Annotated in this window: 47 protein-coding genes (1 of these 47 only partly in view); 15 read left to right on the top strand and 32 right to left on the bottom strand. The window is 50.2% G+C overall.

Annotated elements, in window-relative coordinates; all coding sequences use genetic code 11:
- Nucleotides 1-1309 carry the 5' portion of a formate dehydrogenase H subunit alpha, selenocysteine-containing gene (locus tag CCUR_RS00445; RefSeq protein WP_012802514.1) on the bottom strand. The gene continues 905 nt to the left of window position 1, outside the view, so 1309 of the gene's 2214 nt are visible here — the first part of the coding sequence; it begins with the start codon at nucleotides 1307-1309; the stop codon falls past the left edge of the window.
- A gap of 94 nt (nucleotides 1310-1403) precedes the next feature.
- Nucleotides 1404-1937, bottom strand: coding sequence for a 4Fe-4S dicluster domain-containing protein (locus CCUR_RS00435; RefSeq protein WP_012802513.1), 534 nt, complete (start codon nucleotides 1935-1937; stop codon nucleotides 1404-1406).
- A gap of 493 nt (nucleotides 1938-2430) precedes the next feature.
- Between CCUR_RS00435 and CCUR_RS00430 the strand changes: the two genes are divergently transcribed.
- The 5 genes from CCUR_RS00430 to CCUR_RS00410 all read left to right on the top strand — a co-directional run bounded on the left by CCUR_RS00430 (nucleotide 2431) and on the right by CCUR_RS00410 (nucleotide 5788).
- Complete coding sequence (locus CCUR_RS00430) at nucleotides 2431-2763, top strand: type II toxin-antitoxin system RelB/DinJ family antitoxin (RefSeq protein ID WP_012802512.1); 333 nt, start codon at nucleotides 2431-2433, stop codon at nucleotides 2761-2763.
- A 34-nt stretch (nucleotides 2764-2797) separates the two neighbouring features.
- Nucleotides 2798-3181 (top strand): type II toxin-antitoxin system VapC family toxin, encoded by a 384-nt coding sequence (locus CCUR_RS00425; protein ID WP_012802511.1) that lies wholly within the window; start codon nucleotides 2798-2800, stop codon nucleotides 3179-3181.
- A 355-nt stretch (nucleotides 3182-3536) separates the two neighbouring features.
- The gene (locus CCUR_RS00420; RefSeq protein ID WP_012802510.1) at nucleotides 3537-3983 is read left to right on the top strand and encodes a MarR family winged helix-turn-helix transcriptional regulator; all 447 of its coding nucleotides are present in this window, start codon (nucleotides 3537-3539) and stop codon (nucleotides 3981-3983) included.
- Between the two features lie 336 nt (nucleotides 3984-4319).
- Nucleotides 4320-5066, top strand: coding sequence for a CidA/LrgA family protein (locus CCUR_RS07105; protein ID WP_012802509.1), 747 nt, complete (start codon nucleotides 4320-4322; stop codon nucleotides 5064-5066).
- A gap of 17 nt (nucleotides 5067-5083) precedes the next feature.
- A complete protein-coding gene (locus tag CCUR_RS00410; protein WP_012802508.1) occupies nucleotides 5084-5788 on the top strand; it encodes an LrgB family protein in 705 nt (234 codons plus the stop codon).
- Between the two features lie 17 nt (nucleotides 5789-5805).
- On the opposite strand, the gene CCUR_RS00405 is transcribed toward CCUR_RS00410, so the two are convergent.
- From CCUR_RS00405 to CCUR_RS00385, 5 genes are all read right to left on the bottom strand, one after another.
- The gene (locus tag CCUR_RS00405; RefSeq protein ID WP_012802507.1) at nucleotides 5806-6978 is read right to left on the bottom strand and encodes an iron-containing alcohol dehydrogenase; all 1173 of its coding nucleotides are present in this window, start codon (nucleotides 6976-6978) and stop codon (nucleotides 5806-5808) included.
- A 224-nt stretch (nucleotides 6979-7202) separates the two neighbouring features.
- On the bottom strand, nucleotides 7203-8126 hold the full coding sequence (locus tag CCUR_RS00400) for a class C sortase (protein WP_012802506.1): 924 nt from the start codon (nucleotides 8124-8126) through the stop codon (nucleotides 7203-7205).
- 39 nt (nucleotides 8127-8165) lie between these two features.
- Nucleotides 8166-9614, bottom strand: a complete 1449-nt coding sequence (locus tag CCUR_RS00395) for a SpaH/EbpB family LPXTG-anchored major pilin (RefSeq protein WP_012802505.1) — start codon at nucleotides 9612-9614, stop codon at nucleotides 8166-8168.
- 43 nt (nucleotides 9615-9657) lie between these two features.
- Nucleotides 9658-11952, bottom strand: a complete 2295-nt coding sequence (locus CCUR_RS00390) for a Spy0128 family protein (protein ID WP_012802504.1) — start codon at nucleotides 11950-11952, stop codon at nucleotides 9658-9660.
- A 493-nt stretch (nucleotides 11953-12445) separates the two neighbouring features.
- The gene (locus tag CCUR_RS00385) at nucleotides 12446-13888 is read right to left on the bottom strand and encodes a SpaH/EbpB family LPXTG-anchored major pilin (RefSeq protein ID WP_012802503.1); all 1443 of its coding nucleotides are present in this window, start codon (nucleotides 13886-13888) and stop codon (nucleotides 12446-12448) included.
- A 326-nt stretch (nucleotides 13889-14214) separates the two neighbouring features.
- On the opposite strand from CCUR_RS00385, the gene CCUR_RS00380 reads away from it, so the two are divergent.
- From CCUR_RS00380 to CCUR_RS07100, 3 genes are all read left to right on the top strand, one after another.
- Nucleotides 14215-14874 (top strand): YigZ family protein, encoded by a 660-nt coding sequence (locus CCUR_RS00380; RefSeq protein WP_012802502.1) that lies wholly within the window; start codon nucleotides 14215-14217, stop codon nucleotides 14872-14874.
- A gap of 535 nt (nucleotides 14875-15409) precedes the next feature.
- Nucleotides 15410-18382 carry a PD-(D/E)XK nuclease family protein gene (locus tag CCUR_RS00370; RefSeq protein WP_012802500.1) on the top strand — a complete coding sequence of 991 codons (2973 nt, stop codon included), beginning with the start codon at nucleotides 15410-15412 and terminating at the stop codon, nucleotides 18380-18382.
- Entirely contained in the window at nucleotides 18382-22170 is a 3789-nt protein-coding gene (locus CCUR_RS07100) for a UvrD-helicase domain-containing protein (protein ID WP_012802499.1), read from the top strand. Before CCUR_RS00370 ends, CCUR_RS07100 begins: the two co-directional genes overlap by 1 nt.
- Before the next feature lie 358 nt (nucleotides 22171-22528).
- Here CCUR_RS07100 and CCUR_RS00360 read toward each other — a convergent pair whose 3' ends face one another.
- The 18 genes from CCUR_RS00360 to CCUR_RS00280 all read right to left on the bottom strand — a co-directional run bounded on the left by CCUR_RS00360 (nucleotide 22529) and on the right by CCUR_RS00280 (nucleotide 40996).
- Nucleotides 22529-23086, bottom strand: coding sequence for an NAD(P)H-dependent oxidoreductase (locus tag CCUR_RS00360; RefSeq protein WP_012802498.1), 558 nt, complete (start codon nucleotides 23084-23086; stop codon nucleotides 22529-22531).
- Between the two features lie 39 nt (nucleotides 23087-23125).
- Nucleotides 23126-24028, bottom strand: coding sequence for an amidohydrolase family protein (locus CCUR_RS00355; RefSeq protein ID WP_012802497.1), 903 nt, complete (start codon nucleotides 24026-24028; stop codon nucleotides 23126-23128).
- 160 nt (nucleotides 24029-24188) lie between these two features.
- Complete coding sequence (rsgA, locus tag CCUR_RS00350; RefSeq protein ID WP_012802496.1) at nucleotides 24189-25256, bottom strand: ribosome small subunit-dependent GTPase A; 1068 nt, start codon at nucleotides 25254-25256, stop codon at nucleotides 24189-24191.
- 8 nt (nucleotides 25257-25264) lie between these two features.
- A complete protein-coding gene (locus CCUR_RS00345; protein ID WP_012802495.1) occupies nucleotides 25265-25888 on the bottom strand; it encodes a hypothetical protein in 624 nt (207 codons plus the stop codon).
- A complete protein-coding gene (locus tag CCUR_RS00340; RefSeq protein WP_012802494.1) occupies nucleotides 25885-27417 on the bottom strand; it encodes a TrkH family potassium uptake protein in 1533 nt (510 codons plus the stop codon). Before CCUR_RS00340 ends, CCUR_RS00345 begins: the two co-directional genes overlap by 4 nt.
- Before the next feature lie 9 nt (nucleotides 27418-27426).
- Nucleotides 27427-27564: a hypothetical protein gene (locus CCUR_RS07515; protein WP_012802493.1), complete on the bottom strand. Its 138-nt coding sequence runs from the start codon at nucleotides 27562-27564 to the stop codon at nucleotides 27427-27429.
- A gap of 218 nt (nucleotides 27565-27782) precedes the next feature.
- Nucleotides 27783-28253 carry a deoxycytidylate deaminase gene (locus tag CCUR_RS00335; protein ID WP_012802492.1) on the bottom strand — a complete coding sequence of 157 codons (471 nt, stop codon included), beginning with the start codon at nucleotides 28251-28253 and terminating at the stop codon, nucleotides 27783-27785.
- Between the two features lie 198 nt (nucleotides 28254-28451).
- Nucleotides 28452-31067: an ATP-dependent chaperone ClpB gene (gene clpB / locus CCUR_RS00330; protein WP_012802491.1), complete on the bottom strand. Its 2616-nt coding sequence runs from the start codon at nucleotides 31065-31067 to the stop codon at nucleotides 28452-28454.
- Nucleotides 31068-31307: 240 nt separating this feature from the next.
- Nucleotides 31308-31670 carry a heat shock protein transcriptional repressor HspR gene (locus CCUR_RS00325; RefSeq protein WP_049754310.1) on the bottom strand — a complete coding sequence of 121 codons (363 nt, stop codon included), beginning with the start codon at nucleotides 31668-31670 and terminating at the stop codon, nucleotides 31308-31310.
- Between the two features lie 26 nt (nucleotides 31671-31696).
- On the bottom strand, nucleotides 31697-32662 hold the full coding sequence (locus CCUR_RS00320) for a DnaJ C-terminal domain-containing protein (protein WP_012802489.1): 966 nt from the start codon (nucleotides 32660-32662) through the stop codon (nucleotides 31697-31699).
- A gap of 83 nt (nucleotides 32663-32745) precedes the next feature.
- Nucleotides 32746-33492: a nucleotide exchange factor GrpE gene (locus tag CCUR_RS00315; protein WP_012802488.1), complete on the bottom strand. Its 747-nt coding sequence runs from the start codon at nucleotides 33490-33492 to the stop codon at nucleotides 32746-32748.
- 5 nt (nucleotides 33493-33497) lie between these two features.
- Entirely contained in the window at nucleotides 33498-35426 is a 1929-nt protein-coding gene (gene dnaK, locus CCUR_RS00310) for a molecular chaperone DnaK (protein WP_012802487.1), read from the bottom strand.
- Nucleotides 35427-35797: 371 nt separating this feature from the next.
- On the bottom strand, nucleotides 35798-35986 hold the full coding sequence (locus CCUR_RS00305; protein ID WP_012802486.1) for a 4Fe-4S binding protein: 189 nt from the start codon (nucleotides 35984-35986) through the stop codon (nucleotides 35798-35800).
- 153 nt (nucleotides 35987-36139) lie between these two features.
- Nucleotides 36140-37162, bottom strand: coding sequence for a hydrogenase expression/formation protein HypE (gene hypE, locus CCUR_RS00300; protein ID WP_012802484.1), 1023 nt, complete (start codon nucleotides 37160-37162; stop codon nucleotides 36140-36142).
- Between the two features lie 187 nt (nucleotides 37163-37349).
- Nucleotides 37350-37772 carry a nickel-responsive transcriptional regulator NikR gene (gene nikR, locus CCUR_RS00295; protein WP_012802483.1) on the bottom strand — a complete coding sequence of 141 codons (423 nt, stop codon included), beginning with the start codon at nucleotides 37770-37772 and terminating at the stop codon, nucleotides 37350-37352.
- A gap of 162 nt (nucleotides 37773-37934) precedes the next feature.
- Nucleotides 37935-38339, bottom strand: coding sequence for a hypothetical protein (locus tag CCUR_RS07615; RefSeq protein ID WP_012802482.1), 405 nt, complete (start codon nucleotides 38337-38339; stop codon nucleotides 37935-37937).
- A gap of 26 nt (nucleotides 38340-38365) precedes the next feature.
- Nucleotides 38366-39397 (bottom strand): metallophosphoesterase, encoded by a 1032-nt coding sequence (locus CCUR_RS00285; protein WP_012802481.1) that lies wholly within the window; start codon nucleotides 39395-39397, stop codon nucleotides 38366-38368.
- Between the two features lie 165 nt (nucleotides 39398-39562).
- Nucleotides 39563-40996: a radical SAM protein gene (locus CCUR_RS00280; RefSeq protein ID WP_012802480.1), complete on the bottom strand. Its 1434-nt coding sequence runs from the start codon at nucleotides 40994-40996 to the stop codon at nucleotides 39563-39565.
- A gap of 224 nt (nucleotides 40997-41220) precedes the next feature.
- Here CCUR_RS00280 and CCUR_RS00275 point away from each other — a divergent pair, with 224 nt between their 5' ends.
- From CCUR_RS00275 to CCUR_RS00260, 4 genes are all read left to right on the top strand, one after another.
- The gene (locus CCUR_RS00275) at nucleotides 41221-41877 is read left to right on the top strand and encodes a TetR/AcrR family transcriptional regulator (RefSeq protein ID WP_012802479.1); all 657 of its coding nucleotides are present in this window, start codon (nucleotides 41221-41223) and stop codon (nucleotides 41875-41877) included.
- 404 nt (nucleotides 41878-42281) lie between these two features.
- Complete coding sequence (yedE, locus tag CCUR_RS00270) at nucleotides 42282-43427, top strand: YedE family putative selenium transporter (RefSeq protein ID WP_012802478.1); 1146 nt, start codon at nucleotides 42282-42284, stop codon at nucleotides 43425-43427.
- A gap of 89 nt (nucleotides 43428-43516) precedes the next feature.
- Nucleotides 43517-43723 (top strand): sulfurtransferase TusA family protein, encoded by a 207-nt coding sequence (locus CCUR_RS00265; RefSeq protein ID WP_012802477.1) that lies wholly within the window; start codon nucleotides 43517-43519, stop codon nucleotides 43721-43723.
- 20 nt (nucleotides 43724-43743) lie between these two features.
- Nucleotides 43744-43998: a putative Se/S carrier protein gene (locus CCUR_RS00260; protein ID WP_012802476.1), complete on the top strand. Its 255-nt coding sequence runs from the start codon at nucleotides 43744-43746 to the stop codon at nucleotides 43996-43998.
- Nucleotides 43999-44124: 126 nt separating this feature from the next.
- Here CCUR_RS00260 and CCUR_RS07095 read toward each other — a convergent pair whose 3' ends face one another.
- The 5 genes from CCUR_RS07095 to CCUR_RS00235 all read right to left on the bottom strand — a co-directional run bounded on the left by CCUR_RS07095 (nucleotide 44125) and on the right by CCUR_RS00235 (nucleotide 50019).
- Complete coding sequence (locus tag CCUR_RS07095; protein WP_012802475.1) at nucleotides 44125-45177, bottom strand: dimethyl sulfoxide reductase anchor subunit family protein; 1053 nt, start codon at nucleotides 45175-45177, stop codon at nucleotides 44125-44127.
- A 24-nt stretch (nucleotides 45178-45201) separates the two neighbouring features.
- A complete protein-coding gene (gene dmsD, locus CCUR_RS00250) occupies nucleotides 45202-45840 on the bottom strand; it encodes a Tat proofreading chaperone DmsD (RefSeq protein ID WP_012802474.1) in 639 nt (212 codons plus the stop codon).
- Between the two features lie 245 nt (nucleotides 45841-46085).
- Entirely contained in the window at nucleotides 46086-46949 is an 864-nt protein-coding gene (locus CCUR_RS07090; protein ID WP_012802473.1) for a dimethyl sulfoxide reductase anchor subunit family protein, read from the bottom strand.
- Nucleotide 46950: 1 nt separating this feature from the next.
- Nucleotides 46951-47571 carry a DMSO/selenate family reductase complex B subunit gene (locus CCUR_RS00240; RefSeq protein ID WP_012802472.1) on the bottom strand — a complete coding sequence of 207 codons (621 nt, stop codon included), beginning with the start codon at nucleotides 47569-47571 and terminating at the stop codon, nucleotides 46951-46953.
- 15 nt (nucleotides 47572-47586) lie between these two features.
- A complete protein-coding gene (locus CCUR_RS00235; protein WP_174249817.1) occupies nucleotides 47587-50019 on the bottom strand; it encodes a DMSO/selenate family reductase complex A subunit in 2433 nt (810 codons plus the stop codon).
- A gap of 481 nt (nucleotides 50020-50500) precedes the next feature.
- On the opposite strand from CCUR_RS00235, the gene CCUR_RS00230 reads away from it, so the two are divergent.
- From CCUR_RS00230 to CCUR_RS00220, 3 genes are all read left to right on the top strand, one after another.
- Entirely contained in the window at nucleotides 50501-52018 is a 1518-nt protein-coding gene (locus CCUR_RS00230) for a helix-turn-helix transcriptional regulator (RefSeq protein ID WP_245526098.1), read from the top strand.
- 645 nt (nucleotides 52019-52663) lie between these two features.
- Nucleotides 52664-54217 carry a DUF438 domain-containing protein gene (locus CCUR_RS00225; protein WP_012802468.1) on the top strand — a complete coding sequence of 518 codons (1554 nt, stop codon included), beginning with the start codon at nucleotides 52664-52666 and terminating at the stop codon, nucleotides 54215-54217.
- Nucleotides 54218-54625: 408 nt separating this feature from the next.
- Complete coding sequence (locus tag CCUR_RS00220) at nucleotides 54626-55957, top strand: coproporphyrinogen III oxidase family protein (RefSeq protein ID WP_012802466.1); 1332 nt, start codon at nucleotides 54626-54628, stop codon at nucleotides 55955-55957.
- 133 nt (nucleotides 55958-56090) lie between these two features.
- Here the strand turns inward: CCUR_RS00220 and CCUR_RS00215 are convergent, their stop codons facing one another.
- Both CCUR_RS00215 and CCUR_RS00210 read right to left on the bottom strand, forming a co-directional pair.
- On the bottom strand, nucleotides 56091-56996 hold the full coding sequence (locus CCUR_RS00215) for a DUF6273 domain-containing protein (RefSeq protein ID WP_012802465.1): 906 nt from the start codon (nucleotides 56994-56996) through the stop codon (nucleotides 56091-56093).
- Nucleotides 56997-57112: 116 nt separating this feature from the next.
- Nucleotides 57113-57460: a cupin domain-containing protein gene (locus tag CCUR_RS00210; protein WP_012802464.1), complete on the bottom strand. Its 348-nt coding sequence runs from the start codon at nucleotides 57458-57460 to the stop codon at nucleotides 57113-57115.
- Nucleotides 57461-57671: the final 211 nt, after the last annotated feature.

The raw sequence follows: 57671 nt of genomic DNA, 5'->3' as shown, positions 1-57671 counted from the left end.
GCGTCATGAAGATGTCCTGGCAAATAAACAGATCGAGGTCTTGAAGCTGACGCTTCAGATCAATCGCATCGGGTTCAGTCTGCAAGGGGTCCTCACCGAAGTTGTAGAACGCATGAACCTTACCCTCATCCACATTGTGGCCCACGTCGGTTAGCTTGTAACCATCGTGATCGGACAAACGTTCAAGCGGAACATTCCAAGCCTTAGCAAACTTTTCGCGAACCTTGATATCGGTAGCCTTTTGATAACCGGGATACAAGTTAGGCAACATACCCATATCGCAGGAACCCTGCACGTTGTTCTGACCACGCACCGGAGCTAAGCCAGCATTCGGCTTGCCAATTTGATGCGAGATACAAGCGATTGCAGCCAGCGTATGAACTGTAGGAACGTTTTGCTTCTGCTGAGCAACGCCCATGCCCCACCCAAGAATGGAAGTCTTGGCAGTTGCATACATACGTGCCGCACGACGCATCAGTTCAGGGTCAACACCCGTGATGTGTTCAACTGATTCGGGAGTGTAGTTTTTGATGGTTTCCCACCACTCATCGAAGCCATTCGTATGCTCTTCGATGAATTGTTTGTCATGCAGATTTTCCGTAACAATAGCATTAGCAAATGCATTGAGGAAGGCAATATTGCAGCCATTATTAATCTGCAGATGGATGTCAGCGATACGTGCTGTTTCAATAACGCGCGGATCGACGACAATGATCTTGGCACCCTTTTCTTTGGCACGCACAATGCGGCGTGACACGATGGGGTGCGAAGCACTTGGATTGTAACCAAATAACATAATGCATTCGGCATCTTCCATGCCCGGAATGCTAACGCTCATGCAACCTGAGCCAACTGTGTCCATCAGACCGATGACTGTAGGACCGTGTCAAGTTCGAGCGCAGTTATCGATATTGTTTGTTCCAATGCAAGCACGAGTAAACTTCTGCATAACGAAGTTTGCTTCGTTGCCTGGTCCACGCGATGATCCTGTCAACATGATCGAATCGGGACCATACTTTTCTTTGATTTCAGTAAGCTTCTTCGCTGTAAAATCAAGTGCCTCATCCCAGCTGACACGCTCGAGGGGTGCTCCCTTTGTACGGCGAATCATGGGGTGATAGATACGCGGCGTCAGGATCTTTGTATCGTTGATGAAATCGTAGCCGTGCAGGCCCTTGAGGCATAATTCTCCCTGGTTTGTAACACCATCAAGGCCCTCAGCACCGACAACTTTACCATTGTCATCAACGAGAAGATCCAGCTTGCAGCCCGCACCGCAGTACGGACAGACAGCCATATGTCGCTCCATGCTTTCCTCCTCTTTCCTCGTTACCCGATATTTATCTTCCTTATTCATCAGACGGTGTGTTTTTAAGTCTGCACCCCGCCGTATGACCGACTGATTAAGCGACGCTCGATTGAGAGGTCGCGCGGTTTTCATTCTGCGAGTAATTCTGAAGTTTTACCTTATCGATTAAAACCAATCCCTTTGTCGGACACGCTTCGATACATGCCGGACCACCAAGACGGTCTGCGCAAAGATCGCATTTCACTACAGTAGGTTTCTCGTGGCGCTCGATAACTAGATCACCAAGTTTTGTGGTGACATCGCGCATCACAACTGAAACTGCACCATATGGACATGCCATAACGCAATTACGACAACCGATGCAATTTTCTTCCCGAATGGCCACTCGTCCACCCTCTTCGCGATACAGCGCCTCGGTCGGACAAACCGCTGCACAGGGCGCATCAACGCAATGCCGACATGCGACAGGCGCTGAAATCATAAGGGTCGATACTAGATTGAGGCGAGCAACTGCAACATCATCAATTACGTCATGCTTCGCCAAACAAGCCGCCATACATGTACGACATCCAATGCATACATCAGGATCAGCTACGACACAAACGCCTTCAGCCATTTCTGTTTCCATCGGAAACACCTCCTCCAACAGCTTCTCGGTCCCTCGTCTTCCAGCGCCTCTTCAAACGCTGCTCTCCATCTGCCGTAGGATCTGTTGCCTCCTCCTCCCCGGCAGTAAATCAGATATGCGCCTCGTCAACCGCACATACCAATTACTAGACCTCTTTGCACTCCCCTCTTCGCTCATTAACTCTCGTTCATTTGAGCACTTATTAAGGATACGCATTTCCTTCATACTCTGCGGTTCTGCACGGAATACGACTCATCTTAAAGAATCGACCACATTCCGCGCAGAACCGCAGCAATACTCATAAGGTCTTCCTAGCGTTATCCCATATCTCATCCGCAAAGGGAAGTATCCTCTTTTAGGTTTTTTATTAATCTAGCTAAAAATAACGGTGAGTACTTCGCGGATTAGTCTTTTACTATTTTTCATATTGTAGTACAAATGTAATACAAATTAACTGAAAGTATTTGTTGAATCCACTAATGAGGAGCAATTTATGTCCAAAGATAGCATTATTCAGGTCCGTATCAGTGAACATGACAAGCTAGAAGCTGATGAATTATTCACCACCATGGGAACTTCTACTTCTGAAGCAGTTCGCCTTTTTATTCGTCAATGCCTCATTCATCAACGCATTCCTTTTGAAGTATGCTTGCCTGCTAAAAAGACACGTGGAAAGGCTGCTGGTATGCTCGCTGAATACGCAAGCGGCGGGCACCGAGGAGAAGAGCGGTCGGCATGGTTGAAGGCGCTTACAAAATCCCCCGATTTTCTTATTGGAAACAGCCAAGCCACTAACCCTGACGGCGATCGTGCATATCGAAACTAGCAGCAGAGCATCAAAAGAAAGGTCGATAAGCTCTATGCCAAGTAAAAAAATCAATACGATCATCGATGAAACCGTTATTCTGCGGTACCTACTTAACGACAACAAGGCGCAGGCACGCCAAGCACGTAAGATTATAGAGACAGGAATTGCTTGTACCTATCCGGAAATTATCGCACGTGTGGCAGTATGTTTACGCGATGTGCACCGCGTGCCACGCACGGTTATCGCCGCTTCACTTATTGCACTGCTCGATGAAGTAAATGTTCCTGAAGAGGCAGTGGTGCGCTATGCTTCCCGCTTATTTGGATCGTCCCCACTTGATTACGTCGACTGCCTTATGGTGGCACGCAATACTGTTTCAGGGATTCCCTTTGTCTCGTTCGACAAGCCCATCATGAAACGAACTTTTACTGTATAGACAGCGAAGCATTAATCTATCTTTAGCTAAAAAGATTCAAGGCCATAAGATCAGAAAGACCCATCATGATGGATTTTCAGAAGCAAAATGTCATAAATAGCTCGGATCATGTATAAATATTAACGACAGTACCCCGCACACGCGAGCGTTCATGCAGCAAACCAGGCGGGGTTATTTTCTTTCTCTCTTAAAACCCGCACTCACATTTCGAGCCTCAGAGGTCAGTTATTTGCAGCACTATTTGATTGAGCACGTTATAATAGTCTGCAATAAGATTTATGGTCGTTTATAGCCAGCCACTATTTCCAGCTACCGTTTCTAGCTGCTATGTACTTATTCGATGGGGTTGATTCGCATGCCTTACGAACAATTAAAACTCGACAACCAGGTTTGTTTCCCACTGTACGCCGCTGCCCGCGATATCGTGCGGCATTACAAGCCCTTCCTCGATAAGCTTGATCTTACCTACACGCAGTACATCGCGCTTATGGTGTTGTGGGAAGAAGACAGTGCCTCTATTAAAGAACTTGGAGGACGCCTTTACCTTGACAGTGGTACCTTGACACCCCTATGCAAGAAGCTCGAAGCAAAAGGTCTTGTCAAGCGCGTGCGAGACGAAAAAGACGAGCGTAACGTAATCGTGTCGCTTACTCCAAAGGGCCGTGCACTCGAGCACAAAGCGGCCGATATCCCAGGGTTGATGGCTCAGTCGGGTTGCATGCCGCTGACTGCCGAAGAGCGAGATGTACTGCGCAAACTGCTGTATAAAACGCTTCATGGTCTCGACGCAACCGACGCGTAAAACTTGTCACAACGCGATGCTACCATTCGTGCACACGACCAGCTAACTATATTGCGCACACAATCGCCTAGCTATGGGGGCGGTATGGTCTTAAGCCAGCACAAGAGAATCGCCACCGCCTTCGCGCACGGCATTCCCCATCAGACACAACCCGTAAGTGCTCGTTTGCATTAGTGCTGACGTGGATGTTTTGAGGACGAGGCGCACCGGTTATGTGTACTTAACCCATCTGTTCTTACTTAGCCGTACCCTATATGCTGTTCAACACTTGCTGTGCAATGACGTTTTGTTGCTGAGGCGGCACAGCACTATTGACTCTGGGAGAATGATCAAAACATGCTAAAAGAAGCTCGTACCTCCAAGGGTACGACAGGCGAAGCTGTCTTGTGCGACTCTGCTGCCACTGGACTTATCGCAGGTGAGGCTACCGTAAGCAGCTCTGTATCGGACGAATCAGCCTCGGGCAAAACTCTTCTACGTGACTCCATCTCAAGTGAATCGACCTCAAGCGAAACCGTCTCGAGCGACTCTACATTGAATAAAGCCGTCCCAGGTGAGAACGCATGCGACACACATAAATCCGATAACGAACGTGAAACGAGTAAAACACGCAAGCGCAAACGTTTAAAACGTCGCACAAAGGTACGGCTAGGACGTGCGATACTTCTGACCCTGCAGATCGCATTGCTTATTATTGTCTACGAAATTGGCTGCACTGTTGCAACATTTCTTCCCATCGATCTGCCAGGAAATATCGTCGGCATGGGACTTTTACTTATTTTGCTGGCCACCGGTATTCTCAAACACAAGCATGTTGGCCGCGCTTGCGATTACCTGATTGACAACATGTCTATCTTTTTTATTCCGGCAGGTGTCGGCATTATGGGATGCTTCACTCTACTTGCTGGCAATGGGCTTAAGTTTGCCTTTGTCTGCATAACTACCACTGTTATCGTTTTTCTTGCAACAAGCTGGACGGTTATTGCAGCACAGCGCCTTGTTGAATCATATGCCCACAAAAAGACGATACGCACTCAGTCCGATAAAACGAAACAATCTTGTTCTCATAGACTAACGCACTAAAATCGAGGGACAATAGTATGGACATTAATCTACCTTTACCCGTCCTACTTGTTGTAGGCATGATCCTTTCAATTGTGGTGTTTCAACTCGCAGTGTTGCTGTACCAGAAGGTAAAATCCCCGCTGCTTAATCCTCTACTCGTCACGCTTGTCGTACTTATTGCTGCACTATCGGTGCTGCATATCCCTTACGACGCCTATGAGGCAAGCGTGCAAGTATTTTCTTTTATGTTGGGACCTGCAACTGTTGCGCTCGCTTATTCGGTATGGCGTCAGCGCTCAATACTTAAAAGTCACTTTATTCCAATTGTTTCAGGCTGCCTTGTTGGGTCAATCGTATCAATGATAAGTGCCTATACGCTCTGTACCCTGCTGGGGTTGGGTGATGATATGGCCGTTTCGTTTATTCCGAAATCAGTAACAACACCTATTGCTATCGCTGCTTCACAAGAACTCGGTGGCATTACCTCCATTACCGTCGCCGCTGTTATTATTACCGGCATTCTTGGTGCTATTTTTTCACCCCTTATGGCAAAGATATTCCACGTGCACGATCACGTGGCAACCGGTGTTGCCATCGGCACCTGTTCGCATGCAGTGGGTACTACGAAGGCCATTGAGATGGGTGAACTCGAAGGAGCCATGAGTGGTGTATCGCTAGCAGTAGCAGGTCTTATGACAACCGTAATTGTCATCGTAGCGCACTGCGTTTTCCAGGGATAAGAGCAGAGTATTACCACCTACAGGACAAGGCGATAAATCTCACGCGCGTCATTGATGGTCAGTTTCTTGAAGCTCCCGAACACTGCACCCCTATTCTTTTCAAGGGTAACCAGCATTGTGTCGATATCTTCTTCGTGCACATCCAGTTCTTCGAGCGTTGTCGGCATGCCAAGCGATGCAAAAAATGAACGGGTCGCATCAATGGCGTTGTAGGCGTCGGACCAATCGTCCCCTGTTGAAACCAAGCCAAAGATCTCACGACCATATTGAATAAACCGCGCTGGGTTTTCTTCGAAGACGTATTCCATCCAAGAGGGGAACAGCACCGCTAAGCCTGCCCCATGTGTAATCTGCGGATTAAGCGCTGATAGCTCGTGCTCCAAACCATGTGTTGCCCAATCTTCATGACGACCTACACCAGCCAGCCCCTGATGGCACAACATGCCAGCCCACATAATGTTTGCACGGGCATCGTAATCTTCGGGGTCGGCCATCACACGGGGTGCTTCGGCGCGAATTGTTTTCATAAGCGAAAGGCTAAGATTGTCGGTTACGGGCACGCTACCCATATCGTCGAAGAAACGCTCCAGCAGGTGGCTGTACATATCGGTAATACCAGCCGCTGTTTGATAGGGCGGCAACGTAAAGGTAAGCTCCGGATTCATAAACGAAAACCGCGGGCGAAGCGATATATGACCGTACCCCGTTTTGCGCCCCAGCTCGTCGTTGCTGATGACGGTGTTCGATGACGCTTCGCTGCCCGCTGCAGGTATGGTAAGTACCACGGCAAGCGGCAGTACTTCGCTAGGAGCCTGCTTTGTTTCGTAGAACTCCCACGAATCGATATCGCTAAGTGCACCCAGCGCAATGGCTTTAGCGGAATCGATGACAGATCCGCCGCCCACTGCCACAATCCAATCAATCTGCTCTTGTTTGCATAAACGAACCCCTTCGCGCACCAAACCGATTTCGGGGTTAGGACGCACGCCACCTAATTCAATGCAGGCAATTCCGACTTGCGAAAGTGAGGCGCGCACGCGGCTGATAAGCCCACTTGCTAACGCGCTTTTCCCGCCGAAATGAATAAGGACCCGCTGCGCTCCTGCAGCGCGAATTTTTTCGCCGACTTTTTCTTCTGCGTCTTTTCCGAAAACAAAATGAGTGGGTGATACGAATTCAAAGTCTTCCATGGTCGATCTCCCCTTTACCAGTATGCAATAGAGCCAATTACTAATTCACTAATTAGTAATCAGTATACGCTGCACATGGAAGATCTAGTAATACGAGCTATTTGACCGAGATATTTCCAGCCGAAATACGTTCATCAATATACGCTGAACGCGGAAAGTCTAGCGCTGGCAATGACGAACGTCCAAACGTCGTGATTCGCACACGGCATTGGCACGCGAAAGATCTAGCGTTGGCGACGGCGATAACGAAGGATCACATACACCACAGCAATAATAGCTACAGCTACAAGGACACCCGCCAGTGCATATGCCCACAGATGACGAGGAAGATCAGTAGGGGTTGCCACCAAACGAATAGTGGAATCCTCGGACGTATTCCAACTATCAGGCACTTCGCAGCGTTCAGCATGGACAAGTAACCGATGTGTATTAACGCCATATGGCGTACAGGTAACCAGGGTCACCAGATCGCGCCCAGCCTCTGTCTTGATACTGTCGACTTCTTCAGGCAGCACGACTTCAGTAGAGGTAATTTCGTAGGCATGGTCTTCGCCCAAGACACGAATAATAAACCAGTCGCCCACCGAAAGTTCATCAAGGCGATCAAAAAGACGTGCCGAGGGAAGCCCGGTATGTCCAGCAAGCACACTATGCGTAGATTCTCCCCCAATGGGAACTGAAGTGTTTACTACATGCCCTACCCCGCGCGTTAAAGATTCGTCAGTAGTGTAGTGATAAATAGGAAGATCAACATTGATCTTCGGAATGAAGAGCTCTCCCATAACCCCGTCGCCAGCAACATTGAGTACACTTTCATACTCTTTGTTACCAAGATAGGTAGCCTTGGTATCAAAGGGGTCAACTACTTGCGAGCTGCCCGAGAATAACTGGGCGTTATAAGCTTCTGCTCGTTGTTGCTCTTGTGAAAGGTCTTCAGGCGGAAGAGCGGCTACGACTTCTTGCTGGTTGGCACTTACTGCGTCCTGCGCACGTTGATTAAGCCAATCGCTCACAAAGGGATAGCTGATAAGTGCTACGCCAGCAAGCAGGATAATGACAGCAATAACTAACTGTAAGCGCGCCCATCGCTTCTTTTTTGAAGAGCGCACTACACGAGCAGGGGAACCTGAAGGCTCCCTTGTTGCCACTTGTTGTTTTGCGTGTTGAGCAGACAAAATTGCTATCCGCTAACTCTGCTTTTGCTTCCTGAATCGCGCAATAGTAACGAATGCGCATGCCAGCAATCCCACTCCTGCTGCGACGAGAATAAAGGTTCCCACATCGCCTGTAAGAGGCAGGACAGGTTGCTTTCCATCTACCACATCTGTGCTGGAAACCAAATAGTTATCTTCAACCTCAGAAGTAACGGGGTTGTCAGCAGTACAAACAGCTGCACTTAGTGTAAAGGTCTGATCAGCAACCTTTGTGTATCCCGCAGGAACAACCGTTTCGGAAATGGTGTATGTTCCAGCAGATAAGCCTGAAAAGTAAACATATCCATTTTCGTCGGAAGTAGATTCGATTTCGGTGACAGAACCATCGCTATTGGTAACCTTCAGCGTAAAGGTAGCACCCGGAAGAGCGTTTCCGTCAGGATCCACCTTCTTGAAGACATAGCCATAGGTCTTGACCTTGGTCTTGTCAGATGGAATAACTGTTGTGGAGTTATAAGGGTTCGGATTAAACGTCACAGTAGCGGTATTGCCTGTTACATCGTCGGCGCTATGCGAGAAAGCGTCAGAAGTGAGTTTGGCATTGTAGGTAACCGTAATGCTCTCACCGGGATGAGCTAGAACATAGGCCTTGGAAAACTCGATGGTGTAGCCCGTAGCACTTGCCGTAAGGGTGTAGTCGGCACCAGAAACAGCCGTAGCACCATTGATCATGATAGAGGTTGTATCAATCTCAAGACCGGCGGTAGGAGTGTCACCAATCTTGAAGGTGGCATCCTTAGAATCAGCTGGATAGTTAGGGATGGCGGTTTCAATCTTGAATGGAACCGTATCGCCAACGCTGTACTTATCGGTAGACTCTTTATATTCGCTACCAACGGTCTTTTTAACCGTCACGTCTGTCTTTTTGACAGCAACATTTACGGCATCATGAGGATTATACGTTCCGTTGGTGTTGGCCTTGGGGCTAACGTCAATAACCATGTTCTGATACACGCGTGTTTCACCACTGGTGCTTGTTACGCGAACAAGATAGTAGCCACTGCCAAGGGTAAGGTTAGCTGAAGTGCCCGTTGCAGTAGCAGTTGCTGCTGGTGCCGTGCTTGCATCAGCAAAAGCCTTTGCAATTTTGCTTGCAGCGTTTTGCATAGCACTACCCTGTACGAAACTAGTGCCATCAGAAGCAACAGCAGCAATCTCATCGATCGTGTCATAGTCTGAAGGCAGGTCAGAGGCCATTGTATAGGTAAGGTTATTGGCTGCATCAATATCGGCATCAGCAATGCGATAGGCCTCAACCGTATCACCAGCAAGCAGATCGGTGATTGTCACTGTACTGTCAGCCACATCGGTAGTACTAGTTGGACTTGCGAAAGCAACAACCGGTGTCAACGCCAGAGCAAGTGCAACTGCAGCTACAGCACAGCTGACCTTATGCATCCCCGTTCTTACAACCGAACTCATCAACATTCTCCTTTTCGCTCTCGGAAAGGTAGGTACCCTACAATTATTTCTCGTTTGGTTTGGAATCTAAAAACTGATGACGAAGTATCAGCGCACTTCCTCCTATAGCGAGCAGACCTCCGAAGAAGAGCAGTGCGGCAACCATGCCCGACCCAGCTGTTAATGGCAGATTAGGAATGGGCTCGTCAGCAATAGTGATAGACGCCACCCCATTTTTGAGAGGCAAGTTAGCAGACACGCCAGCGCTGTCTTTAGTGCTCACCGTGCCATCAGCTGCAACAGCTATCAGGTGTGCTTTGGTATCAAGGTTATATCCTGAAGGTGCTTTGGTTTCTTTAATCCAGTAATTAGTGCCTGGCATCAATCCGTAGTAATGGCCTTCCCCAGCAGCATCAGTAGTAACCACCGCGACAGGAATAGCAGTTGTCAGGCCAGCATCTGAATAGACAGTTGCCGGAGTGTCATTGGCATCAAAGGTATTGTTGCCATCGTCTTTATAGAGAGTAAATTCTGCCCCAGAAAGCACGCTTCCATCGGTTGACGTCTTAAGAACTGTTACCGGAATAGTTTTCGTATTGGTAAAGGCTGCCCCGTCATCGTCATAGGTAGTAGTTATAGCAAGCTTTCCTGATCCAGCATCCTCAATCTTCACGGTTACTGTTTCGCTATGACTGTCGTAGATCATACCCGCATCAGCACCGGGAGTCTCTTCAATCGTGTAGGTATAGGTCTTACCAATATCTTCTTGAGTGTAAGGGATCTCACCGAAGGTCACTGCACCACTGGTATCGTTCTTCTTCGTATCGATAAGGGCTCCATTGCTGTCTTTCAAGGTGAAAGTAAATTGATTCGCCTGAAGAGCACCACCGAGAAGGCTCTTGGTTGCCTTTAGCTGCACTGACCCCTTCGCCTCATACGGTACAAACACATGCACGGTATTGGTGACCTTGGCATTGTTATTAACAGCAACAGAAGCCGTATTGGGAACCTTCCAATACTTATTCCCATCAATATTCTCTGTTTCATACGAGTCCAAATTGGCACTCTCAGATACTGGCGCTGTAATGCGGAAAACGTGTTTGTCTTCTGCATAGCCATGTCCTGTGTTCTTAGCGGTCGCCTTAATCGTCTGACCCGAGATGGAAATGGTCCAGTTATCAGTTACGTCAACACCGTTTTTGAGAACCTGAACCGTAGCCCGAGACGCGTCGAGCGCATTATCTAGGGTGTCTTCCATCACGATAGAAGAAGCCTTATTAGAATCTGCCACATACGGGAATGTCTCAGTTACATCAAAGGAAGCCGTCTCTCCCCGCTTATGAATCTGACGCTCGGGAGATTTAACCGGAGCAGACCATTCAGGATAAACAGTTACCCGCGTGTCGTATCCAATTCCGGTAGAGCAGGTATGTCCGCGCCATTCAGTAGTGAACTGTGGAGTAGCTTTTGCTACCACAGTTGAAAGGTTATCAGGCACCTGCGAATCGTCATTCTGCGTTGAACGGAACCATGTGCCGTTATCACTTACTTGTAGCGTTGTGTGTGTACCAACAGTAGCACCCTTATATCCACTAACGAAGTGAACACTCTCACGCCAATTTGAGCTGTAATTAAGCGACTTATCAGGCATAACTACTGGGCGGTCAATATCCCAATATACGATATCGACTTCATTGTCTGAATCAATAAGCGTATCAGTTCCATGTTTCACAATAGAAGTACCGTAAATAGACTGCACACCCACTGGGGTTGTATCGGCTGCATCGTCCTGAGTGGTTACTGCTCCCACGATGGGGCCATATTTTGTTGTTATTTCAAAAGGTGAAAACCAGGTAGGGCTTGGGGTTCCGTCAAATTTCCAAGCCATTACCGACGTAAAGTCAAGTATTGAATCGATCGCTTCACCTTTAGAGGTATAACCGATGTTATTAAAGCGGACCTTGAAGCCACCCCACGTTGCCCCGTTATATGTCCAGGCATTGTGATATCGCCAGATCATATATTCGCCACCGTTGGTTTTGCCCATCCATTGGATGTACCAACCGCCGCCAAGATCTCGTGCGGGACCATTTTGACGTTTATCAGCAGGTGTAATCTCACTGAAATTATGCCAAGCGCCATTACTCCAGAATTGACCGCTATTTGCTGAGGGGGGATTAGTAAGATAAACGTTCCCGCTAACGGAATTAAGAAGGTCCCCACTCGTGCTAATAGGATCAGCAAAAGCTTTATTAGGAGCAAGACTACAGAGGGCTACAGCAATAACAAAGCCCAATACACAAAGAAACACTGCGCCCCGATGGGCTATAGAACACCTCGATGAAAAACTCTTAATCATCTTGTATCATCGTCCTCTTTACTACGCAATGCAGTCGCTACGCGATAGCTTCTTTTATCTTTTCTCCTACTTGTTACATTAAAAGTAGTTGCAACAAGCGCCAGGGCAAAGCTAAATCCAGCAAGGCATATTACCCAACTGGAACGCACGAAAGGCTTCACTTATCGAGCGTGCTGAGGTCACATCCATGCTCGCCCATTCGGGAGGAATATCACAACGTTCTGCATATACCAGCAGTTGAAGGGTATTCACCCCGTATGAAGTGCACGTAATAAGCGTGACAAGAGCGCATCTGAACTCTACCGTGAAACTCTCAACCCCTTGAGGAATACGACTTCGTCGAATTAACTCGATACGCCTGGTCCTCATCACTAAGCACTTAAATAAGGAGCGCGTCGTCAACGAGGGCGCGAAACGGGAGAACGCACATGCTGCCCTCCCGTTCGCTTGTTCTATATAGACCGCTCGTTAACGACTACGCTTCTATCCTCAGCTATGCGTTATCGCGCTGATTCTTCCGAGAGCGGACAAACACGACACCACCAAAGGCAAGAAGTACGACACCTGCTGCCGTCAGCGCCAAGGTACCTGCGCCACCCGTAATAGGCAGTTGCGGCTGATCGGGGTCAACAACATCGCTGGTTGCAACGAGATAGTTGTTTTCGACCTGAGTAGTAGCAGGATTGTCAGCAGTGCAAACAGCCTCGCTCAAAGTAAAGGTCTGATCAGCTGCCTTCAAATGACCTGCAGGAACATTGGTCTCGGTAGCGGTATAGGTGCCCGCAGCCAGATCCTCGAAGTAGACATAGCCATTTGCGTCAGAGGTAGACGTAACCTGTGTGCCATTGGCAAGCGTAATCGTGAAGACTGCGCCAGCCAGTGAGTTACCTGACGCATCCACCTTCTTGAAGACATAGCCATAGGTCTTGACCTTGGTCTTGTCAGATGGAGTAACTGTTGTGGAGTTATAAGGGTTCGGATTAAACGTCACAGTAGCGGTATTGCCTGTTACATCGTCGGCGCTATGCGAGAAAGCGTCAGAAGTGAGTTTGGCATTGTAGGTAACCGTAATGCTCTCACCGGGATGAGCTAGAACATAGGCCTTGGAAAACTCGATGGTGTAGCCCGTAGCACTTGCCGTAAGGGTGTAGTCGGCACCAGAAACAGCCGTAGCACCATTGATCATGATAGAGGTTGTATCAATCTCAAGACCGGCGGTAGGAGTGTCACCAATCTTGAAGGTGGCATCCTTAGAATCAGCTGGATAGTTAGGGATGGCGGTTTCAATCTTGAATGGAACCGTATCGCCAACGCTGTACTTATCGGTAGACTCTTTATATTCGCTACCAACGGTCTTTTTAACCGTCACGTCTGTCTTTTTGACAGCAACATTTACGGCATCATGAGGATTATACGTTCCGTTGGTGTTGGCCTTGGGGCTAACGTCAATAACCATGTTCTGATACACGCGTGTTTCACCACTGGTGCTTGTTACGCGAACAAGATAGTAGCCACTGCCAAGGGTAAGGTTAGCTGAAGTGCCCGTTGCAGTAGCAGTTGCTGCTGGTGCCGTGCTTGCATCAGCAAAAGCCTTTGCAATTTTGCTTGCAGCGTTTTGCATAGCACTACCCTGTACGAAACTAGTGCCATCAGAAGCAACAGCAGCAATCTCATCGATCGTGTCATAGTCTGAAGGCAGGTCAGAGGCCATTGTATAGGTAAGGTTATTGGCTGCATCAATATCGGCATCAGCAATGCGATAGGCCTCAACCGTATCACCAGCAAGCAGATCGGTGATTGTCACTGTACTGTCAGCCACATCGGTGGTACTAGTTGGACTTGCGAAAGCCAAACCAGGCGTAAGTGACACCGCAAGAGCCATAGCCGCACATACTGCGACAAGCCTCTGCGAGATGGTCAGGGAAGTTGCTCTCATTCTTTTTCCTTTCTTGTAGCGCCTGCAACGAACGGGGGATCAGTCCCATCATTGTATACATATGTTATTACCGCACTCCCGAAAGGAGCACAGCGAAATGAGGCTAACTATACCATGTATTGCTTTAAAGGGAATGGATTGCTACCCCCCCCCTCGACCTTCCGAAATATACCCGTCTTTTTGGTTGATTTTGCAACCTTCTTATCTGCTTACATCGTGTAATAAAAGGAAACTGCTGTGGCAAAACGCAGTAATGGAAAATTAATGAAAGGCGCACTTTATATCCTATTCTCCCCTTCAGTTAGAGAAAAAGGAACGGTGCAGAAATGGACCTATACCGCACCATACGTGAAGTTTCCTGTGCTGAAATCGAAGTAAAGAAAAGCCGCTTCATTGCCCATGTGCACCCTGTATCCACAGAAGCCGAAGCGCTCGCCTTTCTCGATGAAATACGAAGCACCCATCGCACGGCACGCCATAATGTGTATGCCTACATCTTGCATGACGATAGTAGCAACGGCGGAGCAGAGCGTATTCGCTACTCTGATGATGGTGAACCCTCCCAGACGGCAGGACTTCCGGTGCTTGAAGCACTTCAACATGCCCACCTTACCAACATCGCCTGTGTCGTAACTCGTTATTTCGGTGGCACCCTGCTGGGAACTGGTGGCCTCGTGCGTGCTTACACGCAAGCCGTTCAATCAGCATTACACGCCGCGCGCATCGCTCGTGTTGTGCAGTGTGTTGAAGTAGAAACTGTTTGTGCTTATCCCCTTTACGAACAGATACAACGTATAGCCGTTGATACAGCGGGCGAAATTGTCCGTACGTCCTTTACCGATACGGTGTCAGTAACAATACGAACAGAATGCACCAATAAAGAACTGCTTATCGAAAAGTTGACCGCACTACTCAAAGGAAACTGTGGCCTTACCGTCAGTCAGCCATTTAACGCACTGATGGATGACGATAACCCCAACAACTAAGCGCACTCAGAGGCAGGCATCCTAAAAGTGAATCTGCACAAGCTTGGGGCAACACACTCAAGCGATCCGTAGCCCTATGGTGGTAAGTAGCCACAGACACACTTTTCTGACTATATCCCTATCTTCTCGAGTGAACGGATAGGGTATAGAGCTTGAAGTTATAAAAGCCTAAAAGCTCTAAGTAAAAGAATGCCGCCGGACAAGAGGAGGGGATGTCCGACGGCGAAGAGGAAACGGAACCAAAGCCATTCAAAAGGGAGAGGGAAGGCTTTGACCCCTTTGGGATATCAATCCCCCAAGCAGTTGGCAGATGAGGAGGGACCAACCAACTCGGTACTGAAAATGATGCCATGCAACGCTGCTGCACACAGCACCCACAAAGGAGTATTTCTTCATTTTTCCCCTCGCACGAACCGTGCTATTTTCGCTCGCCGGCAAAAAAGCGGCAGCCCAGAATACCTTGCCTCCTCCCCATAATAAGGTGAGTACAAGCTCTATAATGTCACCCATGGCATTAACCCCTCATATATATTGTATGGATGCATCCCTTCCTTTTGTGCTTGAACAGCAGATAGGAAGCGGATCTGGCATCGATACACAACCGGTTCTACTCGTACCAACTGCGAACCGTGTTATCCCGCTGCGGCGTCTTTTGGCGCGCCATGAGTTAGGCTTCAATGTGACGGTCGACTCTTTGGGACGATGGGTAGAATCCCTCTGGATACTGTTTGGTGACGGTAGCACGCCTATCTCGGCAGAAGAGCGGCGCATCTGCCTAATATCTTTATTGGAACAAAGCGAACTGGACACCACCGATGGCATCGTCGAAGCCGCCTGCCGTATTGCTCGCGAGGGCTTACCCGTTGTACGTATCTCAGATGAACAGAGGTCATTACCCCTCTCCCCCATGGAAGAAGCGCTTGCTCAGGTTCTTGAAAGCTATCGCTTGTGGCTGCGCGCTCATCAACGCATCGAATACGCCGAAATGCTTTCCCTTCTTCCCGATCGAATCGATGCAACCCACTGGCAGGTGCTCGGGGTGTTTTTCTTGGCGGATAGTTTGACACCCTTTGAACGTGAGTTTCTTGGAGCGCTTAACGCCACGCTTCTTGTTTCTGGCAGTAATGGAACACTCACTGATAACAGCAAGTGGGTGGTTGATGAAAAGAAATCTTCTCCCAGCAGAAAAGCTAATAGCAATGCATGCTACGGAACACACCATGTCGAATCGGTGGAAACTTCCCGTGCACCCGAATTGTGTGAGCTTTCCCACCTGTTATTCCAGCGATCAGCCTCCAGTAAACCTGTGAATGCGAGCGGTGCCGTACGCGTCGCCCTTGCCTGCGGCCCTGAAGCCCAGTTGCTTAGTGTGCATGAAGCTATTCTCGATGCAGTAAAAGGCGCTGATTCCGAGCAAGATCCATCGATCGTCGTCGTATTGCCCGACCCACTGCGCCAGTTTACTTTCAGCGCCCCCCTTCTAGCCCAACAAGGTATTTCATGCGCATGTCAAGGAAGTAAACTCTTGTGCGACATTGATGTTGGACGGGCACTCATTGACGCTTGTACGCTTGTTGATGACGCTGCTGCCGAAACCGCCCTGGCAGCTGACTATTCCTACAACCCATTTGCTGGTATCTGGTATGCAACAGCGTTCTACAGCGACAAGCTCCACAGGGGAAATCGTCTGATTGAACAAGAGGAATTACTCTGCGACCTGGCTGGTCATGCTGAAGAAGACCTCCAGGGACTTATTGGTCTTATCGAGCAGGACGATCTTCCGCAAGCACTTTCCGTACTTGAATCATATATTGTGCGCCACTTTTCGTCGCAGCCAGGTTATGCAGCTGAACAGTTTGCCGCTTTGCAATACGTTTCCCGTGTTGTCGAAGCCGCCTTGGCAATCGGGAAAAGCCCCGCACAGATGATTCGCCATGTGGAGACAGCTCAAATTCCCCTTGCTTTTGATACCGATAGCGGCAGCCAGATTAACGACCAGATCGACAGTCAGATAAAAGACACCAGTCAGATTAAAGGCACTCATCGGGTGCTCTTCTGCACCCTTGACGAAGCGGCCGCGCTTGAGCCCGCTTCGGCACACACCATTATCGCAGCCGACATGACGGCACAGTCTTATCCTATCGTCGAGAACGTTGATGCGGCCGACACATTGCTGGCTAAATGGGGACTAGTTACGACTGACAATAAAATGGCTGCGAGCCGGCAAAAATTCTCTGCGGCGCTCTTAGCGGCACGCAACCGTGTTGTTATGCAGCGCACAATGCACAACGGTCTCGCCGATGAAGAACAGCCAGCAGCCCTCTTCGAAGAAGTGCTCGACTGCTATCGGGGGGACCCCACCAGCCGCGATAGCGACGATACTACCACTCGCGTGCCCATATCACTCGCGCCATTCACACACCTTTCCGGCGAAGAGCACCTTGTTGAAAATACCCTCGGCCATGCGCAGCGTGTTGCCTCTGAAACTGACAGGCCAATTATGGGTTCTATTACACCCCAAGCGCGTAGCTTTATCGTGCTTAACCGGCGCTATCACGGACACACCTTCCCCGGGATGGACCTTTCAGCCTCTCAGATTGAAAGTTATTTGGAATGTCCGTATCAGTGGTTTGCGAAGCGCCGTCTGAAGCTTGAATCGCTTGATGAAGGGTTTGGACCCGCTGAACGCGGCACGTTTATACATGCGGTGCTTGAAAGCTTTTACCTTCGCTTTCAGGCAGAAGTTCAACCGAAGGTAACCCCTTCTACGTTGGGCCAAGCACGCGAAGTTATGCAAGCTGTCTTTAGCCAGGTGGCCGAACGGCAATTCACTGATCGACACCTTGTTGGCAACCGCTATGTGCCGATAAATGCTTGGGAAGAACGGCAACGTGACAAGGTACTCGATCAGCTTCTGGATTACCTAGAATTTGAATGCCGCCTGCTTCCTTCTTTTGAGCCGTGGAAATTTGAATGGGCCTATGGTGAAGATACGCCCTACTCATACGCCGGGTGTAACTTGGTGGGTCGCATTGACCGCATCGACCGCGACCGTGCTGGACAAGTCGTTATTATCGACTATAAAAGCTCGCTTTCTAGTGCCTATCGCCTTCATGCAGACTCGTCTGATGAAAGCTCTGCCTTCGAATTGCCGGCAAAAATGCAAGCACTCATCTATGCCAAAGCGGTACGAGATACCCTTGGTTGCCCCATCGCCGCCATTTTGTATGTCAACCCGCTGGACGCATCTATACAAGGGGCGTGGGATGCCGGGCAGATTGGGCTTGAAGAATTACCCTTTGCGCCTGCTGATGCACGAGCGGGACGCATTCCCTGGTGCGACGTGGAAACATTTGATGCGCTTCTTGATCGTTGTGAATTGCTTGTTGGTGAACACATGGCTAGCCTCGCAAACGGCGAAATTTCCCCCACGCCTCACGGCCCCAATGCATGCCGCTACTGTCCGGTTATCGACTGTCCAAACCGCCTTGAGAAAAGGAGGCTGTAATGGATCTGAGTCGCCTACGCCCTGGCCAACTTGCGAGCATCAAACATCTTGACGGCCCCCTACTTATCTGTGCGGGTGCCGGATCAGGTAAAACCTTTACTTTGACACAGCGGATTACTTGGGCCCTACTTCCTGGGTCGGGCACCAATGGTAGTTCATTTCTTAACAGCATCGACGAAGCATTGGTGATCACTTTCACCAACAAAGCTGCTGGTGAAATCAAGGACCGCATTCGTGCTGCGCTGCGTGCTGAAGGAATGATGACTGAGGCATTAAAAGTGGATGGAGCCTGGATATCTACCATACATGGCATGTGTAGTCGTATTCTGCGTGAACATGCTCTGGAAGCTGACCTTGATCCGGCGTTTGAGCTGGCGATGGGTGCCGATTGCCAGATGGCACGGACGGAAGCCTGTGCGTGCGTGCTCGAAGAAGTAAAAGAAACCGATGACAACGCTTACCAGGCTTTATTCGCCGGATTTCGCACCACCCAAGCTCTTGAAGATTCCATCGGGCGCCTACTCGACGAAGTTTCCTACCAAACCGACGGGTTTGCATCGCTCGACCGAGGTCCTGACCCTGCCCAAGCAAGCGACGTAGTACGCAAGGTGCTTGCCGCCTGTGAGGCAACTATAGCGTGCGGAACAGATAAAAATCGAGCGACAGCCCAAGCGCTCGCCGATGCGTTAAACGACCTCATTGCAAAGAACCACGTTACCCCCGAAACGCTGCTAGACGCACTTAATGCTGTTAACAGTAATGGACTGCGTGGCGGTAAAGCAGTCGAATTAAAGGATGCTGTTTCAGAAGCGAAAGCTCTGTTGCAGCTGAGTGCGGCAAGCGAAATGCTTGATGAGCTGATTGATTTAGCTCAGCGTACTGAAGAAAAATATCGCGCTATTCTTCACGCGCGGGCGCAGTTGGACACAAGCGATCTCATTCGCACCACGCTGCGTCTATTCAAGCAGAATCCTGCTCTTGCGCGCACCTATACCGAGCGCTTCAAGCTGATTATGGTTGACGAATTTCAGGACACCAGCCAGCTACAGATAGACCTCATCGAGTTTATTACCGGTGCTGACAAGCACAACCTGTGCACGGTTGGCGATTCCCAGCAGAGTATCTACCGTTTCCAGGGAGCCGATGTCGAAGTTTACCTGCGCCACAAGCGCGACATGCTTTCCGACGCGGTGGGAGCACGCATCGAACAGCTCGACGACAACTTCCGAAGCCATGCCGATGTGCTTGCCCTGGTGCGGCGTATCTGTGGGCAGAAAGGCTACTTTAGCGAAGAATTCCTCGACTTAAAAGCTGCTGGACCAGGTAAAACGTGGTTAAGTAGCGACTCGCGTATTGAAATGGCTCTCACCCGTTGTACCTCCGCTGAAGCAGGCGCGCGCTGCGAGGCAGCACATATTGCACGGCGTTTTGCAGCACTGCGACAGGCAGGGCACAAAGCCCGCGATATGGTTGTCTTGATGGGGAGCACTACCGCGTCAGATATCTATGCGCAAGCACTGCGTGATGAAGGCCTTCCCTGTATTGTTGCTGGTGGATCAAAGTTTTTCGAAGCGCCTTGGGTTGATTTGTGTCAGCGCCTGGTTAATGTGCTCGCCAATCCCTATGATTCGGAAAGTTTGCTCATGGTCTTAACGAGTGAATTGCTTCCTGTGTCTTCCGATGATTTGCTCTTTCTGGCTACCTACCACAACGAAGTCACGGGCGATGCTGTCCGCCAGAACCCTGCAGTGGGCCTTTTGCGTGCTGACCGTGCGCCCTTCATTGCATCGGAATTGCTCGACCATGCTACCGACGTACTCAAACGGGCTTGGCAATCTTTGGGAAGCCAGCGTCCGCGCGACGTATTTATGCAGGTAATTCTTGAATCAGGATGGCTTGCATGCCTTGAAAAGCAAGGTGCGGAAGGACAAGCGATTGCGGCTGATATTCTCAAGTTTGCACGCCTTATCGAAGAAGAGTCGTACGCAAACGGGTTCGATATGGCGCGTGTCGCCCGTGCTCTCGAGCATCGCCGTACACTGAGTTCTGAAAAGCCGGGAGCGCTTACTATCGAAGGCTCTGACGCGGTACGCATTATGACGGTGCATGCTTCAAAAGGGCTTGAATTCCCCATTGTTGCTATTGCCAATTGCTACACCACACGCACGACCGGTGAAAGGCCATATATGCTTACTGACCAGGGAAAGATCGCCCTTACGTTGCCGCCTTCTGACTTGAAAGCGCCCAAGCTACCTGAAGAACTCGCCGATGCAACAACGCCTTTCGAGGCCACCAATCAGTTGGAATTTCTCCAACTAATACGAAAGATCGATACCGATCGCAAGTATGCAGAGCGCAAGCGCCTGTTCTATGTGGCTGCCACGCGAGCAAGCGACGCAGTTATCGTGTGCCTCAAGCACAAACTGAAAAAAGATGGATCGCCCCAAGAATATAAGCAGGTTGAACGTGACCTTCTTAACGGTCTCTTCCCTGGGGAAGCTGATTTCCCTCTTGAAAGTGGGACATTTGAGTATGGCGAAAGTGAGCCGGGGGTGTTTACCTGTTTAACGGCAGCAGAAGACGATGCGGCAGGCACACAAGTCGCTCCTGTGCAGACTGATGCACAAGCTGACACGCAAGCAAATACACGAGCCGATACACAAGCTGGTACACAAACCGGCACAGACAGTCACACCGATACGAATGCGCAACCTGACACAACTATTCACACCGAAGCGAACGCACGTACCAGTGTAAGTGCTTGCCTCAGCGCGCATGCCGATGAAGCAGCCCTGCCTTCAGATGATTCTTTCGAGCACCATCGTATTGCTCTGCCAGAGCTTGAGAGCAAAACTGCCCTCGTAACGTACCCACTAGATGACCGAAGCGATTTCTTCTCGTATACCTCGCTTGCAGCTGGCGCAACGCACGCTCAAACCGATGAAGCTACATCCGGTGTAACCATTTCCGATGTCGCTAACACCAACATAGTTGGCACTACAGCTGATGCTGCCAAAACCAGCACGGTTAGCACAGCTGCCACTCCTGTCAAGACAGATCCTGCTGATGTAACCCCTGCTGAAACTGTTTCTGCTTATATCGCAGATATAAAAAACGAGCAGCTACCAGGCAGTATCGCCACCGGACGCCATCAAGTTGAAGATGATGCAACCGCATTTGGGTCGGCCGTTCACCAGACCTGTGAATGGCTCGCCTTACAGCCAGTACTACCCAGCTCAGATGAACTAGCCGCTGCTATCAAGCGCTTTTCACTTCTATGGCATGTCTCCGATGTACCTCGTGTGCACACAGCAGTGTCAAACTGGCTCAACAGCTCTCTTTGCAAGCAGGCATTTTCCTTCCCACAGCACAGTCCTGAAGTGCCCTTTACCATCCTTGTGGGCAATGAAGTGCTTGAGGGCGAAATTGACCTCCTCTGCACGGGGACTCACCCACGCAAAACTAAGGGGCATGCGGCAAGCGCAGACGACTGCGCCTTTATCGTCGACTATAAAACCGGTGGATCGCCTCTTGAAACGCCCGAGCAACTTTCTGCAAAGCATCTGCTTCAGGCACAATGCTATGCGTATGCTGCTTTGCAAAATGGATTCTCGCACGTCGAAGCGCATTTCATTCGCCTTGAGCAGCTTTCCGACAGCGGAGAACCTCAAACGATCAGTTACTCTTTCGACAGAAGCAATCTTTCAGAACTAGAGCGTCTTATTCTTGCCGCACGTAAGGCTGCCCAACAGGCAATCACTCAGACTATAACCGCTCAGCAAGACTAATAAGAAATTGTGGCTCGACTCATAGTCGACTTCGTGCCCCAATCCGTCGGTCGTGTGACTACATGCGCGTTTCTCGTTGTGCATGTAGGCTCGCAAAATTCAGCTTGTACTTCGCTTTGATTCTGCGAAGTAGTACTTCCGTTGTAGTCTTTGTACACCGTTTGATGTATTCCTCAGCGAAACATGTCGCCCTTTCGTGATAGGCACCCCAAACCGGTCCTGGCAAGATATATTCAGATTGTCCCTAATAGCGGCGGGGCTTTCCCCTCACACATATCCCGTCCCGCCGCCCTCCTCTAAAAGAAACCCGTGTTGCACACTGCAGATGCAACACGGGTTTATCTTTACCTCAGGCTATTTAGATGCTACGCACCAGTTCAGCCAGCTGACTAGCATGCGCGCGAGCACGCTCTATCATAGAAGCCTTTGCTGCTGCGTCATTACGAGAAGCATAGGACACATCACCCGTTAATACCTGTCCAACAAGCTTCATCTGCGTTAAATTGCATGTCGCCTCAAGAGGAGCAAGCAATATTTGCAGCGGAAAGCCTGCTTCAGCGCCCTCATAAAAGGCAGCTGGCGCACCAGTCGTAAGAGAAACCACTACCTTCTTACCTTTGAGTTTGTCACCCGTGCTTCCATGAGAGAACCCACGAAGGAACACGTCTTCCATCCATTTTTGCAGCAATGCTGGGAAGTGATACCAGAACACCGGATACTGAAACACGATGATATCGGCACGCTCAAGTTTTTGCTGTTCAGATGCCACATCAAATTGATAATCGGGATAGAGCGTGCCAAGATCATCAAACTCGGCCTCGGGCAGCTTTTCTTGCAGAGCTTGCCGTATCGTTACATTAGCAACGGAGTCATGCGCAAGGTCTGGATGACCAGAAACAATAAGAATATTTGCCATACTGAATCCTTTTCATTGAACGTGTTTACTGCTGCCAGTTTAGGCATTTTCAACTGCGTTTTTTATACTGTCATCGATCCGATAGAACCGCGCAAAATTGTCGTATAACATCCGCTGGTTATCTGCCGACGAATAGCCCAAACCCAGCAAAAGTTTGAACTCCTCGGCCGGCGACCACATGGGGTAATCGCTCGCCCACATAATGCGGTCAATCCCCAGCTGCCCAATAATGAAACGAACATCATCAGCAGGCGCCCACGCCAACATGCTACTTGTGTCAAAGACAATATCTGCCCCCGCCAACACTGAAGCCGCGAGCGCAACGGGGCGTCGATCCCAAATACGGCAACAGCCCAGGTGTGCCGCATGGCATCGCAGGTCGGGAATCTCTTCAAGCACACGGGCCAAACGAACCGGATCGCTGAAACTATGCCGTTCATCTCCCACGTGGAACAGCACAACAAGTCCTGCCTGGGCAGCAGCTCGGTACAGCGGCATCATGCGCGGATCGTCGATATTAAACTGCTGCATGTCCGGGTGAAGCTTCATGCCTTTCAGACCCAGCGCAGCAATCTGTTCAACAAGTGCTTCGCAGTCTCGCCCATCGGGCAGGGTTGGATCAATTGCATCAGGATGCGCTGTCCCCAGCCCAACAAATTCAGGGTGACGTGCACACTCGTCGGCAATAAAACGATTGATGCTATCTACTTGACGCGCTGCAGTAGCTGCGCTGAACACCGCATACCGATCGATACCGATTTCTTTTCCTTTACGCAAGAGGACTTCAGGTGCCGGATCGGGCTCCCACATTTCAAAGTTATAGCCATCTGCATGGTAAAAATCACCAATGACCTGCGATGCCTTTGCGGCAATCTTTTCTTTGTAAATATGAACATGTGCATCAGCTGCACGATACATTGTGCCGTCAGGCGCCGTAATCATATGCGTTCCTTCTTACTTGTTCGTACCCCAAGCTGTAAAACCCGCTTAGAGTTTGCTCTTTTTACCGCAGGCTCTCAAGCATGTTTGAAGTTTTGCACTATTTCAAAATGTATTGCCCGAATTATTGTTGCGTACATTGCTGTATGAACTGTTGCGCGAATTACTGCGCATTGCTGTTGCGCGCATTGCTGTTGCGCGCAGTCTTGTACGAATTTTTGCGTGCATTGCTACTACGTGCAACATCACGCGAATACGGCTGACGCGAACGGCCGCTACGCCCTGCCCCCGTTTGCCATTGCGCTTCTTTGTTTCGCTTCAACTGCTGAGAATTTTCTTCGCTCAAACGCACGTAGGCTGCAACCCGCTCAGGCGTGATGTTCCCTGCTTTGATTGCTGCTCCAACACCACAGCCCGCATCACCCTGATGGCGGCAATCGCGAAAGCGACAGTTTCGCGCCGCCTCAACAACATCAGGAAAAGCTGCATCAATACCAGCTTGCGCATCCCAAAGCCCTAAGCCACGCACGCCTGGCATGTCAATCACTTCACCCCCACCCTGAATACGCACCATCGTACGATTCACGGTGGTATGACGGCCTTTCCCGTCAGCGGCACGCACCGGCTGTGTCGCCTGCACTTCTTGGTCTGCCAGCGCATTTATCAAGCTTGACTTGCCTGCGCCCGACCTGCCCATAAGCACTGCTTGCGTACCAGTGGAAACAAGGGCACGCACGGCATCGATTCCTATTTGGTTGACCGTAGATACTTCAATAACACCAATTCCTGGAGCGACCACTGCCTGGACTGCAGCAACTGCATCCGTGCGCACTTGATCGCTTTCAACCAGATCTGATTTGGTCAACGCCACTACCACGCGTGCTCCTGTATCACACGCAACCACCAGTTCGCGCTCGAGACGACGTATATTCAACCCCGGCAATGGATGCGCGATGATAACAGTGTCGAAATTTGCCGCCAGCACCTGCACCATCGACCGTTCAGCAGGGTCCTTCCGCAACAACACCTGTTGCCGCGGAAGAATCTCGACAATTTGTGCTTTGTCAGCCGCGTCGTCGGTTTCGATTTTTACCCAATCGCCAATAACTGCGCGCTGTGTTGCTTCCTTTACCAACGACGTAGCATGTTTACAGCGAATGAGATCGCCTGAAGCCAGCCGAACAAGTGGAAAGCCCCGATCAAGCTGCACTACCTGTGCCTTCAAAATCATATTGCACCTCAGCGTTGTCGCGCACGCAGCAGGTAATACAAGCCCGTTAGCGCAAGGCCGATGCCAACCATAATGAAACCAGGAACAAACTTCATCTGGTTAAAGGGCACCGCGGCATCAAGCCCCGAACTGACAACCGACACCGTATCGGCTTGGATATCGGTGATTCCCTGATATGTGGGGCTCGAAAGATAAAATGTGCCCTTCACACGCAAGGTCGTACCCTTCGCACCATAGCGGCCGAACGTATCGATGAGATCGACATCGTCTTGGGCGATAAGAACCGATATAGATCCTTCTTTACTGCGATCGGTACTTGCCAGGGTAATCCAAACCTTTCCTGGATCTTGTGTGTCCGATACCGCATCGCCAACCACTTCGCCCGTCACCTGGACAGTCGAGCCATTCAGAGACGTATCGGCATTCAACAGATCATAGATACTCGTATCGTACAGAAAAGAGCTATCGGGCATTTGCTGCGGATTGACCCGATTGCCATCGGTTGTGTCCGTACGTGCTTGAGCAGAGGAAGGCGACAAGAAAAGAATCGCCGCAATGCAAAACGACACGAGTAGAAAAGCCCCTTGTAAAAAGTGGCGCCGTACTTGAATAGAAGCGCGCAAGATTCTCATGAGCGCCCCTTCCGTGCACCAAGCAAACCACGTGCTCGCAGCGATGCACATATCTTGACGCCCACTGCAAGCAACGTGATGAACTCGAGACGGCCTGCCCACATTTCGGCAATGTACATAATTTTCAACAGTGCAGGCATTGACGCCTGCGTAATGCCAGTGGAAATACCACCGTTGCTCGCCATCGCCACACTTTCGGTAATGGCAGAAACCGCATCGTAACCATGTGCGACACCCACGAGAGCACCAACGATATACATAATCACGAACATCGTAAAAACAGTCATAGCTCGTTTGACTTCTTCAGCACCTAAACAACGACGCCCGATATGGTAATAGGTGGTCACAACACGCGCTGAATCGGGTGATGCCACGCCCTTCAGTGTTTCAAACGCTGACTTGCCAATAATAGCAATGTTCTTCAGTTTGATACCACCTGCTGTTGACCCTGAAGCGCCACCAACTGACATGACCAGCGCCAGAATCAGCAGAGCACCCGATGGCATAATTGAGGTCAATTGATTGCTAGTGAGCGTACTAAAGCCAGTCGTTGTTGCTGCTGAAATAAAGGTGAACAAACCGGTACGCGCAAGTTCGGGTAAACTGCGCATCAACGTTGATGAACTGAGTGTCACAATAAACAATGCCAGCATGATGCCGATCCACACCACAGCCGTGCGCACTTCAATATCGCGGAAGTATCCTTGTACGCGACCGCGCAACACTTCGCTTTGCAGCAAAAAACTCACACTGCCCAGCAGCATTAACACCATTAACACGCCTTCTACCATGACGCTATGATAGTAGGTGATGCTCGTACTCATGGGAGTAAGACCCCCGGTCATATAGCCCGACACCGCCAGCCAGAATCCATGAAGGAGTGCGCGCGGTACTTGCATCCCATGTAGCAGACAAATAGCAGCCAACACGATCGAAGCGACTACGATAACAGCCAAAGAAAAGCGCAGGATAAACCGAGCTGTTTGCACTACGTTGGGAAGCACATGTTCGCTACGGCCTTCGCTTTCGTACAAGCTTGAATCGGCCACACGACCGAACAAGCCGAAGGACATAGCCACAACAACAAGACCTGCACCACCAGCATACACTGAAATAAATCGCCACATATTATCGGCGTTCGATATGTGATCGGGGTTGGAAATAATTGTTACACCCGTCGTGGTAAACGATGACACAGAATCAAACAAGGCATTGAGATAGCTCTGGTAATGCGGGGAAAGCGCCAGCGGGATAGCCGCTATGGCTGCCACGACGATCCAGGCAAAACTCGTGACTGCAATAGCCTGCTGACGATTGAGACGCCCTGGCTCAATGCGCAGCATACGCATTGCAGAGCCAACCGTAAGCGCAATGCCCATAGAAAACAAATAGCGAGCAGCTGGTTCCCATTCGGAACTAGCAGCTGCCGTTACCAGTGGTACCGCCATAGCCGCACCCGTATACACAAGCAGTACGCCCAAATAATGTGCTATTACCCGCAGATCGTAGAAGGTGTATCGCTGCCACATAGCCCAAACCTACCCGATTGCAAATCGCACAATGGCAAGAATGGCTTCCAAAAACGCAATGAAACATCCAATAGAGAGCACCATAATAACGGCCCCCACAAGGGGAGTAACTGCATCTTTAGTCTGTTCCACACGCGTTTTCAACATGGCGCAATTCTAGTACAGAAGCGTCTGGCGCGCATAATATGTCGTATCACCCGTGAAGGAATTGAGGGGAACCACACTGAAATGGGACACTGAGTGGACGGGCTACATTTCTAAAAGGAAGAATTCAGCAGAAAGAAAGTGTGCAGATGAAAGGCAGATTTGAGGTGGGTAGCCGTAGAAAAGAACCATTTGGCTGAAAGGACGTATAGCAAAGATGCTTAATAAGTTGTTTTAACCTGCCGATAAGAGACACCACAATCGTCAAAGATCCGCATTGCAATCTGATTATCGATAGTGCCCTCGTACTTATTATCCTGATAAACTACTTCACGAATACCCGCTTGCACCAAGATCTTGGCACATTCATGGCAGGGGAACAGCGTTACATACGCCGACGCACCATCCATATCCTTTAAAGAGCCGCGATAGTTGAGCACAGCGTTTGCTTCAGCATGTACCACATAGCTGTGCTTGTCATGCAGCGGATCGTCGCTCGCTCCCCACGGGAAATCATCGTCGTTGAGCGCCGAAGGGGTGCCGTTGTATCCCACCGAAAGAATGCGATGGTTTGTGTCGGCAATGCAAGCACCTACCTGCGTATGCGGGTCCTTACTACGCTGCGAAGCGGCAATCGCAACTCCCATAAAGAACTGATCCCATGTGATGACATTATCCCGTTTGTCTGGCATGGAACCACCCTTTCCGCTGTTGCTACACTGAAGTTCTCTTGTACTGCCGCGCTTGCCGCGCAGTTATCTTAACCCGAAAGCGCAGTGTAGCATGACAGCTTTCAAAAAGAGAACGCGGGACGAACTGTTTCATCCCGCGTTCCACATGCACGTCTATAGAAACACGCACGTCTGTAGTGCATTTACTGCAACGACATTTTAGACACCCAACTCAGGCTGACCTGCTGGCTCTTCCACTGTGCAGTGATAGTGCAGTTCATCATCAAGGCTGATAACAACCTTCGATCCGTCAAGCACATGCCCGCGTACGATCTCGTTTGCCACCCGATCAACAATTTCCTTTTGGATCAGGCGCTTTAATGGACGCGCACCAAACACCGGATCGTAGCCGTCGAGTGCCAATTGCTGCATAGCATCTGGCTTGACCTCCAGCTGAATACGGCGCTGAGCTAAACGATCCCGCACGTCTTCGAGCTGCAAATCGACAATCGGCTCGATCGCATTAAACGACAGTGAATTGAAGACCACGACATCATCAATACGATTGATGAATTCCGGACGGAATGTCTGCCGCAGCGCATCATCAATCGCTTCACGCATCTGCTTTTCATCGCCATTTTCAGCAAACTCGCGAATAAACTGACTGCCCACATTGCTCGTCATAATAATGATGGCGTTCTTGAAGCTGACAACACGCCCTTGCCCATCGGTAAGACGACCGTCATCAAGCACCTGCAACAGGATATTAAATACATCCGGGTGTGCTTTCTCGATTTCGTCAAGCAAGATCACGCTGTAAGGGCGACGGCGAACCGCTTCGGTGAGCTGACCACCTTCGTCGTAGCCAACATATCCCGGAGGAGCACCAATCAGCCGCTGCACGCTGAACTTTTCCATGTATTCAGACATGTCAATACGTACCATGGCCCGCTCGGTATCGAACAGATACTCAGCAAGTGCCTTAGCCAATTCGGTCTTGCCCACGCCGGTGGGACCAAGGAATAAGAAGCTACCGATAGGCCTATCAGGATCGGAAAGGCCAGCCCGATTGCGCCGGATAGCCCCCGCCACTGCTGACACAGCCTCGTCCTGCCCCACGACCCTCTCATGCAAGCGATCTTCCAGGTCGGCAAGCTTAGCCATTTCCCCTTGCATCATCTTTGACACAGGGATGCCCGTCCAGGTAGACACCACTTCAGCAATCTCTTCTTCGGAGACTTCTTCTTTCAGGATGGCACCATCCTGCTGTTTGGCGTTGAGTTCCGTTTCTGCATCGGCCAGCTGATTTTTCAGCTCAGGGATACGTGCATAGCGCAACTCACTAGCGCGGGATAAATCGCCCTCGCGAGTGGCACGCTCTTCTTCACTCTGCGCAGCTTCTAGTTCGCTTTTCAGCTCTTGTACACGAACGATAACGTCTTTTTCGTTTTTCCATTCAGCCTTGCGCTTATCCAGATCTTCCTGTGCTGAGGCAATCTCTTGCTGCAGCGCAGCAAGACGCTCTTTGCTGGCTGCATCACCTTCCTTCATGAGCGCCTGCTCTTCGATCTGCATCTGTGTGAGCTTGCGGCTCGCAAGATCAACCTCTTCAGGCATGCTGTCAATTTCAATGCGCAGACGGCTCGCTGCCTCGTCCATAAGGTCAATAGCCTTATCAGGAAGGAAGCGATCAGATATATAGCGATTTGAAAGTTCAGCCGCTGCCACGAGTGCATTGTCGGTAATGCGAACGCCATGGTGAATCTCGTACTTTTCTTTCAGACCACGCAGAATGGCAATAGTGTCCTCAACTGTAGGCTCGCCCACAATTACTGGCTGAAAACGGCGCTCAAGCGCTGCGTCCTTTTCGATGTACTTGTGATACTCGTCGAGTGTCGTTGCGCCAATCGCATGAAGTTCACCACGCGCTAAAGCCGGCTTGAGCATATTGCCGGCGTCAAGCGAGCTATCGCCCGTTGACCCTGCCCCGACAATAGTATGCAATTCGTCGATGAACAGGATGATGCGCCCTTCTGCATCTTTGACTTCACGCAGAACTGCCTTGAGACGGTCTTCAAATTCGCCGCGATACTTCGCGCCAGCCATCATGGAGCCCAGATCAAGCGCAATAATGTCGCGATCGCGTAAGCTCGTCGGTACATCGCCCGCAACAATACGCTGCGCGAGTCCTTCGACGATAGCTGTTTTACCCACACCGGGCTCACCAATAAGCACCGGGTTGTTCTTCGTGCGACGCGATAGCACTTGAACGGTGCGACGGATCTCTTCCGAACGACCGATAACTGGATCAAGCTTGCCTTCGCGCGCCTGTTGGGTCAAATTCTGCCCATACTTTTCAAGCGCTTCAAATTCCGCCTTCTGGTCGGCTTCGGTCACTCGTGTGTCGCCGCGCAATTCTTCGTAAGCTTCTTCGATATTCTTGCGCGTAACACCCTGCCCTGAAAGAATACGGCCCGCAGCGCCTTTATCTTCGGACAGCGCAATCAGTACGTGCTCGCTCGTCGCATAACTATCGCCGAGCTTCTCTGCTGCTTTAACCGCGCGATCAAGCACTTGGAGCAGTGCATTTGACGGCACGCTCATGGAACCCTGTGTGTGCGGAAGCTTTTCCACCTCATCGGAGACAAGGGTACGCAGTTGAGCTGCATCAGCCCCAATGCGTTTGATAATGGCCTCTAGGTTATTTTCGTTTGAATCGATCAGCGCAGCTAGCAGGTGAATCGGCTCAACGGTGGGATTGTCATGTTCCCCCGCGATACCCATAGCCACCTGCAGGGCCTCCTGTGCGGTGATCGCTAATTTATCAAGTCTCATATACGTCCTCCTTTGCGAGACGCTTTTTATTCCGTAGTTGTTCAGCTTGTATGTTCAGCTGTCGTTGCTCATCGCAGTTGTTACGTATCTACAGTGGCTCGTTGTCTGAAATCGTTGTTATCTGTAATTGTTCGGTTTTCGTTTCCGTTTTTCTTCCTTCAGCGCTGTTCTATGTGCGACCTTACCCATAGAGCTTTACTCTCTGCTGGCTTTATTCACGCACTTTACGCTGGGCCGCACTTAGTCGAGTCGCGAAGGTAAACGACGCAGGGCGGTTGAACGTACCGCCACAAGCGAAGTAATGCTCTCGCGTGTTTCGAGTTCATGCACGCGGTCGGCCAAGCGCCGCACTTTTCTATGTAAGGCATCAAGTTCACGGTCGCGCTCTTCGATGCGTCCTTCCAAATCCATAATGCGAATAACGCCCGTCAGGTTGATGCCCTCATCGGTTAATTCGTTGATGAGCTCAAGGCGATCAATATCTGCCTGTGAGTACATACGAGTATTCCCGCTGGTGCGCTGGGGGGTAACCAGACCCTTTTGCTCGTAGGAACGTAACGTCTGTGGGTGCACGCCCGCTAATTTAGCTGCTACGCTGATCATATACAGTGGTTCGTTGCGATCGTCTCTCACCAGGATCTCACCTTCTCGTTACTTCCCTTTCGTGCCTGGGCAAATGCTTCAAGCGCTGCTTTCTGTTTATCATTCAAAGACCGAGGAATGCGCACGCGTATTGTCGCGCGCACATCACCCGAACCAGAACCCTTTAAACGCAGGGCACCTTCGCCACGCAGTGTAAGCACCGTACCATCCTGTGTTCCCGCAGGTATCTTAAGGCGCACCTTTTTCCCTTGCGGCAGCGGAACATCCACCTGGGCTCCCAGCGCTGCTTCGTCGATGCTCACTGGGACATCCATCAATACGTCAGCACCATCGCGGGTATACAGCGAATCGGGTTTGATGCGTGTTGTAATCAAAAGATCACCACGCGCACCGCCCGCTTCACCAAAGCCGCCACGACCTTTAGCGCGAATGCGACCGCCATCAACTGCACCAGCAGGAATCTTGCAAGACACCTGTTCAGGGTTGCTTGCACCCGGAACTTTTACGCTGACGCGTTTCTCTGCGCCGTTGAAAGCCTCGTTAAAGGTTACCTGCAGCGTGACGTTGACATCACGTCCACGCCGAGGCCTTTGTACCCGACTTCTTGTACCCTGGCCAAAGTCACCAAAACCCCAATCAGTTCCAAATGCTCCTTCACCACGGCGAATACTTTCGAGAATATCAGCCCAGCTTCCTCCGAAATCGGCGCCATTCACATTGACGGTATAACCGCCATTGCCGCCAAAGCCTCCGCCCCATCCTGAAGGGATCTCACTTTCCTTGGCAGTGCCGTACTGATCATATAAAGCGCGTTTCTTTTCGTCGCTGAGCACTTCATATGCTTCGTTAAGCTCTTTGAACTTTGTTTCGTCGCCCCCGGCGTCGGGATGAAGCTTGCGTGCAAGCTTGCGAAACGCTTTCTTGATCTCGTCGGATGTCGCCGAACGTGGAACGCCGAGCGTTTTGTAATAATCAGGAGTTGTCTGAGGCATGACGCTCCACCATCCTTTCCTTCTATCGCTTTCTTACTAAAAGCGGGCCGTGCTATCGCCGACCCGCCTTCCTACAGTTACTGTTACTTTGAGAAATCCTCTGTCTCTTCGAGGGGATCTTCCTTTTCTCTCTTTGGGCCCCCGGATGTGACGGTTACCATAGCCGGTCGAATAACTTTTCGACCCATCTTGTACCCCTTTTGATACACATCCTGTACGGTTTCGTCGAAGATATCGGTACGTTCCACCGTTGCAACAGCCTGCGCCTCGAGTGCATTGAATGCCTCGCCAACAGGATCGATTACCTCAACTCCACACTTCACCAGCACGTCGACAAGTTTAGTATGCACTTTTTGAACGCCATCAAGCAGGTCACCCTCGCCGTTGTTCTGCGCGTAGTCAATACTGCGCTCAAAGTCATCAAGCACTGGCAACAAATCGCCCACGAGCTTTTCGGTAGCGCGCTTACGTTCATCGTCGCGCTGCTCGTTCATGCGACGGCGGTAGGTATCCCATTCCGCATGCAGACGCATGAACTTGTCCTGCCAAGCAGCAGCCTGCGCTTGAGCGGCAGCAAGATCATCACCTGCTGCTTCGCTTGCACCTTCGACAGCTGAGTTGTTGCCCGGCATGCTATCGGTACCCTCAGAAACAGTTGGCTCGCCATCGATAGGCACATCAACTTCTGTGTCTGCGGCGGTGTCCGCTGCCGTATCGCTTGCCGTGGCAGCGTGCATGTTGGCAGTTTGCGCCTCGGCATCCGCTGAGCCTGACCGGGCAGACTCGGCGGTTTCTGAGACGTTATCGGTAAAATCCTTCGCGCCTCTCATAATTCCTACTTCCCGTCGTTCTTGTTGTCGTCGACAACTTCGTAGTCAGCTTCGATGGTATCGTCGCCCGCAGCTTGACCCGCCTGCGCCGCCGCACCTGCCGCGCCTGCTGCATCAGCACCCGGCTGCGCAGCGTTTTGGCTGTATACAACCTCAGAAAGCTTATAGCCAGCTTGCTGCAGCTTTTCGGTGGCTGCCTTGATAGCGTCAGCGTCGGTACCAGCCAGAGCACTCTTAGCTTCGGACAAAGCTTCTTCAGCCAGCTTCTTCGTATCCTCGGGAACCTTGTCGCCCAATTCAGAAAGTGTCTGCTCGGTAGCATTGACCAAACTGTCGCAGTTGTTGCGCACTTCTACTTCTTCTTTGCGTTTCTTGTCCTCTTCGGCATGCGACTCAGCGTCTTTGACCATACGATCAACTTCATCGTCGGAAAGTGCCGTCGAACCCGAGATAGTAATCTGTTGCTGCTTGCCGGTGCCCAGATCTTTTGCGGACACGTTGACGATGCCATTAGCGTCAATGTCGAACGTAACCTCAATCTGCGGTACCCCACGGCGTGCAGCTGGAATGCCAGTCAGCTGGAACTTGCCAAGCGTCTTATTGTCGGCAGCCATCTCGCGTTCGCCCTGCAGTACGTGAATTTCTACACTGGTCTGATTATCAGCAGCCGTGGAATATACTTCAGTCTTGCGCGTTGGGATTGTCGTGTTGCGGTCGATCATCTTGGTCATCACGCCGCCCATGGTTTCAACACCTAAAGAAAGCGGGGTAACGTCTAGCAGAAGAATACCTTCTACGTCGCCTGCCAACACACCACCCTGAACAGCAGCGCCCATGGCAACCACTTCGTCGGGGTTAACCGACATGTTCGGCTGCTTGCCAGTAACAGTCTTTACGAGTTCCTGTACCGCCGGCATACGAGACGAACCGCCAACGAGCAGCACTTCATTGACATCGCCTGTCGAAAGGCCCGCATCGGATAGCGCACGCTGAACCGGTTGCTTGCAGCGCTCGAGCAAATCATGCGTAATACGCTCAAACTCGGCACGCGTTAACGTGTAGTCAAGATGCTTCGGACCAGTGGCATCCGCGGTGATAAACGGTAGATTAATGTTGGTTTGTGTCGTACTTGAAAGCTCAATCTTGGCCTTTTCTGCAGCTTCCTTCAAACGCTGCAGAGCCATCTTGTCTTCGCGCAGGTCGATGCCGTTATCGGTCTTGAATTTATCAGCCATCCAATCGATAACACGCTGATCCCAGTCATCGCCACCAAGATGGTTGTCGCCAGCTGTTGAGCACACCTCAAACACGCCATCGCCCAGCTCAAGCACCGATACGTCGAATGTACCGCCACCCAAGTCGAAAACGAGAACCTTTTCATCTTTGTTTGTCTTGTCAAGGCCATACGCTAACGCAGCTGCCGTCGGCTCGTTGATAATACGCATGACTTCAAGGCCAGCAATTTTGCCTGCATCCTTGGTGGCCTGACGCTGTGCGTCATTAAAGTACGCGGGCACCGTAATAACCGCCTGAGTAATAGGGCTACCGACCTGCTTTTCTGCATCGTTCTTCAGCTTCTGAAGCACCATGGCGGAAATTTCTTCCGGCATGTAATCTTTGCCGTCGATATCGATAACAGCACGGCCGTCTTTGCCATCCTTCACCGTGTACGAAACAGTTTTACGCTCTTCGGCAGTCTCAGCAAACGAACGTCCGATAAAGCGCTTAACTGACGAAACGGTATTCGTGGGGTTGGTAACCGCCTGATTCTTAGCTGCCTTACCAACAACACGTTCGCCATCTTTACGAAAGCCCACAACCGACGGCGTTGTGCGATCGCCCTCAGCGTTCACCAGGATTTCTGGCTCTGAGCCCTCCATAACGGCCATGGCTGAATTGGTAGTACCCAAGTCAATACCGATAATCTTTGCCATTTCTCTCTTCCTTTCCATTGTCTGATGGCACACTAGTAACTAGTCACCACAGAAATTATTTGCGTGTAGCCAATATAAAATCTTAGTCAATCACTGTCAAATTTTATAAATTGCTATGCGCTGAAGAATAAAAATAGCTTTGAACTGGTATTATTCTGGGTTATAGGATGAAATATGAACAAATGGCGCTGTTCCGTCGCCTGGCTGTCATCCACGCGTTACTAAGTTTATGCGCACGGAGGATTGCCCGTTAACGATCGCAGAGGTGTGCATACTACGGTGCCTACTACCTCGCACGCACACCACTTCAATACACGCACACTGCTTCAATGATTCTAGAGAATCGTATCGCCTGAGCGTTGTAGCGCGTATTAGTCCTCAACAATTTCGGTGATAGCAGCCATCGGGCATTCCTCAAGGCAATCACCACAGGCAATGCAAGCGTCTTCGTTTTCTGTTGCGGCAATACCGCCGATAACCTCTAAAACTTCCTGTGGGCAAGCATCAACACAGATGCCGCAGCCGATGCATTCCTCTTCACTAATAATAGGATGCGCCATGGGACTTCTCCTTCCCTATTTTTTGGTATATGGCTTCTTGTATGAACCAGCCCTCGTCAAAAGCTGGTTTCTGCCTCTGCGCAAGATACCATGTGCTCAGTTTGATGCAACAGGCATTTAGTAAAAAATCGTTTTTAGGAGGATTGGGAGGAACTAGCAGATACGAGGAAGCTGTTCTCCCACCAGCATATCCAGAATACGTTCAGACCCAAACGCTGTACGCACGGTTACGCGGCTACCCCGCGCCGCATTGGAAAGACGAACCTCACCAATAATGGCCGCATCAATGCCATATTTATTCGCGCGCATGGCCTCACAAGCAGCATCGGCTTCGTCGGGCGGTACTACACAAACCATTTTGCCTTCGTTGGCAACTTGTAGCACATCGTAGCCGAGCATATCACAGGCTCCTCGTACCATGTCTTTTACCGGCACGGCGTCTTCGTCGATTACCATATCAACACCCGACTGTTCAGCCAGTTCATTCGCTGTTGAAGCCAGACCTCCACGTGTTGGGTCGCGGAAACACCGAGTATTCGGCGCTGCTTTGAGCACATCTTCAATCAAGTGATTAAGGGGAGCGGCATCGCTGCGCAAATCAGCCTTAAACGACAGCTGTTCGCGGCAGCTCATAATGGTGATGCCATGATCGCCCAGCGTTCCCGACACCAAAATCTTGTCGCCCGGCTGGCATTTATCGCCGCCGAGCGCGCGGCCTTGGGGAATAAAACCAATGCCTGAAGTATTGATATATACACCGTCGCCATGACCGCGATTGACCACCTTTGTGTCACCCGTAACAATACGCACGCCTGCTTCGCGTGCCGTTTGGGCCATCGAAGCACAGATGCGCTTCAAGTCGGCAACAGGGAACCCTTCTTCTAAGATAAAAGCGCTGCTCAAATACACTGGGCGGGCGCCCGCTGTGGCAACATCGTTAACGGTTCCGCAGACTGCCAGATGGCCAATATCGCCACCCGGGAAGAAACACGGCGTTACCACAAAACTGTCGGTGGAATACGCAAGGCGTTCGCCCGAAGCAGGCAGTGGCAGGTTGGCTGCATCGTTGCCCTGGGCAAGCTCATCGCTCCCATACGCTTCCATAAATACCTGGTCGATAATACGTCGCATCATCGATCCGCCGCTGCCATGGCCAAGCAGTACTGTTTCGTCCATTCCTGTTTTCTTCCTTCCTTGGCCGCTGTGCGCGATTGTTTTGCCTTTGCGCTATCGTGTGCGATTTCTTCTTTGACCGCCGCGCATGCTTTTGGTTGTCGCGCGCTATCATGTGCGTGCCTTTCTTACCGCCTCATGTGTCCGTGCACGCACTTCCGTTCAATGCTTTCATTCAACGGTACCGCAGCTAAATGAATTTTCCCGTTGTCGTTAAAACCAACCGCCCAGTTTTTACTCCTTTTGTGCCCAAAATCATATCGGATATACCCTGCACAAGCCCTGTTTCGCCACGCATGATAATAACTTCCAAGCAACTGTGCTCGTCAAGGTGCACGTGCGTCGAAGAAATAATGTTCTCAACGTAATGATGTTGGATGTCGTCAAGCCGGTCACGCAAGTCGTTGGCGTGATGGTTGAATACAATCGTGAGGGTGCCCATGACTTCGCACCCCGGTGTGGCACATTCGGCTTCAACAAGTGCTTCGCGCACCAAATCGCGAATAACCTCGCTGCGATTTTTTGAAAGACCTCGTCGAGCAACAAGTTGGTCGAATTCTATAAGGAGATCCTCGGGCATAGCCACCGAGAAACGCATTAGATCATGAGGCATCCGTATCGTCTCCTGTCAGGTGCAAACGCAATTCGGACGGCAATCTGTGCACACGTCACGCGTTTTGCTGTTTCGCCCATCCGCGCTGCGCACTCTTGTTGTTAGCACACACTGCACGGAAACGCCGTCTTACCGATTCGCCTGCTCGGCTTGCGTAAGACGTTATACCAAGTTAACGGTCACACCTGCGAGCGTTTCCGCATCTTCGTCAAGCGCATCCTTTGCATCGGTCATAAGAGCACGTGCTTCATCAAGCAGCTCTTGTACCTGATGCATAACTTCGTCCGTCTTTTGATAGCCGTTATCGCCAGCTAGATGTGCCAACTTGTGTGCCCAGCGACGATTGACTGCAATCTGATCGTCGATTTGCTCGAGCATCATCTTATACTGACCGGTATTCACGCCATTTTGGCACATAGAACCTTCTTCCGTCGTCTGACCGCTGTTCTCTTGCGACCCACTTGCGCAATCACTTGCGAATATCAGTCTTAACTCTATACCAAAGTGCGCACGATGCAAGCGGTCAGCGAACAGAGTGGCCGAAAAGCCCGTGATGGAATGCTGCAAACATATTCCCAGCGGAGGTTCCTTAATTACTTGCTTGATGCGTTCGTCGTGGGAAGTGCGTAGAACAAATCGTCACTCCAGCTACCGGTAATAAAATCGCGCACTTGAATGCGAATACACCGCTCGTACACGCTTACCATCAGACCATTTGATTCTACCGCTTCACTCGCATCGGTGTCTGACGAACCCTTCGGGTACGCATAAGCAACCGACCCCGTGCCAACATACAACCGTCCTTCTGCAGAACGTGCGACATCAGGGTACGCATGCGTGTGCCCGCTGAAGAGCACCGTGTTCTTGTGTGCGTCAATCACCTGAGCAAGCGCACTGTCATTTTCTATAGAGTTGTTATAACCCCATTGAGTAATGCGCGTGTCTTTCACAGTGTTTTGCAGTGGCTCGTGACAAAACACATACGACACCACGCCACGATCTTCGTCTTTCTGCAGCAAGTCATCTAACCAGAGTAACTGATCGGTACTCAGCTTGAAATTCACCCAATCATTCGTAGGATTTAAGTCGGGCCCCACAACAATTAAGTGCAAACTAGATACTTCGGTGTCGTAATACACTGAAGAGGTTCCCGCATACTGCATAAATGTTGCCCGACGCTGCTCGTACAGTTCGTTGCCATAGTCGTCGGTCGACTGTTCGTGGTTACCCATAACCATCTTGAGCGACGAGCGCTTGATACCAGCGTTAGCGGCCAGCGACATAAAGAGATCGTATTCTTCTGTAGTGCCATCGTTGACTAAGTCACCGTTAACAACGATGTATTCAGGCTGATCAGCTATGGAAGCCAGGTCAGCAAAAGCCTGTTTAAGGTTATTTACATAGGTGGCATTATCGGCTGTCACATGCGTGTCGCTGATAACGGCAAACCGGCTTTTGAGAGAGCCGCGCTGCGATGGATCGTTAAACACTTCATCGGCGTAAGCAGGTGCTGGGCCCCATCCAAATGCCAGTGGGTCAATGTTTGCTAAAACGGGAATAGTTGCCACACCAGCTGCTGCGGCTAAACCCTTCAAGAAGCCTCTTCTGCTGATGTTGCGTGCCATATAATCCCCTTCGCATATAACGGTCTAGCCGTCTTTGAGTACGAAGGGGATTCTAGAAATACTCCCTGAAAACATTCTGAAAGAGACCCGAAGAACATGTGGCATTTCATTTGCTCAAAAAATGAAAACTCGAAGACACAACAAGGCACCCAATTAAGTGATCTTTTAAGCACTCTTGCCCGCGCGCTGCTGCGCTAAGCGATTGAACTTACTAATGTCGCTTTCTGACATGCCTTTATACGGATCTTGGCGCCGCTCAAATTCCGGATCACTTTCGTTGTTCCACATGTCATCAGCAGCCGGCGCCCACTTTTCAGCAAATGAATGGCACTTCGCGCACAGTTCATCAGCCGTTTCCTGCGCCTGCAAATCGGTCGAATGAGCTCCCGCTCGCTCGACCATCGCTGGCAGACAATCCGGATTCTCGAGCATGGGACAAGGGCGCAACAAATTATTATTAAAGGGCTGACCCTCGTAATATTCCATGAAGAGCGGCGAGCGCAACGCTTCGAGCAGCGACACATCGTGAATGTTGACATTTGAATAGTGAATAAAAACGCACGGTTCTACGTCACCTGCCGCATTAATATGCAGATATCGACGACCACCCGCAATACAACCTCCGACATATTCCCCGTCATTCTGAAAATCAAGAGTAAACAGCGGTTTTGTCTTACGCATAGCGCGAATGAAGTCGTACATACGGCGTCGCTGTGTCACCGTAGGCATAAGCGAGATATCAGAATCAACACCCACCGGCATGTAGGTAAACACCCAGCAGAAAAGAGCGCCCTGATCGATCAGCCAATCAAAATACTCTTCACTGCCAACACTCTCTGTGTTTTGACTGGTTAAACAGGCGGAAATACCAAAAGGCAATCCATGTTCTTTCAGCAGCGCCATCGCATCTACAATGCGCTGGTACACTCCTTCACCCCGACGCGCGTCAGTTGTTTCTTCGAACCCCTCAGCACTAATGGCAGGAACAAAGTTCTTCACCCGAAGTAGATCTTGGCAAAAGTCCTCATCGATAAGCGTGGCGTTCGTAAAACAGAGGAATGTACAGTCTTGGTGTTCTTCGCACAACCGCATAAGGTCGCGCTTGCGCACGAGCGGTTCACCACCCGTGTAGATATAGATATGAACTCCAAGATCAACGCCCTGATTGATAATCGAGTCGATGTCTTCGTAGCTGAGATTGAGCTTATGCCCATAGTCGGCTGCCCAGCACCCGATACAGTGCAGGTTGCAGGCACTTGTTGGATCAAGCAGAATCGCCCATGGAATGTTGCACTGATACTTTTCGCGCATTTCTTCCTGCCGACCCCAGGCCATAAGGTTGCCATCAACCAGAAAGTTCTTAATAAAGGTGTCGCGCATCGCCGGATTCAAATCGGCAATCTTCATAATAAGCTGGTACCAGTCGCTCTTCTGTTCAATGGCGTCGCGGAATGCAAGCCGCTGTGAGGGGAATAGATTGGCGGGGGCAACCTTATCAATCATGTCCATGATCTTCGTTGCACGTGCCTCGGGATCCTCCAGAAGATAGTCGACCGTTTTCATGAGCCCGGCACGTTTGATCTGATCGATTGCCTTCATAGTTTATCCCTCCTTTATTCAACAATTGTTGAATATTTCTCGTTGGGGAAATTGTAAAATTATGCTCAGGTAAAGACAATTGCCAAAGCACTACCCTCTTGGGGAGTAATACTCACCTGAATGAGTTCAGGGGAAGATTGCAGGCTTAATTTGATTCTTTATTGCAGTAAACAATCTATTTGATGCTATTGATATACAGCTGATAAAGAAAATTAGGAGCACTTATGCAAAACGAAAGAAGAAAGCAAGACCGACGCGTTGTGCGTACCCGTGCTGCAATACGCACTGCTTTTCTTTCGTTGGCTCGCACGCAACAGCCCGATAAGATATCGGTAACCGCACTCGCCCGCGCTGCTGATATCGATCGCAAAACGTTTTACCTGCACTATGATTCAATCGATAGCCTCATCGATGAATTGCTCTACGAAGAATCACAACGCATTGCCGATATCCTGCGCGAAGGATCAATTGATGGCGATGGACATATTGATGTCAACAAAATGTATGCCCTGTTGAGCACCGAGCTTGCATCGGGTCTCGACGAACGAGCACTTATCTTAGGGCACATGGATATGTTTCAAGTACTGCGGCGAATCGAGCCCATTATGGTGTCTGTGATCATCGAGAATGATTCGCTTCATCTGGGACATTCCCTTGGCAAACATCTTGAGTACTTCGTTTCATTCTTCTGCGCAGGCTTGCTGTCTGTTTACCGCCACTGGATGGAAACCGATTCAGAGATCCCCATGGATGAACTGGCCGATATGGTCAGTGTCCTGGTGCTTTCAGGTCTTGAGGGAGCACTTACAAAAGAGAAAACTGCTCGGAAAGATCTCCGTAGTCAGGCCGAAATCAAACAAGAGTCTGCGTCAACTCGGTAGACTCAGCAGGACTCGGTCAGCAGTAACTCAAGTAGCTCAGCAGAAGTTCAGTATTACCTCGCATTAATGCGTCTGGCACTAGCTGTCTAGTGCGCTTGGCACTACCGTCACAGGAGCCAGCGCTGCCGCATCCCGCTTTGGACTTGCGGATACGTAGGCTTTTGGCTGATGACATGCTAGAATGCAACACATCGGCGCTGGCAACCGCCTTCTTCTGCACAGGTTGCTTTCTGCAATGCGTCACATAACCGCTTGCACGACATGACCTCGGGTCATACAGCAAGCGTCAAGCGGTCTTATATCTCTTGCCCAGCGGCCTTCCGTAGATTCTGCACGGAAGAGTTAAACCGTCGGGTGTCATTTCCTCATGGTTCTGTGCCTGAGCATTCCGAAAGAAGGTTTTTGTGGAATCCCTTAATTCCAAGAAGGGTCTTGCCCTTGTCGGCGTTGTTGTTGGCCTGCTCATAGCAGTACTGGCAGCAACCGGCAATCCTGGTAATATGGCCATCTGTGCCGCCTGCTTTATCCGCGACATGGCGGGTTCCCTAAAGCTGCATACCGCAGCCCCCGTGCAGTATTTCCGTCCCGAAATCGTTGGTTTTGTCGCGGGTGCATTTTTGATTGCCCTTGCAACCAGAGAGTATCGTTCAACAGCCGGATCGTCACCGATGGTGCGCTTTATCCTGGGCTTCATCATGATGATCGGTGCACTCATCTTTTTGGGATGCCCCCTGCGCATGGTTATCCGCATGAGCGCGGGCGATCTCAATGCTTGGGTCGGTCTCGTAGGACTTGTTGCTGGTGTAGCTACTGGTGCGGTGTTCCTCAAGCGCGGATTTTCGCTTGGACGCGAACATGACACCAATAAAGCCGCCGGCACCGTACTACCCATCGCTTTGGTAGTGCTGCTGATTATCAGCCTAACGTTAACGGTAATGGCGGTTAGTGAATCTGGCCCCGGGTCGAAGCATGCACCCTGGATTATTTCGCTGGCCGTGGCGCTCGTTATTGGCGCCCTCGCACAGAAGACACGCATCTGCTTTATCGGCGGCGTGCGTAATGTCATCCTGATGAGGGACTTTTCGCTGCTTATTCCCATCGTTGGTCTCTTTGCTGTTATGGCCATCTACAACGTGGCTACCGGCGGTTTCAAGTTGAGCTTCGACGGCCAGCCCATTGCACATGCTCAGCATCTGTGGAATATCCTCGGACTCTATGCTGTCGGATTCGCCGGCACGCTCGCCGGTGGTTGCCCTCTGCGCCAGATGATTTTGGCTGGCCAGGGCTCGTGCGATGGCGCAATGACTTTCTTGGGAATGCTTATTGGTGCCGCATTTGCACATAACTTTGGCCTGGCTGGTGCTGCTGCAGCTGCCGCTACGGCCGATACTCCCGCAGTTGCAGGAGGCCCTTCCTTGGCAGGTCAAGTTGTACTTGTTGCTGGTATTGCAGTGCTGTTTGTTATCGCATTCACCAACCAGAAAAAGAAGAAGGCTGCGGCGGCGAAAGCCACTCCGGCTGTTTCCGCACCTGTCGCCAGCGAGGCATAAGTTATTGGGAAATACTGGGGTGTCGCATTCGGAAAATTATCCGAATGCGAACACTCTAGAAGCACAGCGAAATATAGAAAGGACACCTAATGAAACAACTTGATGCGCGCGGGCTTTCGTGCCCTGAACCCGTGCTTTTAACACTTGAAGCGCTCAAGGAAACACCGCAAGAACCCCTTCAAGTGCTCGTCAGCAGCTCGACGTCGCGTGTCAACGTGTGCGATGCGGTAAAGCGAAAGGGTCATCAGACCTCCGTTGAACGCGACGGAGACGATTACGTGATTACTATCTCGTAAGTATCGCGCAAGGATTAAACATGTCATCAGCCGGATCGGCCTTACATAAAGAGCACCTGATCGTGCCTTTTGATTCCACTACCGATGCCCTTGCCTTGCAGGCATGCGCACAACGGTATGGCCTGGTCGGCCGGCTGATACCCATTCCCCGTACCCTTTCGGCAGGCTGCGGAATGGCATGGAAAGAACCTGTCGCGCATCGTTCTTTACTGGAAGCGACCCTTGCCGCCGAAAACCTTGAGCACAGTGCTATCGTGCAGATGCGTCTGCGCTAATACGCCTCTCAACTAACGCTGTGCATGCTTGACGTGCTTCAATGAGCCTGTTCATTATGTGCGCGCACCTCACGAGTCATTCTATCTACACACGCTTCAGTCACAGTCCAATGAGCCTTAACCAGCTTACACAGCGACACCAACCGTCATATGCATCATATAAAACATGAACCGCATAATGAAAATCCCGATCAGCATAGAGACGCTTGCTCCTATAAGCCAGTAGCGCGCTGACAATTCTCTCCCGACTGATTCTTGCCCTGCGACCTTTTGTTCTGCTGGTTCTTGTGCTGTTATCTTTTGCCTTGCCGACTCTTGTATTGCTCGCTTTTGTTCCGCGTTTTGTTCTATTGATTTTTGTTTCACAGATTTATGTCCTGCTGGATACGCCTTGGATACATCCCATCCAAGGCGTCGCGCAACAACAAAGGGACTTACTGATCCGGCAAGACATAAGACACCCGACAGTACAAGCGCCGGCCAAAACATGGGCACCAGTTCACTTGCGGTAAATAGCTCGTTTGCAATGCCTGGCAGCGCAAGACCAATAGCTGTCTGCATGCTCAGCCAGGCAACCGTTGCACCAAACGAAACCACTGCAAGTCCTTTTGCGAACGGTACCTTACTAGGAAATGGGTCGGTGGCCTGCAAGCAGCAAAGAGCTAGCAGAGGACCGCCCATAGCTGAACTGCAAGCAATGGTTGCCGGCATAAGCGGCATTGACCACGTGACAATCGTCTCAACATGATATGCGCACGAAATAGCCGCAATAAAGCAGATGCCGGACGCAATAATACATACCATCGCGATCCGCTCAACCAGGTAGTATTTCTGTATCGAAAAACTTGCAAGCCAGAAAACAGCCGCCATACCTAAGAACGCCCCCGCTGCAAACACTTCGTTCGACAGCGGACTTGATCCAACACGCATAAGTACATAAAGCGCATTAGACGGGTTCCCTAAGTGCGTGGCAGAAGCAATAAGTCCAATCATGCACAGCACGAGTGGCGCCCACAGCAAGTGGTGAATTTGCTCGTGAATTACTGTATCAATGCCACTCCTGAACAGCAGAATCAGTAACGCAAGATAGGCAAAAGCGGCAGAAGGTGCCAACGTGGTAAAGAATACCAACGTGGACTCACTGAGCGCATTCGCCCATGCGATCTGCACGCCGCTCATTGATTTTCCTCCCTACTGCTTCAATCACCGAAAGAACCGTGGCTCAACCACCTGTACGCTAAGTGCTTGTCCAATTCCTTCAATGCTTTCCTGTGTGAGTACGGAAAGACCATGATAGAAATCGCTTCTTGTTCTGTCATCAAGTACGGACAGAAAATGCGGAATCCAAGTAAGAAAGTGGTCCTGCAAATATTCTTCCAGCAAGCTAGGACGCTGCTGGGCGATCCATGCTAAAAGTGCCAACATGCGACCAACATGATCATCTGGCATATGGTCATCAACCGTCGCTCGAATGGTGTTTTTGCTCATCCAATCGTGCAGGTCAAGCGCTGTTTCACCAAATAATATTCTGTCGTGATCGGTATACACCGATCCCCACGGAGGAACTGCCTTTGTCTCTGGCCCCACAAAAAGCCGCTGAAATTCATGAGACAGTTCCTCCCTGCCCGCATTGATGCCTACCTGCATCAGATGCAGCCCGTGTTCAATTGCAAGCGTATTCCCAAACGGCCAATCAGCAGCCGCCGTGTGAACATCAACTTGACGCAGAGCTTCGTACAGGTCTGCTGTTTCCTTTGCGAGTGGATCATACAAGAAAAGCGGTGAAAGCGTGTTCCCAATAAAAGCAATCTGCTCAAGTACGCTCTGTTCGAGCACACTCATAAGAAACTCCTTACAAGCTCATTCATGGTAGTTACACCCCACGACCCCCCAGAACAGTGGACATAAGGGCGGGCTCCTGTCAGCTCAGTCGAAGTCAGAATACTCTTAGTCCCTAAATCTGAGGATATAAAGGCTAGATCTGATCTCGCCATTTCCAGAATCGCTATCTCAGCATCGCTCTATCTAAAACCGTCACTTCTAAATAGCCATTTCCAGTAGGCCTCGCGATGGATACTCGCGCAGAGCTACATCAAAGTAACGCCTATTGAAAGGTACAACGCATAGAACGTAAGACGCAAAAGAAAGATGCCCACTAGTGCTTCGAGAGTCGACCGTAAACCTCGTGCTGGTGTGAAACCCTTGGCAATGCCCCAGAGCAACTCGACAGCGGAAAGAGCAATCAACACCAAACCGACCAGCACATAAGGCAGTACCTCAGACACAAGGGCGCTCCCCTGCGAAACAGCATTGCCTAGGCCATTGATGATTGCGATATGGGTGATCGGAGCAGCTAAAGCAAGCACCAATCCACACACAACCAGTATCACAAGAGGCATTTTGAGTACGGTGCGTGTTTCTTCATCAAGCACACCAGCGTACTGCGCAACACACACCATAAGAGCTGTCCCACCTACAAGAGCGTAGCCAAGCATTTCAGCTGGTACAAGTGCTGTATTCCACGACACAATAGTGGGAACGATATAAGCCAGACCAACAAAGATAACAAAGACAGTGGCTAGAACGGCTACTATTAAAGCAAATGGCTTGCGGGCATTACCCAGCTTGCCGATAAGAGCTAGTACGAGATACAGAAAAGCAGCCGCCATAAACACGATACCGCAGCATATTTCGTTGGTAAGGGGTGAAGATCCCATACCGGAAAACACATACACGGCGTGTAGCGGCGCTGTTAAATGCAAAAATGAAGCAACAAACCCAACACCAGCCACCATAAACGGCACAAGCATCGCTCGGTCGAGCGCTTTCATCTGCGTGCTTGACATATTTCTTCGCCAAAGCACACATGCCAGCACTATAAAGGAACCAGCTCCAATAGAAGCCAACGTGGTAAATATCGCCAGAGGTAGCTCAGCAAAAGCGGTTTCCATACTAGAGCACCTCCATAACATTGGCGACAGACCCTTCGGCAGAACCGGGAGCTTTCGCATTTTCGTTCACTTTGATGTATAGATGCGGATGGGTGTAATGACTTTCTGGCAATGGCGCGATATTCGCTTGCTCACCTAAAGCAGCCATTTCACTAACTGAGCCAAATTTCAAAGCACGAAGCGGGCAGGCATCTACGCAAATAGGATTGAGCCCCGCTTCCACACGACTGGCACAGCCATCACACTTCACCGAATGGCCGAGCGCACGGTCGACTTTCGGCGCATTATAGGGGCAAGCCATATGGCAGTATCCGCAGCCAATGCATTTATCGGTGTTCACCGACACAAGCCCTGTTTCAGGGTTTTTATGCATCGCACCAGTGGGACACACGCCCGTACAGGCGGGATTATCACAGTGGTTGCAAGAAACCGATACATGATAGACGAATGCGTTCGTTTGGCAGGTGCCATCAGCATTGATCGTCCATGAACCGCCCTCGTAATCGAAGACGTGACGATAAGCGGTATTTTTATCAAGATTCTGATAATCTTTGCAGGCAAGCTCACAGGTTTTGCAGCCGGTGCAGCGCGCACTGTCAAAATAAAATGCATACTGAGTCATATATATATCCCTCCTCTACGCTTTAGTCACTTGAACAATGATGGAATGAGCATTTCCATTGCCCTTTGCAAGCGGGGTCGGCCGATAGGTCGTGAGCGTATTAATACAGCCACCCTTATCAACCCGATCGCCCTGCATATCAGCCTTATGCCAAGCGCCTTGAGGAATACCTACTGTACCGGGAATAATACGATTAGTTACGCGCGCTTCAATGCGGATTTCACCGGCTGGACTCTTCACAGCACAGATATCGCCCATCGCAATACCACGCGGTTCAGCATCAACCGGATTGATCCACATCTGCTGACGAGCCGCCTGTTCCAATTCCTCTATAAAACCGAATGATGAGTGGGTACGTGACTTGTGATGAAAGCCCGAGCAATACAGCGGGTATTCATCGGTGGCCGCACCATACCCCTGAAAACCGGAATCGAATTCAGGAATAGCAAATATCTTGTCTCCTTCTTCTAGTTCCCAGGTTTCATTGAGTTTTGCAAGTGATTCAGAATAGATCTCGATCTTGCCACTGGGTGTTCCCAGTGGATGAGCAATAGGATCATCACGAAAGTCTTTCAATCCAATGGCTTGATCAGGCTTTGTCTTATAAACACCTTGTTTCAGAATCTGTTCCCATGTAGGCATCTCGGGATGCTTTTCCCGACCTTGTTCATACAGAAAACGAATCCAGTCTTCTTGCGTGCGGCCTTCGGTAAATTCGTCACGCAAACCAAACGTTTCAGCAATGTCAGCGCACACATCGTAATGTATTCGGCACTCGCCGGGAGCCTCCTGGGCAGGGCCACCTACCGTGACACCGGTGTAGTATTCCGAATAACCCTGTGTCTGCATATTGAGCTGTTCGGAGCGCATTGCATCGGGCAGCAGAAGATCGGCATACTTAGCAGAGTCGGTCATCACCGTGTCCCACACCAGGATGAACTCGCATTTATTCTCATCTATGAGCACTTCATGCGTGTAATTGATATCGCCATGCTGATTGGTTAAACAGTTGCCTGCATAGTTCCACAAGCATTTAATGTCGACACCAAGCGCATCAGCTCCTGTGATACCTGCGTTAGTGGCAGTCATTTTATGCCCATGGTCAATCGCATTAATGAATTGATAAACCGGCAGGGTTGTTGTTACGGGGTTTTTAAACGGCAGCGCCGACACTAAGTACACCGGCGGTTCCGCTTCCCGCTGGCCGGTATTGGTGCCCGGTAGTCCAATTTTTCCCAACGCAATTGGCACCATACTAATGGCACGCGACGTTTGTTCGCCATTGGTGTGGCGCTGTGGCCCCCAACCTTGCACCACAAAAGGAGCTTCGGCCTTTTCCAGATCGCGGGCTAGTTCGCGAATCTTCTCTGCGGGAATTTGCGTAATCTCCGCAGCCCATTCGGGAGTCTTAGCAATGTGGTCATACCCCTCGCCCATAATGTAGGCCTTATACGACAGATTTTGCCCTTGAGCCGATTCGGGCAGCGTGTCTTCATCCCACCCAACGCAGTAACGGACAAGAAATTCTTCATCGGTTTTGCCGTCGACAATGAATTCATGAACGAGTGCACAGCACAACGCGGTGTCGGTACCGGTACGAATAGGAAGCCATTCATCTGCATGAGCTGATGAAGTTTCATTGAGACGATAGTCGATATTAACAACCTTACCCCCACGTGCGTATACCGCTTCACGCACTTTGGCAAAATCCCACGTCGCGTTCGCTCCACCCATACGCGTTTCCGCTGGGCTATTGCCAAACATAACAATCAGATCGGAGTGCGCTTCAGCTTCAGTAAAAGACGAGGCGTTAATGTTGTCGTAGGGTGAATAGATAGAACCCTTCGTCTTATCGGAGCCAAACATATATGGCATGACTACCTGCATCATATGGGTAGAATAATCAGCACCCTGATTGACGAATCCCCCTAAGAGCGACAGTAACCGCTTACTCGGATTCCTACCCGTAGTACTGTACATACCTGTTGCATAGTTGATAAATACAGAATTGGGTCCATAGTTGGCGTAGATACGCTCCATATTGTCATGAATAATCTGGATGGCTTCGTCCCAGGATATGCGCTCGAACTTTCCTTCACCCCGCTTGCCAACTCGCTTCATGGGATATAGCAGGCGATCAGGATGGTTCAACCATTTGCGCATACTGCGCCCACGCAAACAGGCGCGTGCCTGAAGATCGGAATTACCCGTATTGTCCGTTTCCATGTAGAGGACTTTGCCGTCCCGCACATGCCATTGGAAAATACAATTGCCACCGCAATTAACGTTGCATTGACTCCAAGCGATGGTCTCTTCATTTGCTTCTTGCGCAGCCTCGGCAACAAACCCGCCACCTGCCAGGGCTGCCCCTTCACCGGCTGCTGCAAGCGCGGCAAGGGCACCAGATGCTTTAATAAATCCCCGGCGGCTCATGCTCGTCTGTGGCATAAGCACTCCTCCTCTTCCTTCGTCTGAAATTGTCAATCCTCCAACAACAACCCTAACGCGCCAGGGTGCGATCTTGTCACATGATTAGGGTGAATTTAGTAAAATCCCTGTTCGCAAGCCTTCATGTTAATAAATCGATGCGGTATCGTAATCACAACACATTAAGCATGGCGACACTATGAACACTACGGTAATAATGCACCTGAATCAGACTATAATTGCCTCGCTCAAGCCGACAAGTGCTTCGCTTGGTTATGCGCTCTTTCTTGCTGTTAATGCCACGGGCATTTGGGGCGGTGTATTTCCCTTTCTTCCAATAAGCATCCAGACAAGCGAGATTATGTTCTGGTTCTACCTCGCTCAGTCAACTATGCTGCTTGTCACCTTTTCTGTCGCTGCTCGAGGCGCTTATTTTGCACCTCGTGCTAAAACGGGAACACAGGTCATCGGTGCCTCACTTATCTATTTTGCCGGTTGGGCGTTGCTTATCGGCGTTATGTATTTGCACGACTGGGCATTCCCACTCGTAGTGGCGAGTGGTGTTTTCCTTGGTACTGGATCGGCCCTTTTCTACTTACTGTGGCAGCGGCTGTTCGCGAGCCAGCAACAAGAAATGGGGCAGCGTGACCTCATCGTCGGATTTATGTGTTCCGCCGTATTCTACTTTGGACTGTATCTTATTCCCCGTGCCGTAACCGTCTATTTAGTACCACTGGTATTTTTGCCGCTTATTTCGCTTGCGCTGATTTTGGGGAATCGCACCATCGACTTTTCACAGCCAATGTTTTCCGATATTCCGCGCGAAAATCTGCGTGTCTATCGCCGTGCTGTCAAAAACATGTGGCGCAGCGCGCTCTGTATGGGCGCCATTGCCTTTTGCACCGGTATCGTCAGATCACTTGCTATTAACCAACCAGAAGTTGGTCTCTACGTTAATCTGCTTTCTATAGCAGCGCTTTTTGCCGCAGCAGGAGCGGTTTTCTTCCTGTGGCAGGCTAAGGGACTTCGGCTGAACATTATCAAGCTCTACCAAATTGTTTTTCCGGTATTGATCAGCACATTTTTAATTCTTATGTTTGCGCCAGGTTTTTATGCCCACTGGCTTGCATCGGGCTTGTTTGCCTTGTACAGCGTCGGACTCATGCTGACTATGCTGCAATGCACGCAAATGTCGCGCGATCGCGGCGTCACTCCTTTCTTTGTATTTGGATTGTTCGGTGGCATTATTTACGCGCTGCACGACTTAGGTTTTATTATTGGAAGCTTCTCGGACAGCTTTACCGCTCTCGGATTTAACGCACAAGAAACTGCTGCTATTGTCGCCATCTATCTGCTTGCCCTTATGTTCTTCATCGGTTCGGTAAGTTTTAAGAATGCGCGCAGCCAATTTTTCTACGGCGACACTATCGAACTCATATCGGCATCTTTGCCAGTTGAACAAATGTCAGGTCAACTAAATAATTCTGGTGCCCCCTACTCTTCCTATCAAAAAGGAAAGAAAGGTTTTGGGCCTTCTGCATCCAAGCCTTCTGTTCCCAGGCCTTCTGTATTCGAACCCTCTATGGAAATCAATTCTGAGCAAACCAAGGATGGTTCTCTCCGTCACACTGCTTTGGATACGACTTTCGATACTCGTTCTGACGCTGCTTCATCAGGAAGATCATTAGAAGAGCGCCTTGGAAAACCAAGCGAATCGTTAGACAAATCGCTCGGAGGGCCATTCAGAAACCCATTCAGAAACCCATTGAGAGATTCATTGGAAGAAGGCGACTGGAAGGATCTGCTGTCCAAACGTGTTTCCGCCCTTCAGCAAGTCTATCGGTTGAGCGACCGAGAAGCTGAAGTTACTGACCTTATTGTGCATGGTTACACGGTTCCTCGTATTGCTGAAACGTTGTTCGTTTCTGAGAACACAGTGCGCACTCACACCAAGCGTATTTACACAAAACTCGATATTCACAAAAAACAGGAGCTCATCGAACTGGTCGAGCAGTTTTAACCTGCAGCATGCCTTTATGTATGTCTTCATGCAAGTGTCGGGCTCTTCCTGCTATTGCTCCCGGATTCTTCATATAAACCCGAATGGCTCTCTAGTTTTCTGTGTAGACTTCGCCTTACCTAGGTATCGAACTCTTCCTGTAAGTCCCAGACGATTTCTTCATGTTCTTGGCACGAAGCATATTAGAATCTCGGATTCTTCATGCGGATCCTGAACAACTCCTTCAAATATTCTGGACGCTCTTACCTCTTGTGCTCGCACAGGGTGCATGAAGGCTATATTCTTGAACTATAAGAAACTATTCTTCTCTTTATTTAATTAATTGGCTTTATAAGGAAAAATTCAGCTAAATTTTTTCCTAACAGGTCCATTGACACCTCTATAAGAAAATAAATTTTCTTATAGAGACACAAAAAGAGAATCAGCAATCTCGACATATTTATCGATGCGACCCCAGAAAAAGTCCGCAACAAGCGTTTTGTCTTTAAGAAACACCTCAATATCCTCGCAGTTGGAACTGACTAGCGCTAATGTTGTATTAGCAACGTACTTCCCCGTCATACTGTGGGATCGTCGGCTAAGCACCTAAAACTGAGTACTTGAAATATTGAGTACCTAAGACAAACCCATACAGAAAGGGTTTCTATGAAAAAAATGAGCTTAGATATGACCGTACATGACCTGTGCGAAGAATTCCCTGAAGCCATCAACATTATGGCCAATCTCGGGTTTCCCGAGATTGTCGAAAAAGACCGCCGCGATACCGTCGGCCGTATGATGACACCCGCAAAAGGTGCCATGGTTAAAGACGTACCTATTGAAACGATGGTTGCCGCTTTTCAAGAAGCCGGGTTTGTTGTGGAAGGCTTCGAGAACGGGACAGAAAACTCAAACGATTTGAGCAGCTCAAACAACTCGAGCGACTCGGAAACCGGCACGGAAAATGCCGCTGACATTGACGCCCATCGTGTTGACGTCATCAAAAATCTCCTCAATAAACTGCAAACAGGTGCTTCTGTCGACGAGGTAAAGGCTGATTTTGCCCGCGAGTTCGACGGCGTTGCCGCCACTGAAGTGTCAAAAGCCGAGCAAGCCCTTATGGCTGAAGGTGTACCCGTGAACGATGTGCAGCGCCTCTGCGATGTGCATGCAGCTGCCTTGGGCGAGCACGTTGAAGCAGCTGAAGGAACGCCTGAAGTTGTTGATATTCCTGGTCATCCGGTTCATTCGCTTCTCGCCGAAAACGCTGCTTTAACCGCTTATCTCAACAATACGTTAAAACCTGCCATCGAATCTGTTCGATCTGGTGCAGCTGATGCCGCTTCGCTTGTTGAGGGCCTGCGCACTATCCGTCAAGTCAGCGTTCATTACCGCCGCAAGGAAAACCTCATGTTCCCCCTGCTGGAAAAGCATGACATTACTGGCCCCTCAAAGGTTATGTGGGGCAAAGACGACGAAGTTCGTGATGCGATCGATCAAGCAACCGAGCTCGCTTCCACCGACAACGCCGACAAAGCTGCTGTTGCTACAGCTGCCGATGCGGCAGTCGAAGGCGTTGAAGGCATGATCTATAAAGAAGAAAACATCCTTATTCCCATGATGGCCGAACAGTTCGACACCATGGAATGGATGGCTGTCGCCGAAGACGAACCGGACATTGGCTTTGTGTTCATCGACACACCGCAGAAGTGGGTGCCTTCGATGAACGATTTACTTGCCGCTACCGCAAAGCATGAAGCCCAGCGCGCTGCCGGCGAAGTAGAAGAAAAACCTGAAGTATCAGCTGACTATATCAAGTTACCGACCGGCAGTTTTAACGCTCAGGAACTTGCTGCGATGCTCAACACACTGCCACTTGAGATTACCTTTGTCGACAAAGATGATATCGTGCGCTACTTCAGCCATGGCGATAACCGTACATTCGCACGTCCGATAGCATCACTTGGCAACAATGTGATGACCTGTCATCCCCCCAAAAACCAAGAGATGGTAAAAAACATCTTCGATTCGTTTAAAGATGGCTCTGAAGACCATTACGATTTTTGGATGCACATGGGGCCGAAGTTCGTGTATGTGCGCTATTTCGCGGTGCGTAACCGAGCAGGCGAATACTTGGGCGCCCTTGAGGTAACACAGGACATTGCTCCTATTCAGGCCTTGGAAGGCGAAAATCGCCGCGGAGAAAATCAACCAGACTAGCTGGTGATAATCAATCTATAAGTTAGCTATCTATGGCACCCCTTCAACGTGGAGTAAGAATCAAGCGCCACTGAAGGGGTGCTACATAATAGCTACCTGACAGTTGCACTGAATGTGGATAATACGCTTGAACGTGCCTGCACCATTCTTTCGGATAAACGCATTAAAAAGCTCCCGTGCTTGATCAAGGCAAACTTATCGGTATCGTTACCCGGTCGGGTCTTATGCATCGTATACTCGATGCAGCAGCCATTAAAAACAAGTGCTTGTGCTACACTGATCGAACGTTAGACCCAGGGAATATTCCTCGGGCCTGCGCAGATGAGACATAATGAGATATTGAGATACCTTAAGATGACGAAATAACGCTTAAACTTTCAATACCTCTTAATACCGGAAGAGGGCAGCATGCTCGCTGAGCGCCTGTTGACGAGAATTGTAAAGGGCATGGCAAATTGCCAGCTCGCCCTTAAACCCACCGATGAAAGTATGATGCCTCCTGCAGAGACGGGTCGCACGTATATGCTGTACATGCACGTGCCATTTTGCGAGGTGCTGTGTCCCTACTGCAGCTTCAATCGCTATCCCTTCCGCCCCGAAATCGCTGGGCCTTACTTCGCTAGCATGCGCAAAGAAATGCTCATGCTCAAAGGCCTTGGGTACGACTTTGAGAGCATTTATGTGGGCGGTGGCACTCCCACGGTTATGATTGACGAGCTGTGCGAAACACTTGATGTAGCGCGCGATAACTTTCATATCAAAGAAGTTGCTTGCGAAACGAACCCCAACCACTTAACGCGCCCCTATCTTGAAAAACTGCAACATCGTGTCCAGCGTTTATCGGTGGGCGTGCAAAGCTTTGACGATACGTTGCTCAAGCAGATGGATCGCTACCGCAAGTATGGCAGTGGTCAGGAAATTCTCGAACGTATCGAAGAAGCCCACGGCTATATCGATTCGCTCAACGTGGACATGATTTTCAACTTCCCCTCGCAAACCGAAGAAGGGCTTTTCGCCGACCTAGAGAAAATCGCACTCTGCGGAGCGCGTCAGGTAACGTTTTCGCCGCTGTACGCTTCAAATGGCACGGTCGCAAAGATGGCTAGTAAATTCGGCCAGCTCGACTATGACCGCGAAGAGCGCTTCTATCACATTATTGACGGCGTGCTGGCAGGTGGCGAACAGCCCTTGTTCGATCGTACGACACTCTGGACCTTCACGCGCACCGATAAAAATGGTGCTATTAACGACCCTGATCATATTGATGAATATCAAACGTGCTATGAGGACTATCCTGCCATAGGAAGTGGGTCGATCACCCATCTTAATGGGGCACTCTACGTTAACACCTTTAGCATTTCAGACTACAACGCTGCTATAGAAGCTGGCCACATGTCCATTATGGGAAAAACTGAACTGAGCCGACGGGACTTGATGCGGTATCGCTTCCTGTTGGATCTGTATAAGCTCCGTCTTGATAAACGCCGCTTCAAAGCTGATTTTGGCTGCAGTGTTGAAGCAGGTCTTCCAATGGAAATGGCATTTATGCGCCTGATGGGAGCATTCGCAACGGACACAAGTGATGAACTCACTCTGACTCCTACCGGCCGCTATCTTGTGGTGGTTATATACCGCCAATTCTTAAGTGGCATGAACAACCTTCGCGAACAAGCGCGCGAGGCTCTTTCGGGCGACGAAAAAATCCTGCTGTTTGGCGACGAAGAATTCAGCGGCGCGTAGTCATTCCTGAATCTGCCCTTCTGCAATCTTAAGACCTCAAGTAGCTCTCAAGAGCCGTATCTCTTGCTGTGGGCCTATAATCACAACGACTCGTAAACTCACTTGAAAGCCACGCGCGCAAAATGAGCTCGGACTACAAGCAAAAACAGGCTATAGCACCGGCACTATAGCCACCTAAATACCCAATCGCGTTGGCAGTGCCATCACGGTACACGCCAGCGAAATACACGTTGTCGCTAGGGCGAGGTGTTCGCGTCCACCATTCGCATGGCTTCCCTTTGTAGGTGGCTTTTAAGATTCCTTCACTGGAAAGGCTGCTCGATGCGGTAATGCCACCGTCAGAAAACCGCTGATATTGGTGCCCCTCGGCATTGACAATATCGTTACACCAGGCCTGATCTCCTTCGAACCAGTCTGCAGCGCCATACAACTCAATCAAGGAAGGAACCCACAAACGATCGCTCGTTACTGTTACTGCCGAAGAATCTCCTGCAGCCCCCGTGTTATTTGTTAGCTTGTCAACCGCAATAATGCTGGTAGCCACCTCGTCAGGAAGCAACGCCAGCCCCTCGTTTGCTAACCAGGCACGCAGTGCGCTTTGTTCCCAACCGCCAGTGTTCACATGGTCGGTATTGATGCCGCGCTGATCAAGCGCTTCAGTTATTGCAAACGTCAGCCCGACACTGCCACCTGCTGTGGCAGTGTCGGCATACACCCCAATAATCTGCGTCGGCGCTATACGTCCATCAGAAAGGCTGATGTTCTTGCTGCCGCTTGGATCCAATCGCCCCGCATCATCAATAAGCCCGTATAAACGAGCAGCTTCAAGCGCCTCTTGCCTGCTGCCGCACGCCGCAATCGCCTGAGCAGCTGCCGCGATATCCGCCCACGACAGCTGTGCGAGAGTACCTGATTCATCAGGAATGTTGGCTGCTTGCGATGTGTGCGAACAACCAATCTGCCCCACTGCGGCAGAAGCAACAAGAAGGCCTGTAGCGACAAACGCACGGCGAGACATCACCGCTGCAGGGTGATTCATCGTCGATTGATTGGAACAGATTCTTTTGTTGCAAACCGTCGAATCAGTATTTTTTACCTTATCTACCAGCACAATTATGTAAACAGGCACTCAAGCAATACCAGAGCCTACCAGTCTTAGAGCGCCACATAGTCTGACGGGACGGGCGCCACAACACTCACGAATATGAAATCTTCTGTGCCATGGTTGGTAGCACCATGGCATTTTCCTGCTGGGTTAACAATAACTTGCCCTGCCGTTACTTCTATATCTTCGCCAATCTCAGGATGGAACAGCGCCTTGCCCTGAGTGCACACCCACACATCGTCTGACGCACTATGAAGGTGACAGACAACTTCCTGCCCCGGCTTTACCACCCAAACAGAACTGCTTGTGGAATCAGTGTTATGAAATACCGTCTTTACTGCTTGTTCCTCGCTCGCCTTGCCGACTTCGCTTACGGTGTAGACCCTCATCTCCGCCATAGTGCACCTCCAAACGTCGAACCGCAGATGGCAGTATTATACGCCCACCGTACAGAAATTGCTGCTACGAACACGGCAATCCCTGATGTCTACCATTTGCCAAGTTTCGGCCATTCGTAAACAAATACGTATAACTGCCGAAACACAGCCACTTCATGTATGGTTTTTCACCTATTATCAATGGTGGGTGGAACGTATTAACAAGAGTCAC

This window comes from Cryptobacterium curtum DSM 15641 (assembly GCF_000023845.1).
Taxonomy (GTDB): domain Bacteria; phylum Actinomycetota; class Coriobacteriia; order Coriobacteriales; family Eggerthellaceae; genus Cryptobacterium; species Cryptobacterium curtum.
Note: the sequence above shows the minus strand (reverse complement) of the source record. Positions and strands in the feature narration are given on the sequence as shown.

Excerpts from the sequence above, each read along its gene's own strand:
- CCUR_RS00305 (WP_012802486.1), bottom strand. The coding sequence starts at position 35,986 with ATGGCGCATCCTATTATTAGTGAAGAGGAATGCATCGGCTGCGGCATC.
- CCUR_RS00225 (WP_012802468.1), top strand. The coding sequence starts at position 52,664 with ATGAAAAAAATGAGCTTAGATATGACCGTACATGACCTGTGCGAAGAA.
- CCUR_RS00215 (WP_012802465.1), bottom strand. The coding sequence starts at position 56,996 with ATGAATCACCCTGCAGCGGTGATGTCTCGCCGTGCGTTTGTCGCTACA.
- CCUR_RS00405 (WP_012802507.1), bottom strand. The coding sequence starts at position 6,978 with ATGGAAGACTTTGAATTCGTATCACCCACTCATTTTGTTTTCGGAAAA.
- CCUR_RS00425 (WP_012802511.1), top strand. The coding sequence starts at position 2,798 with ATGCCAAGTAAAAAAATCAATACGATCATCGATGAAACCGTTATTCTG.
- CCUR_RS00355 (WP_012802497.1), bottom strand. The coding sequence starts at position 24,028 with ATGATTACGGCGCCTGACGGCACAATGTATCGTGCAGCTGATGCACAT.
- rsgA (WP_012802496.1), bottom strand. The coding sequence starts at position 25,256 with ATGATTTTGAAGGCACAGGTAGTGCAGCTTGATCGGGGCTTTCCACTT.
- CCUR_RS00265 (WP_012802477.1), top strand. The coding sequence starts at position 43,517 with ATGAAACAACTTGATGCGCGCGGGCTTTCGTGCCCTGAACCCGTGCTT.
- CCUR_RS00320 (WP_012802489.1), bottom strand. The coding sequence starts at position 32,662 with ATGCCTCAGACAACTCCTGATTATTACAAAACGCTCGGCGTTCCACGT.
- CCUR_RS00240 (WP_012802472.1), bottom strand. The coding sequence starts at position 47,571 with ATGACTCAGTATGCATTTTATTTTGACAGTGCGCGCTGCACCGGCTGC.
- CCUR_RS00260 (WP_012802476.1), top strand. The coding sequence starts at position 43,744 with ATGTCATCAGCCGGATCGGCCTTACATAAAGAGCACCTGATCGTGCCT.
- CCUR_RS07095 (WP_012802475.1), bottom strand. The coding sequence starts at position 45,177 with ATGAGCGGCGTGCAGATCGCATGGGCGAATGCGCTCAGTGAGTCCACG.
- CCUR_RS00335 (WP_012802492.1), bottom strand. The coding sequence starts at position 28,253 with ATGCCAGACAAACGGGATAATGTCATCACATGGGATCAGTTCTTTATG.
- CCUR_RS00390 (WP_012802504.1), bottom strand. The coding sequence starts at position 11,952 with ATGATTAAGAGTTTTTCATCGAGGTGTTCTATAGCCCATCGGGGCGCA.
- CCUR_RS00325 (WP_049754310.1), bottom strand. The coding sequence starts at position 31,670 with ATGATCAGCGTAGCAGCTAAATTAGCGGGCGTGCACCCACAGACGTTA.
- CCUR_RS00235 (WP_174249817.1), bottom strand. The coding sequence starts at position 50,019 with ATGCCACAGACGAGCATGAGCCGCCGGGGATTTATTAAAGCATCTGGT.
- CCUR_RS00285 (WP_012802481.1), bottom strand. The coding sequence starts at position 39,397 with ATGGCACGCAACATCAGCAGAAGAGGCTTCTTGAAGGGTTTAGCCGCA.
- CCUR_RS00345 (WP_012802495.1), bottom strand. The coding sequence starts at position 25,888 with ATGAGAATCTTGCGCGCTTCTATTCAAGTACGGCGCCACTTTTTACAA.
- CCUR_RS00435 (WP_012802513.1), bottom strand. The coding sequence starts at position 1,937 with ATGGAAACAGAAATGGCTGAAGGCGTTTGTGTCGTAGCTGATCCTGAT.
- CCUR_RS00220 (WP_012802466.1), top strand. The coding sequence starts at position 54,626 with ATGCTCGCTGAGCGCCTGTTGACGAGAATTGTAAAGGGCATGGCAAAT.
- CCUR_RS07100 (WP_012802499.1), top strand. The coding sequence starts at position 18,382 with ATGGATCTGAGTCGCCTACGCCCTGGCCAACTTGCGAGCATCAAACAT.
- CCUR_RS00315 (WP_012802488.1), bottom strand. The coding sequence starts at position 33,492 with ATGAGAGGCGCGAAGGATTTTACCGATAACGTCTCAGAAACCGCCGAG.
- nikR (WP_012802483.1), bottom strand. The coding sequence starts at position 37,772 with ATGCCTCATGATCTAATGCGTTTCTCGGTGGCTATGCCCGAGGATCTC.
- CCUR_RS00420 (WP_012802510.1), top strand. The coding sequence starts at position 3,537 with ATGCCTTACGAACAATTAAAACTCGACAACCAGGTTTGTTTCCCACTG.
- CCUR_RS00360 (WP_012802498.1), bottom strand. The coding sequence starts at position 23,086 with ATGGCAAATATTCTTATTGTTTCTGGTCATCCAGACCTTGCGCATGAC.
- CCUR_RS00340 (WP_012802494.1), bottom strand. The coding sequence starts at position 27,417 with ATGTGGCAGCGATACACCTTCTACGATCTGCGGGTAATAGCACATTAT.
- clpB (WP_012802491.1), bottom strand. The coding sequence starts at position 31,067 with ATGAGACTTGATAAATTAGCGATCACCGCACAGGAGGCCCTGCAGGTG.
- CCUR_RS00410 (WP_012802508.1), top strand. The coding sequence starts at position 5,084 with ATGGACATTAATCTACCTTTACCCGTCCTACTTGTTGTAGGCATGATC.
- CCUR_RS00280 (WP_012802480.1), bottom strand. The coding sequence starts at position 40,996 with ATGAAGGCAATCGATCAGATCAAACGTGCCGGGCTCATGAAAACGGTC.
- CCUR_RS00395 (WP_012802505.1), bottom strand. The coding sequence starts at position 9,614 with ATGAGTTCGGTTGTAAGAACGGGGATGCATAAGGTCAGCTGTGCTGTA.
- CCUR_RS00430 (WP_012802512.1), top strand. The coding sequence starts at position 2,431 with ATGTCCAAAGATAGCATTATTCAGGTCCGTATCAGTGAACATGACAAG.
- CCUR_RS07515 (WP_012802493.1), bottom strand. The coding sequence starts at position 27,564 with ATGTTGAAAACGCGTGTGGAACAGACTAAAGATGCAGTTACTCCCCTT.
- CCUR_RS00380 (WP_012802502.1), top strand. The coding sequence starts at position 14,215 with ATGGACCTATACCGCACCATACGTGAAGTTTCCTGTGCTGAAATCGAA.
- dmsD (WP_012802474.1), bottom strand. The coding sequence starts at position 45,840 with ATGAGTGTGCTCGAACAGAGCGTACTTGAGCAGATTGCTTTTATTGGG.
- dnaK (WP_012802487.1), bottom strand. The coding sequence starts at position 35,426 with ATGGCAAAGATTATCGGTATTGACTTGGGTACTACCAATTCAGCCATG.
- CCUR_RS00275 (WP_012802479.1), top strand. The coding sequence starts at position 41,221 with ATGCAAAACGAAAGAAGAAAGCAAGACCGACGCGTTGTGCGTACCCGT.
- CCUR_RS00385 (WP_012802503.1), bottom strand. The coding sequence starts at position 13,888 with ATGAGAGCAACTTCCCTGACCATCTCGCAGAGGCTTGTCGCAGTATGT.
- CCUR_RS07105 (WP_012802509.1), top strand. The coding sequence starts at position 4,320 with ATGCTAAAAGAAGCTCGTACCTCCAAGGGTACGACAGGCGAAGCTGTC.
- CCUR_RS00370 (WP_012802500.1), top strand. The coding sequence starts at position 15,410 with ATGGATGCATCCCTTCCTTTTGTGCTTGAACAGCAGATAGGAAGCGGA.
- CCUR_RS00210 (WP_012802464.1), bottom strand. The coding sequence starts at position 57,460 with ATGGCGGAGATGAGGGTCTACACCGTAAGCGAAGTCGGCAAGGCGAGC.
- hypE (WP_012802484.1), bottom strand. The coding sequence starts at position 37,162 with ATGGACGAAACAGTACTGCTTGGCCATGGCAGCGGCGGATCGATGATG.
- CCUR_RS07090 (WP_012802473.1), bottom strand. The coding sequence starts at position 46,949 with ATGGAAACCGCTTTTGCTGAGCTACCTCTGGCGATATTTACCACGTTG.